Annotated in this window: 51 protein-coding genes and 2 pseudogenes (2 of these 53 cut by a window edge); 31 read left to right on the plus strand and 22 right to left on the minus strand. The window is 59.8% G+C overall.

What is annotated here, in order from left to right; translation table 11 throughout:
- Both ACP6KB_RS02905 and ACP6KB_RS02910 read right to left on the minus strand, forming a co-directional pair.
- Window positions 1-1,212, minus strand: partial view of a ParB/RepB/Spo0J family partition protein gene (locus tag ACP6KB_RS02905; RefSeq protein WP_000994919.1) — the 5' portion only. It extends 858 nt beyond the left edge of the window; the window shows 1,212 of its 2,070 coding nt (coding positions 1-1,212); it begins with the start codon at window positions 1,210-1,212; its stop codon lies beyond the left edge, outside the window.
- An 80-nt stretch (window positions 1,213-1,292) separates the two neighbouring features.
- Entirely contained in the window at window positions 1,293-2,120 is an 828-nt protein-coding gene (locus ACP6KB_RS02910; RefSeq protein WP_003092327.1) for a DUF932 domain-containing protein, read from the minus strand.
- A 392-nt stretch (window positions 2,121-2,512) separates the two neighbouring features.
- Here ACP6KB_RS02910 and ACP6KB_RS02915 point away from each other — a divergent pair, with 392 nt between their 5' ends.
- On the plus strand, window positions 2,513-4,969 hold the full coding sequence (locus tag ACP6KB_RS02915; RefSeq protein ID WP_001223964.1) for an ATP-binding protein: 2,457 nt from the start codon (window positions 2,513-2,515) through the stop codon (window positions 4,967-4,969).
- Window positions 4,970-5,035: 66 nt separating this feature from the next.
- Here the strand turns inward: ACP6KB_RS02915 and radC are convergent, their stop codons facing one another.
- From radC to ACP6KB_RS02935, 4 genes are all read right to left on the minus strand, one after another.
- Entirely contained in the window at window positions 5,036-5,545 is a 510-nt protein-coding gene (radC, locus tag ACP6KB_RS02920; RefSeq protein ID WP_003092330.1) for a RadC family protein, read from the minus strand.
- Window positions 5,546-5,896: 351 nt separating this feature from the next.
- Window positions 5,897-6,961: a PDDEXK nuclease domain-containing protein gene (locus ACP6KB_RS02925; protein ID WP_003092331.1), complete on the minus strand. Its 1,065-nt coding sequence runs from the start codon at window positions 6,959-6,961 to the stop codon at window positions 5,897-5,899.
- A complete protein-coding gene (locus tag ACP6KB_RS02930; protein ID WP_001062689.1) occupies window positions 6,958-8,157 on the minus strand; it encodes a tyrosine-type recombinase/integrase in 1,200 nt (399 codons plus the stop codon). Before ACP6KB_RS02930 ends, ACP6KB_RS02925 begins: the two co-directional genes overlap by 4 nt.
- A 261-nt stretch (window positions 8,158-8,418) precedes the next feature.
- Window positions 8,419-9,462 carry a TauD/TfdA family dioxygenase gene (locus tag ACP6KB_RS02935; RefSeq protein WP_442111941.1) on the minus strand — a complete coding sequence of 348 codons (1,044 nt, stop codon included), beginning with the start codon at window positions 9,460-9,462 and terminating at the stop codon, window positions 8,419-8,421.
- A gap of 296 nt (window positions 9,463-9,758) precedes the next feature.
- On the opposite strand from ACP6KB_RS02935, the gene ACP6KB_RS02940 reads away from it, so the two are divergent.
- Together ACP6KB_RS02940 and ACP6KB_RS02945 are read left to right on the plus strand one after the other, a co-directional pair.
- Window positions 9,759-10,643 (plus strand): sugar nucleotide-binding protein, encoded by an 885-nt coding sequence (locus ACP6KB_RS02940; protein WP_442111943.1) that lies wholly within the window; start codon window positions 9,759-9,761, stop codon window positions 10,641-10,643.
- Window positions 10,636-11,565, plus strand: coding sequence for an NAD-dependent epimerase/dehydratase family protein (locus ACP6KB_RS02945; RefSeq protein WP_442111945.1), 930 nt, complete (start codon window positions 10,636-10,638; stop codon window positions 11,563-11,565). The genes ACP6KB_RS02940 and ACP6KB_RS02945 overlap by 8 nt, the downstream gene beginning before the upstream one ends.
- Before the next feature lie 73 nt (window positions 11,566-11,638).
- Here the strand turns inward: ACP6KB_RS02945 and ACP6KB_RS02950 are convergent, their stop codons facing one another.
- From ACP6KB_RS02950 to ACP6KB_RS02970, 5 genes are all read right to left on the minus strand, one after another.
- A complete protein-coding gene (locus tag ACP6KB_RS02950; RefSeq protein WP_442111947.1) occupies window positions 11,639-12,322 on the minus strand; it encodes an OmpW/AlkL family protein in 684 nt (227 codons plus the stop codon).
- A 109-nt stretch (window positions 12,323-12,431) separates the two neighbouring features.
- Window positions 12,432-12,947, minus strand: coding sequence for a DUF3299 domain-containing protein (locus tag ACP6KB_RS02955; protein ID WP_442111949.1), 516 nt, complete (start codon window positions 12,945-12,947; stop codon window positions 12,432-12,434).
- Between the two features lie 8 nt (window positions 12,948-12,955).
- Window positions 12,956-14,221 carry an ABC transporter permease gene (locus ACP6KB_RS02960; protein ID WP_442111951.1) on the minus strand — a complete coding sequence of 422 codons (1,266 nt, stop codon included), beginning with the start codon at window positions 14,219-14,221 and terminating at the stop codon, window positions 12,956-12,958.
- Entirely contained in the window at window positions 14,221-14,940 is a 720-nt protein-coding gene (locus ACP6KB_RS02965) for an ABC transporter ATP-binding protein (RefSeq protein ID WP_442111953.1), read from the minus strand. Before ACP6KB_RS02965 ends, ACP6KB_RS02960 begins: the two co-directional genes overlap by 1 nt.
- A gap of 46 nt (window positions 14,941-14,986) precedes the next feature.
- Window positions 14,987-15,550, minus strand: a complete 564-nt coding sequence (locus tag ACP6KB_RS02970) for a DUF2796 domain-containing protein (protein WP_442111955.1) — start codon at window positions 15,548-15,550, stop codon at window positions 14,987-14,989.
- A gap of 132 nt (window positions 15,551-15,682) precedes the next feature.
- Between ACP6KB_RS02970 and ACP6KB_RS02975 the strand changes: the two genes are divergently transcribed.
- Window positions 15,683-16,030, plus strand: a complete 348-nt coding sequence (locus ACP6KB_RS02975; protein ID WP_442111957.1) for a hypothetical protein — start codon at window positions 15,683-15,685, stop codon at window positions 16,028-16,030.
- A gap of 75 nt (window positions 16,031-16,105) precedes the next feature.
- On the opposite strand, the gene trxA is transcribed toward ACP6KB_RS02975, so the two are convergent.
- The 3 genes from trxA to ACP6KB_RS02990 are packed head-to-tail and all read right to left on the minus strand — an operon-like array spanning window position 16,106 to window position 18,115.
- Window positions 16,106-16,978 carry a thioredoxin gene (gene trxA / locus ACP6KB_RS02980; RefSeq protein ID WP_442111959.1) on the minus strand — a complete coding sequence of 291 codons (873 nt, stop codon included), beginning with the start codon at window positions 16,976-16,978 and terminating at the stop codon, window positions 16,106-16,108.
- 31 nt (window positions 16,979-17,009) lie between these two features.
- Entirely contained in the window at window positions 17,010-17,669 is a 660-nt protein-coding gene (locus ACP6KB_RS02985) for a class I SAM-dependent methyltransferase (RefSeq protein ID WP_442114246.1), read from the minus strand.
- Window positions 17,669-18,115, minus strand: a complete 447-nt coding sequence (locus ACP6KB_RS02990; protein ID WP_442111961.1) for a hypothetical protein — start codon at window positions 18,113-18,115, stop codon at window positions 17,669-17,671. Before ACP6KB_RS02990 ends, ACP6KB_RS02985 begins: the two co-directional genes overlap by 1 nt.
- A gap of 107 nt (window positions 18,116-18,222) precedes the next feature.
- On the opposite strand from ACP6KB_RS02990, the gene nrdR reads away from it, so the two are divergent.
- The 12 genes from nrdR to ACP6KB_RS03050 all read left to right on the plus strand — a co-directional run bounded on the left by nrdR (window position 18,223) and on the right by ACP6KB_RS03050 (window position 26,907).
- Complete coding sequence (gene nrdR / locus ACP6KB_RS02995) at window positions 18,223-18,687, plus strand: transcriptional regulator NrdR (RefSeq protein ID WP_442111962.1); 465 nt, start codon at window positions 18,223-18,225, stop codon at window positions 18,685-18,687.
- Window positions 18,688-18,689: 2 nt separating this feature from the next.
- A complete protein-coding gene (gene ribD / locus ACP6KB_RS03000) occupies window positions 18,690-19,820 on the plus strand; it encodes a bifunctional diaminohydroxyphosphoribosylaminopyrimidine deaminase/5-amino-6-(5-phosphoribosylamino)uracil reductase RibD (RefSeq protein ID WP_442111964.1) in 1,131 nt (376 codons plus the stop codon).
- 42 nt (window positions 19,821-19,862) lie between these two features.
- Window positions 19,863-20,528 carry a riboflavin synthase gene (locus tag ACP6KB_RS03005; protein WP_442111966.1) on the plus strand — a complete coding sequence of 222 codons (666 nt, stop codon included), beginning with the start codon at window positions 19,863-19,865 and terminating at the stop codon, window positions 20,526-20,528.
- An 18-nt stretch (window positions 20,529-20,546) separates the two neighbouring features.
- Window positions 20,547-21,638 (plus strand): bifunctional 3,4-dihydroxy-2-butanone-4-phosphate synthase/GTP cyclohydrolase II, encoded by a 1,092-nt coding sequence (gene ribBA, locus ACP6KB_RS03010; protein ID WP_442111968.1) that lies wholly within the window; start codon window positions 20,547-20,549, stop codon window positions 21,636-21,638.
- Window positions 21,639-21,726: 88 nt separating this feature from the next.
- A complete protein-coding gene (ribH, locus tag ACP6KB_RS03015) occupies window positions 21,727-22,203 on the plus strand; it encodes a 6,7-dimethyl-8-ribityllumazine synthase (RefSeq protein WP_442111970.1) in 477 nt (158 codons plus the stop codon).
- Window positions 22,200-22,700: a transcription antitermination factor NusB gene (nusB, locus tag ACP6KB_RS03020; RefSeq protein WP_442111972.1), complete on the plus strand. Its 501-nt coding sequence runs from the start codon at window positions 22,200-22,202 to the stop codon at window positions 22,698-22,700. The genes ribH and nusB overlap by 4 nt, the downstream gene beginning before the upstream one ends.
- Before the next feature lie 18 nt (window positions 22,701-22,718).
- Window positions 22,719-23,684, plus strand: coding sequence for a thiamine-phosphate kinase (gene thiL / locus ACP6KB_RS03025; RefSeq protein WP_442111974.1), 966 nt, complete (start codon window positions 22,719-22,721; stop codon window positions 23,682-23,684).
- Complete coding sequence (locus ACP6KB_RS03030) at window positions 23,681-24,184, plus strand: phosphatidylglycerophosphatase A family protein (protein WP_038606274.1); 504 nt, start codon at window positions 23,681-23,683, stop codon at window positions 24,182-24,184. The genes thiL and ACP6KB_RS03030 overlap by 4 nt, the downstream gene beginning before the upstream one ends.
- 12 nt (window positions 24,185-24,196) lie before the next feature.
- The gene (locus tag ACP6KB_RS03035) at window positions 24,197-24,952 is read left to right on the plus strand and encodes a substrate-binding periplasmic protein (protein ID WP_442111976.1); all 756 of its coding nucleotides are present in this window, start codon (window positions 24,197-24,199) and stop codon (window positions 24,950-24,952) included.
- Window positions 24,953-25,064: 112 nt separating this feature from the next.
- Window positions 25,065-25,682, plus strand: coding sequence for a GTP cyclohydrolase II (ribA, locus tag ACP6KB_RS03040; protein WP_442111978.1), 618 nt, complete (start codon window positions 25,065-25,067; stop codon window positions 25,680-25,682).
- Window positions 25,679-26,098 (plus strand): MFS transporter, encoded by a 420-nt coding sequence (locus ACP6KB_RS03045; RefSeq protein WP_442111980.1) that lies wholly within the window; start codon window positions 25,679-25,681, stop codon window positions 26,096-26,098. Before ribA ends, ACP6KB_RS03045 begins: the two co-directional genes overlap by 4 nt.
- Entirely contained in the window at window positions 26,098-26,907 is an 810-nt protein-coding gene (locus ACP6KB_RS03050) for a cobalamin-binding protein (RefSeq protein WP_442111982.1), read from the plus strand. Before ACP6KB_RS03045 ends, ACP6KB_RS03050 begins: the two co-directional genes overlap by 1 nt.
- Here the strand turns inward: ACP6KB_RS03050 and ACP6KB_RS03055 are convergent.
- Window positions 26,885-28,102, minus strand: a pseudogene (locus ACP6KB_RS03055) (TonB-dependent receptor domain-containing protein); the annotation flags it as partial. The gene ACP6KB_RS03050 and the pseudogene ACP6KB_RS03055 overlap by 23 nt on opposite strands.
- A gap of 98 nt (window positions 28,103-28,200) precedes the next feature.
- Here ACP6KB_RS03055 and ACP6KB_RS03060 point away from each other — a divergent pair.
- Window positions 28,201-29,163: an IS30-like element ISPsme1 family transposase gene (locus tag ACP6KB_RS03060; RefSeq protein ID WP_442107591.1), complete on the plus strand. Its 963-nt coding sequence runs from the start codon at window positions 28,201-28,203 to the stop codon at window positions 29,161-29,163.
- An 11-nt stretch (window positions 29,164-29,174) separates the two neighbouring features.
- Here ACP6KB_RS03060 and ACP6KB_RS03065 read toward each other — a convergent pair.
- From ACP6KB_RS03065 to ACP6KB_RS03080, 4 genes and pseudogenes are all read right to left on the minus strand, one after another.
- A pseudogene (locus tag ACP6KB_RS03065) lies at window positions 29,175-29,801 on the minus strand (TonB-dependent receptor); the annotation flags it as partial.
- 93 nt (window positions 29,802-29,894) lie between these two features.
- Window positions 29,895-31,793 carry a 1-deoxy-D-xylulose-5-phosphate synthase gene (gene dxs, locus ACP6KB_RS03070; RefSeq protein ID WP_442111984.1) on the minus strand — a complete coding sequence of 633 codons (1,899 nt, stop codon included), beginning with the start codon at window positions 31,791-31,793 and terminating at the stop codon, window positions 29,895-29,897.
- A gap of 133 nt (window positions 31,794-31,926) precedes the next feature.
- Window positions 31,927-32,814, minus strand: a complete 888-nt coding sequence (ispA, locus tag ACP6KB_RS03075) for a (2E,6E)-farnesyl diphosphate synthase (RefSeq protein ID WP_442111986.1) — start codon at window positions 32,812-32,814, stop codon at window positions 31,927-31,929.
- Window positions 32,811-33,053 (minus strand): exodeoxyribonuclease VII small subunit, encoded by a 243-nt coding sequence (locus ACP6KB_RS03080; RefSeq protein ID WP_133210502.1) that lies wholly within the window; start codon window positions 33,051-33,053, stop codon window positions 32,811-32,813. Before ACP6KB_RS03080 ends, ispA begins: the two co-directional genes overlap by 4 nt.
- 243 nt (window positions 33,054-33,296) lie before the next feature.
- Between ACP6KB_RS03080 and ACP6KB_RS03085 the strand changes: the two genes are divergently transcribed.
- The 4 genes from ACP6KB_RS03085 (at window position 33,297) to ACP6KB_RS03100 (ending at window position 38,458) form a co-directional block, all read left to right on the plus strand.
- Window positions 33,297-34,700 carry an MBOAT family O-acyltransferase gene (locus ACP6KB_RS03085; RefSeq protein ID WP_442111988.1) on the plus strand — a complete coding sequence of 468 codons (1,404 nt, stop codon included), beginning with the start codon at window positions 33,297-33,299 and terminating at the stop codon, window positions 34,698-34,700.
- A complete protein-coding gene (locus tag ACP6KB_RS03090; RefSeq protein ID WP_442111990.1) occupies window positions 34,687-35,793 on the plus strand; it encodes an SGNH/GDSL hydrolase family protein in 1,107 nt (368 codons plus the stop codon). Before ACP6KB_RS03085 ends, ACP6KB_RS03090 begins: the two co-directional genes overlap by 14 nt.
- Window positions 35,793-36,998 carry an SGNH/GDSL hydrolase family protein gene (locus tag ACP6KB_RS03095; RefSeq protein ID WP_442111992.1) on the plus strand — a complete coding sequence of 402 codons (1,206 nt, stop codon included), beginning with the start codon at window positions 35,793-35,795 and terminating at the stop codon, window positions 36,996-36,998. Before ACP6KB_RS03090 ends, ACP6KB_RS03095 begins: the two co-directional genes overlap by 1 nt.
- Before the next feature lie 254 nt (window positions 36,999-37,252).
- Window positions 37,253-38,458: an RtcB family protein gene (locus ACP6KB_RS03100; RefSeq protein ID WP_442111993.1), complete on the plus strand. Its 1,206-nt coding sequence runs from the start codon at window positions 37,253-37,255 to the stop codon at window positions 38,456-38,458.
- Between the two features lie 54 nt (window positions 38,459-38,512).
- Here ACP6KB_RS03100 and ACP6KB_RS03105 read toward each other — a convergent pair whose 3' ends face one another.
- Both ACP6KB_RS03105 and ACP6KB_RS03110 read right to left on the minus strand, forming a co-directional pair.
- Complete coding sequence (locus tag ACP6KB_RS03105; RefSeq protein ID WP_442111994.1) at window positions 38,513-39,604, minus strand: toxin-antitoxin system YwqK family antitoxin; 1,092 nt, start codon at window positions 39,602-39,604, stop codon at window positions 38,513-38,515.
- Window positions 39,605-39,695: 91 nt separating this feature from the next.
- A complete protein-coding gene (locus ACP6KB_RS03110; protein ID WP_442111995.1) occupies window positions 39,696-40,637 on the minus strand; it encodes a LysR family transcriptional regulator in 942 nt (313 codons plus the stop codon).
- Between the two features lie 87 nt (window positions 40,638-40,724).
- On the opposite strand from ACP6KB_RS03110, the gene ACP6KB_RS03115 reads away from it, so the two are divergent.
- From ACP6KB_RS03115 to ACP6KB_RS03130, 4 genes are all read left to right on the plus strand, one after another.
- Complete coding sequence (locus ACP6KB_RS03115) at window positions 40,725-42,050, plus strand: MFS transporter (protein WP_442111996.1); 1,326 nt, start codon at window positions 40,725-40,727, stop codon at window positions 42,048-42,050.
- Between the two features lie 32 nt (window positions 42,051-42,082).
- Entirely contained in the window at window positions 42,083-43,015 is a 933-nt protein-coding gene (locus ACP6KB_RS03120) for a carbon-nitrogen hydrolase family protein (RefSeq protein ID WP_442111997.1), read from the plus strand.
- Window positions 43,016-43,177: 162 nt separating this feature from the next.
- Window positions 43,178-44,641 (plus strand): DUF1254 domain-containing protein, encoded by a 1,464-nt coding sequence (locus ACP6KB_RS03125; protein WP_442111998.1) that lies wholly within the window; start codon window positions 43,178-43,180, stop codon window positions 44,639-44,641.
- A gap of 64 nt (window positions 44,642-44,705) precedes the next feature.
- Window positions 44,706-46,193 (plus strand): DUF1254 domain-containing protein, encoded by a 1,488-nt coding sequence (locus ACP6KB_RS03130; protein WP_442111999.1) that lies wholly within the window; start codon window positions 44,706-44,708, stop codon window positions 46,191-46,193.
- Between the two features lie 151 nt (window positions 46,194-46,344).
- On the opposite strand, the gene ACP6KB_RS03135 is transcribed toward ACP6KB_RS03130, so the two are convergent.
- The gene (locus tag ACP6KB_RS03135) at window positions 46,345-47,019 is read right to left on the minus strand and encodes a hypothetical protein (RefSeq protein ID WP_442112000.1); all 675 of its coding nucleotides are present in this window, start codon (window positions 47,017-47,019) and stop codon (window positions 46,345-46,347) included.
- 323 nt (window positions 47,020-47,342) lie between these two features.
- Here ACP6KB_RS03135 and ACP6KB_RS03140 point away from each other — a divergent pair, with 323 nt between their 5' ends.
- The 6 genes from ACP6KB_RS03140 to ACP6KB_RS03165 all read left to right on the plus strand — a co-directional run.
- Complete coding sequence (locus tag ACP6KB_RS03140; protein ID WP_442112001.1) at window positions 47,343-48,554, plus strand: hypothetical protein; 1,212 nt, start codon at window positions 47,343-47,345, stop codon at window positions 48,552-48,554.
- Between the two features lie 67 nt (window positions 48,555-48,621).
- On the plus strand, window positions 48,622-48,852 hold the full coding sequence (locus ACP6KB_RS03145; RefSeq protein WP_442112002.1) for a helix-turn-helix transcriptional regulator: 231 nt from the start codon (window positions 48,622-48,624) through the stop codon (window positions 48,850-48,852).
- A 337-nt stretch (window positions 48,853-49,189) separates the two neighbouring features.
- Window positions 49,190-50,161 (plus strand): hypothetical protein, encoded by a 972-nt coding sequence (locus ACP6KB_RS03150; RefSeq protein ID WP_442112003.1) that lies wholly within the window; start codon window positions 49,190-49,192, stop codon window positions 50,159-50,161.
- Window positions 50,162-50,409: 248 nt separating this feature from the next.
- On the plus strand, window positions 50,410-53,172 hold the full coding sequence (locus tag ACP6KB_RS03155; protein WP_442112004.1) for a class I SAM-dependent DNA methyltransferase: 2,763 nt from the start codon (window positions 50,410-50,412) through the stop codon (window positions 53,170-53,172).
- 58 nt (window positions 53,173-53,230) lie between these two features.
- Window positions 53,231-55,300: a DEAD/DEAH box helicase gene (locus ACP6KB_RS03160; RefSeq protein WP_442112005.1), complete on the plus strand. Its 2,070-nt coding sequence runs from the start codon at window positions 53,231-53,233 to the stop codon at window positions 55,298-55,300.
- Window positions 55,290-56,234: the 5' portion of a GIY-YIG nuclease family protein gene (locus tag ACP6KB_RS03165; RefSeq protein ID WP_442112006.1), read on the plus strand. 240 nt of this gene lie beyond the right edge of the window; only the first 945 of its 1,185 coding nucleotides appear in the window; the start codon lies at window positions 55,290-55,292; the stop codon falls past the right edge of the window. Before ACP6KB_RS03160 ends, ACP6KB_RS03165 begins: the two co-directional genes overlap by 11 nt.

Consider the following 56,234-nt stretch of genomic DNA (forward strand, 5'->3'; position numbering starts at 1 on the left):
CAGCCCGCGATGAATCGCGGCCTGCCCGTCGCGGTCGATGGTGACAATGGCACCGGCTGCGGCCTTCACGTTGGCCGCATAGTCCAGCAAGCCATCTTCCAGCGCCTGCAACTGCTCGCCCAGGCGTTCGCCTTCTTCCTGCAAGGCATCGGCCTTTTCCTCGTCCTCGTCGTCCAGCGCGGCATCCACCGCCTCGGCCAGTTCGTGCAGCTTGGTTTGCAGCTTCTCGATGCGCTGCGCGTCGCGCTTGTTCGGACTGCGGCGTTCCCTTGGCGCACGCTGGAAGGCTTGCAGATCGGCATGGGTCATGCCCGGCGTGGCATCCACCCACGCCCAGCCCTCGGCCTGCACCTTGGCGGCGATACCTGCCAGCTTGTCCTGCGCCAGCCGTTCCAGCAGTGCGGCATCGGTCAGATACACGCCTTTGTCGCCCTCCGCGAACAGGTCGCGGCGGATGCCACCGCCTTCCTGCTCGTAGCCGTCCAGCCCGACAAAGCGCACCAGCGGATGCCGGTAGGCGTCGATTTCGCGTTCGGTCAGGCGGTCGCGCAGGTTGTGCGGGCCGCGCTGCCATGTGGGCGCATCGTAGAACGCGGCTTCCTGCGCAGCATGGTCGTCGGTGATGGCGAGGGCCATCAACTGGTCAAGGCTCACGGCCTCGGCCCGGTAGTCGGCCAGCAGGCGCGGCGACACGTTGGCGAGTTTCAGACGGCGCTGCACCACCAGCGGCGTGACGCTGAAATCCGCTGCAATGTCCTCGATGCTGCGGCCTTCGGCCACGAGCGCGGCGAACGCCTCGAACTGGTCGGCGGGGTGCATGGCTTCGCGCTGCACGTTCTCGGTGAGGCTGGCCGTGCGGGCGGTGCCATCGGCCACCAGCAGGCAAGGCACCTCCCATTCCTTGCTAATGCGGTGCTTTTTCGCCAGCAGCTTCAACGCTGCGAGGCGACGGTCACCGGCCACGACCTCGTAATGCTCGCCATCGGCGGCGGCAATCACGATGAGGTTTTGCAGCAGGCCGACACGCTGGATGCTGGCGGCGAGTTCGGGAATGGACATGCGCGGGGTCTTGCGCACGTTGCGGCCAGTGGGACGCGACACCAGCCGCGACAGCGGAACCAGAATCAGGTTCTTGGTCGGATCAGCGGCTTCCAGCGGGATAGCGGCGGCGGTGTTGATGGCGCGGGCTTCGGTTTGGGTAACGGCGTTCATGGTGATAACTCCTATCGGTTCAGGGATGCAGCAGCGAAGAAAGCGACAAGGGCTGCTGCCTGCCCCTGCCGCGTGGGGATTCAGGCTTTCAACTGGCGCATGCCATCGGCCAGCAGCCAGAGGGCGCGATTTAGTCGGATGTTTTGGTCGATGCCCTGCACCGGGCGGGTTTGCTGTCGGCGCCCGTTGGCGCTGCGGCCACGCAGCCCGCCTTGGGTCAGGTTTTCTTGGGTGCGGTTGAACACGCTCCACAGGTCGGGGCGGCGGTCGTCGAAGCGGCGCGGCATCAGGATTTGCGATTCCGTGATGGGCGCGGGCTTGTCGGGGTCGTCGTACTTGAGGGCGAGCGCGGCGCGGGCGAACACTTCGGATTCGCCATCGTCCAAGGTGATGCCGCGCATGGCATCGCGCGATTCCTTCACCCGATCGAAACCGCTCAAGACTTCGTAAGCCCCCTCAATGACCAGACCGGCCACGTCGCCTTTATGGGGCACTCGCACATCGGCCACGGTGTTGCCGCAGACAAGGCCATTGCTGCACACGAACCGGAACATTCCGGCCAGCATCTGATAGCTGCTGGTGCCGTCGTGCGAGTTCAGCAGCACGATTTCGTTGGCCTCCGCGCCGTTGATCTGGCTGGCATGGCGCAAGCGAATCATGTGTTTGGTGTGCTCGCGCTTGCCTTCGTCGCGCACGCGGGTTTGCGTCACCATGAAAGGCTGGAAGCCTTCTTTGCGAAGCTCGGTCAGCACGGCGGCGGTGGGGATATAGGCGTACCGCTGCGAACGGCTCTCGTGCGGGGCATCCGCGAAGATGGACGGGGCCACGCGGTGAATCTGGTCGTCGGACAGCGGGTAATCGCTGCGCAGCGAGGGGGAGCGGAAAGCGAAACGGGATGCGAGTTGCATGGTCTTTCTCCTGACAAAAGAGGTTTGCTGTTCACACCGCACACCGGATTTCTAGATTCGGAGCCCAGCCTTTCGGCTGTTTGGTGCGGTCGGCACGAGGAACCCGGTTGGCCCTGTTGCCACCGTCTTTCCTGAGTTCATCGCCCGCGCCCAAAGGAGCGCGCGGACGGGGGCCGTCAAGGAGCCAAGCGCAGGGTTGGTGCGGCCCGCAGGCGCAGCCGAGGACACGGCCCTGCGCGCCTTGACGGCACACGGTCGCGGGCTACGGTCGCGGGTAAGGTGATGAAGTCAGGGGAGACGGCTGGACAAGGCAACGGCCATCCCTTTGTGCTGACCGCACGCAAGCGAAGCGCGCAGGCCCGAAGCTGGAAGCCGGGCCGTAGGCGTCAGCGATGCGGAAGGCTGGCGAAGCCAGTCCCGCCAGGGATGAGCGACTAGCGAACCTGGAGCAGCGCGATCCGCGAAGCGGAGACGCAAGAGGACTCTTCGTTTACCATTTGTTTCGCAAGCAAATGATGGGAAAGCAAGAACACGGAGATATAGAGATGATTGTCTGCATCAACCGCCTCAAACAGTTCGGAATCTTCAGCGACTTCAATGGAACGAAGATCCAAAAGTTCGGCCGGTACAACCTGGTCTATGGTTGGAATGGAACAGGCAAGTCAACGTTATCGAATCTATTCTCTTGCTTTGAGCTTCGCTCGATGGTTCCCCGCTTCAGCACGGGCCAATTTTCAGTAGTTCTGGAGGATGGCTCAACGATCACGGAATCCACACTCCACTCATCCCAATTGAATATTCATGTTTTCAATCAACGCTTCGTGCATGAGAACATTGATTGGGACAAATCCGTAAAGAGCATCCTTCTTATTGCGAAAGAGAAGATTGATGACTTGCAGAAGCTGGAGAAGCTGAAGAGCGAGCTTCAGTCGAAAAAGAAGGCTCACGACGACAAGCAAAGCGATATCAAGAAGCAGCGTGAGGCATTAGAGAAGTTCCTGACCAATGCTGCCAAGAAAATGAAGCTTGGACTTCAGGCGATTGATACGAGCGACAGTTATTACTTGAATTACGACCGCCGCAAGCTCTTCAACTTCATACAGAATAACGGCGAGACAATTATCAAGGCGGAGTCGGTTCTTCCAGATGAGAGGGTTATCGACCTTACGAATGCCGCCAAGCCAGATCAGCTTCCAAGCATTGCTTTCGCCTCAACGGCCATTGAGCCGGACTACTTTAAGAAAGCGGCGGGCCGCATCAGAGATTTGATTGGGACTACGGCGGTCAATCAAGCAATCCAGCGGCTGACCGATAACCCGGAAATCCGCGAATGGGTTCAAGCAGGCTTGGAAATCCATAAAAACCACGACTCGCAATCCTGCGAGTTCTGCGGCTCTCCGTTCGCCCAGCTTCGTGCCGAGGCGCTTGCTGCCCACTTCAGCAAGGAGTTCACGGAGTTTCAGAGCCGACTTCAGAACGCGGCGACATGGATTGAATCTCAAGGCGCTCCAGCTAATCAGTTTCCCGCATCGACCGAGTTTTATAAAGAACTATCGGCCGAGGCAGAGAAGCTTCAAAAGGACTACGCAACTGCTGCTGAAAAGATCGACCAGCAAATCGACGCCTGGCGGGAAGCCCTGAAGGCCAAGATCACAGACCCTGGGAAGACAGACATTCAGATCTCGGATGTGGTTGAAGACGATGTCACCAATTTCAATGACATCCTGAAATCGATTGTTGCTCTCGTTGGAAAGCACAACAATAAGACTTCAAATTTCAAATCTGAGACCTCAAAAAGCAAGGTGGCACTGGAGCTTCACTTTGCTGCGGCTGAGGTGCAAGAGTTTGACTATGCTGGAAGTGAGAAGAAGTGCAATGACCTTGAGTCAGAAGCAAAGAACGACCATAAGGAAATTGAAAAAATTAGTCTAGAGGTCGGAGCCATAGAAGCGGCGCTCTCGAATGAAACGGTCGGGGCAAAGGAGTTCAATGACATCCTGCATCGCTTCATTGGCCGCTCTGAGCTTTGCCTGAACTTCAATCAGAAGAAGAAAGGCTATGAGATCATCAGAAACGGGGTTGGTGAGCACGATGGGAATTTGAGCGAAGGTGAGAAAACTGCGATTGCATTTGTCTATTTCATCACGAAGCTCAAAGAAAATGGAAATAACATCAAGGATACGATCGTCGTCGTTGACGATCCGGTCTCAAGCTTTGATTCTAATCACTTGTTTCACGCCTACTCGTTTTTGAGAACGCAATGCACTGAAGCCAAGCAACTTTTTGTGCTGACTCACAACTTCACTTACTTTAAGCTAGTGAGAGACTGGTTCACTGGCACCAATAGGAATCGAGTCAAAAAAGGCAACGCCGAGAATTGCTTCTTTTATCGCCTGGATGCGCCACCTGGCTCCCCTCGTCACTCCCTACTTGTGGATGCCGACGACTCACTCAAGAACTACGGTTCCGAGTACCACTATATCTTCAAGAAGCTCTACGAATATAGGGCGCACACAACACTCAATCGAGATGAGGCGTTCTTGACCGCCAACCTCGCCCGAAAGCTTGTTGAATCGTTTTTCACCTTCAAATATCCAAGGCGTCGAAGCGACATTAGTCAATTGATGGAGGCTGGCCTAAAAGATTGCACCATCACGACACCAGAGCTTAAAGAAAAAATCTACCGCTTTATCAATAAGTATTCACATAGCGACGTTATTGAGATAACAGAGGAATCCGCAGAAAACTTGGCAGGCGAAAGCCACAGCGTCATCGGGAACATCTTCCAGTGGCTGGAAGAGGTGGACAAGAAACATTACGACGAGATGATTCAGGTTGCGACGGCCTGAGCATCAGGCCGCGAGGGCCATAGCTATGCCACCAGGCGCAGCAAAAAGGGGCCGAAGCCCCTTGGGCTAGATCAGCCCATGCTCGGCGAACGATGCCGTTTCGTTGCCCGCAACGATGATGTGATCGAGCACGCGCACGTCCACCAGACCCAACGCTTCCTTGAGCCGCTGGGTCAGCGCCCGGTCAGCCGCGCTCGGCTCGGGGTTTCCGCTCGGATGGTTGTGCGAAACGACGACCGCCGCCGCATTGAGCCGCAGCGCCTCCTTGACCACTTCGCGCGGATACACCGACGCACCGTCAATAGTGCCGTGGAACATCTCCCTGTATTCGATCAGACGATGGCGCGTATCCATGAACAGCACTACGAACACCTCATGCTCGAAGCTGGCCAACTTTGTACGCAAGTATTCCTTGACCGCCGCCGGCGAAGTGAACTCTGCTCCGCGCCGCATTTTCCGGTCAATGACCTGGCGCGCAGCTTCCAGAATGTCGTCGGCCGATGCCGGTAGATAGCGCCCGTGCGCGTCGCGCACCAGCAGACAGGAATCGAACGAGGGAAAGGACAGTTGCGACATGATCGTGCTCCGGTTGCTCGGGCGGAATTGCCCGGAACCGGCGGCAGCACGGCGCAGCGCAAGCAGTCAGGGGTCGCAGACGGCCGCCAGGACGCAAGCGCGCATGGCGCGCGCCGCCCTTGACGGCGAGAACGCCGTGATACGGTGAAGGGAACAGCAAGACCGCCCACACCCGCCCACTGCACAGAGTCGATTTTTGGCAAGCGGAGCGCGCAGGCCCGGATCAACGAGCCGGGACGGAGGCGTCAGTGATGGAAGCCCGACAGGGGCGAGACTCGCGCAGCGAAGCTCGATGCGCAGCACGACAGCGCGACGGCGGCACGCCGGGACGCCCGACTGCTTGGGACAGGACTACTCGTTGTCCGTCTTGCGCTGCTCGATTTGCAACTGCGCCCGTTGCGTTGCCTGTTGCAGCCGCTCCACCAGCACGCCCCTCGGCGGCAAGGCGGTCAGATACTCGGCAACGTGGATGCCGGACTTGTCCAGCTCCAGCAATTCGATCTGCTCGCGCTTCTTGCCGGTGCAAAGGATGATCCCGAGCGGCGAGGCTTCCTCCGGCTCCCGTTCGTGCTTGTCTAGCCACCGAAGGTAAAGCTCCATCTGCCCTTTGTAGGCCGCCTTGAAGTCACCTACCTTCAACTCCACCGCAACCAGCCGCCGCAGCTTGCGGTTGTAGAACAGAAGGTCAAGGTGGAAATCCTCGTCGTCGATCGGAATGCGCTTCTGCCGGGCGACGAATGAGAAGCCCGCGCCCAGCTCCAGCAGGAAGGACTCCATTTCACGGATGATCGCCGCTTCCAAGTCGCCTTCCTGCCAAGTGTCCCGCAGGCCCAGGAAGTCGAGGATGTACGGGTCGCGCATGACCAGGGCCGGCGACATGCGCTGCGCATCGCGCAGGGTCGCCAACTCCTGCGCTATGGTTTCTTCCGGCTTTTGGGAAAGCGCCGTGCGCTCGTACAGCATCGAGTCGATACGCTCGCGCAGCGTCCGCACGCTCCAGCGTTGGGTGCTGGCCATCTGTGCGTAGTAGTCCCGCTGGAGCGGGTCTTTCAGCGGCATCAGGGCGATGAAGTGCGTCCAGCTCAATTCTCGTATCAGTGATACGAGAATTCGCTCGTCGGGGAAGGTGGCGGCGAACTGCACCATGCGGCGCAAGTTCTGCTCTGCAAAGCTGCTGCCGTACTCCTCCACCAACTGCGCAGCCAAGGTGGGCAGAACTTCCTTGCCGTAGGCGCCCCGGCGCCTGTCCAAGACCTGCGTGTGGATGCGTTGGCCGATGCGCCAGTAGAGCATCGTAAGCTCGCTATTCACCGTCGAGGCGGCGCGCAAGCGCGCCGCCTCGATCAGTGCCCGAATGTCGCCCAGCAGCGCCGCGGGCGCTGCGAGCGATGCTGCTGATGGCCGGCGCCCGTTCATGCCACCGCCTCCGCAAGCTGCCGCGCGCCCGTGATGGCTTGGCGGCGGCTGGCCACCAGCTCGGCCGCCTCGCGCACCGGCTTGTCCTCGGTGTGGACGTAGTGCATGAACATCGCCACGGTCTTGTGGCCCGTCAGCTTCATTCCCACTTTGGTCGGCACACCGGAATTGGCAATGTCGGTGGTCGAGCGATGACGGATGCCGTGCGTGCCTACGTGCGGCACGCTGGCGGCCTTGAGCGTCCGGCACCAGCCGCCATAGTGCTCGCCAAAGGTCAGGTGCTTGGCCGGGTCGTTCGGCGACGGCAGGACGTAAGGGCAGCCTTCCAGACGCGGCGCCGTCGAAAGCAGCCGATAGGCTTCCTCGCTCATGGGCTTGGAAATGCCGCCAACCTTGCTGTCGGGCCACACCACGCGCCGGTTCTCGAAGTCCAGCCAGCTCCATTCGAGCGGGCAGATTTCGGAGCGCCGCGCCGCAAACTCGAATTGCAGCCGGATCGCCAACGGGATGACGTAGTTCTCCAGCCCCTCCGCCTCCAGTTTCTCCAACTGGCGGAAGATCCGCACCATTTCCTCGTCCACGATGAGCCGGGTTTCCTTGCCCGGCGGGTACATCGGGACGTGGCGGCACGGATTCGTGCCGTCCGGGCGGAAGCCCCAGACTTCGGCCAAGTTGAACATCTTGCGCAGCACGCCGAAGGTCTTGTTGGCCTCGGTCGGCTTGTAGGCCAGCTTTTCCATGAGCCCCGCAATGTCGGGCCGCTTCACGTCATGCACCTTCTTGCGGCCCAGCAGCGGGATGATGTTGCGGTCGATGACGCCCTGGTAGCCGTCCTGCGTGCTGACCTTGTTGCGCTTCTTGGAGTAGTCCTCCATGAACTTTTTGCACAACTCGGCCATCGTGGGCGCCTTGCGCGCCTCGGCCTTGGCACCGCCGGGATCACCACCCCGGCGAACCTCGGCCAGCCAGTCCTGCGCTTTGACCCGCGCCTGTTCGACGGTTAGCTCCCCGTAGAGTCCCAGCGAGGGCTTGCGGGGCTGGCCAGAGTTCGTGCGGTACTGGAGCATGAACACCCGGCGTCCCGTCGAGGTAATCTTGCAAAGGAAGCCGGGCACGACGGTATCCCGTAGTTCGATGTCCTTCGCCTGGGGTTGCGCCGACTCTACGGCGGTCTTGGTGAGCTTGATCTTTGCCATGATGACTCCTTGGAACGACCCGGATTCCAGGAGCCAGATAGGAGCGGCGCGAGGGAGAACCGGGTCAAGTTTCAGAAAGCACCGGCATATGATGGAAGCGCGTAAGCTATTGATAAACCTGCTGTATCGGGCTACGTCGCAGTCCAGCGAACTACCGGGCTGGAGTCATCGTGAAACAAAAAAACCGGCCATCAACGCCACGCCAGCCAACGTCAGCAACAGGGCAACATCTACTTCGATCATCTGAGTGTGTTCCTCGGGTCAGCCTTGAACCAGCAAAGGGTCGGGGCGGATGACAATGGGTTGGGCGAAGCGCGAGTAGCCGAACAGGCGAATCAGCAGGCGCCGGTTGTCTACCAGCGTGTCCCGGCCGTGCAGTGTTCGGGCGTTGTTTATCAACAACGCTGAGTCAGGCTGCAGTTCGAAAGACAGCGGCCTGGTGGCTTGAACCAGCGCTACAAATGCATCAAAGGCTCGGCTTGCAGCCTCACTGGCATGGCTGTTGAGCGAGAAGCGATAGGCGTTGTAGCGCAGTGCAAAGCCACCATTGGCGTCGAACTGCAGCATCGATATCGCAGTGCCCGCGTCGCCTTGGCCTGCGACAAAGCATTCACTGCGGGTGAAGTCGAACGATGCTGACGTCAGGGCCAGCGCGTGCAGGGTGCCGAGGCGCTCAATGATGTTGGCCAGCGGCAAGATCCTGGTTGCCTGGCTGGCCGGGTTCCAGCGTGCGGTCAGGATCAGTGCCGAAGGCGCTGGAGAGTGCCCGGCATGGGCGAGTACCGCGCAGTTGTAAGGCGCTTCGGTGTGTAACCCCAGTTTCAAGCCTGAGTGGGAACTGAGCTCCACCGCTGCGCCTGTTGGTTCATTTTCCAGCGATACGCGGCCACCGCCTTTGAAATTGCCGACCAGGCGCATCTGCTTGCCGTCATTGTCGATATCGAAGGCAAAGGATCGGTAGCGAACCAGTTCAAGCAACAGCTGGTTGCGTGCCGCCAGATACAGGCAGCGTGGGCATTGTTCGAGGGTAGAAAGGCCAGGTAGCTGCTCAGGGGCCGGGTCTGCCCCCGGATGCGGCAGGTGTGAAAACATCAGGGCAGATAACCGCCCATCGGCAAAACGCTGGACAACGGCCTTCTGTTCTGGCGTCAGCGTGGATTCGAAGGACTTGATCCATTGTCGGGCAGTGCTGGCAACACCTGGCGACTCTGGGCCTCCTGTGCTGGCGAGACGCTGGCTGGCAGCAGCAAGTTCACGACCTTGATGACTATCAAAGTTCAGGTGTGCAACGTCCGGATCCTGCATGGGGAACATTCCTTGTTATTGATTTTCTTGGCAAATCCGTATTGGCCGAATTTCAGCTGACGTTTCAGATGGGCTGATTACGCCAGATCGGCTAGTTCAACGCAGATTGCTAATGCGGAGGAAGTCAGACATTTCCGTATGGCGTGTAAGCCGATTCCCGGTTTGTGAAAACGGTAACGGCAACGCTGGATCGAGACGCCAGATAAATGCTGTAGCGGCCTCAGGTTGGACTTCCCAGGCCGGAAAACGCAAAATGTGCCTTTTCCTCAATCAATCTGACCGGACCTGCTGACTCTATGCGAATGCGCCTGATGCTGTTGGGTGGTGGAAATGCCCTAGGGCAAGCGCTGATTCGTCTTGGGGCCGAGGAAGACATCGGCTTTCTGGCGCCGCGCCCACCTGAGCATGGTTGGGATCCGGCCAGTCTGACTCAGCTGCTGGACGACACCCGCCCCGACGCGGTGGTTAACCTCGCGTACTACTTCGACTGGTTTCAGGCCGAGTCGGTCAGCGAACAGCGCTTGGCGCTGCAAGAGCGCTCGGTGGAGCGGCTGGCCGAGTTGTGCCAACACCACAACATCATCCTGATTCAGCCTTCTAGCTACCGTGTGTTCGATGGCTCGCGCGCCACCGCCTACAGCGAAAAGGATGAGCCGGTACCGCTCGGCCTGCGTGGCCAGGCGCTGTGGCGGATCGAGCAGAGCGTACGGGCAACCTGCCCACAACATGTGCTGCTGCGTTTTGGCTGGTTGCTCGACGAAAGCATCGATGGCGTACTCGGGCGTTTTCTGACCCGTGCCGAGCAACCACAGGAGCTGCTCCTGGCCGATGACCGTCGCGGCAACCCGACCCCGGTGGATGATGCCGCGCGGGTGATTCTCTCGGTGCTCAAGCAACTGGATTGCGCCGCGCCGCTGTGGGGCACCTACCACTACGCGGGTAACGAAGCCACCACGCCGCTGGCGCTGGGTCAGGCTATCCTCAGTGAAGCGGCGCAGCTGCACAAACTGGCCGTCACCGCACCGACCGCGCAGGCGCATGCGGCACGAGCTGATGCGAGCGAAGAGCCGCAACATGCGGTGTTGGCCTGCAAAAAAATTCTGCACACTTTCGGTATCAAACCACGGGCCTGGCGCTCGGGTTTGCCACCTCTACTGGATCGATTCTACCGTCATGGCTGATGCCCCAATTCTGATCACCGGTGGCGCGGGCTTCATCGGCTCTCACTTGAGCGATGCGTTGCTGGAAAAAGGCTATGCGGTACGGATCCTCGATGATCTGTCCACTGGCAAGCCCGACAACCTGCAAATGGCCAACCCCAGGCTTGAGCTGATCAAGGGCGATGTCGCCGACGCCGAACTGGTCAAGCAAGCTGCCGCAGGCTGCCAGGCTGTTGTGCATCTGGCTGCCGTTGCATCGGTGCAGGCCTCGGTGGATGACCCGGTGAAAACCCACCAGAGCAACTTTATCGGCACGTTGAATGTGTGCGAGGCCATGCGCCTCAATGGCATCAAGCGTGTGCTGTTTGCCTCCAGTGCGGCGGTGTATGGCAACAATGGTGAAGGCCTGGCGATCGAAGAAGATGCGCCGAAAGCCCCGCTGACACCGTATGCCGTAGACAAACTGGCCAGCGAGCAATACCTGGACTTCTATCACCGCCAGCATGCGCTGGAGCCGGTGGTGTTCCGCTTCTTCAACATCTTCGGGCCGCGCCAGGATCCATCCTCGCCGTACTCGGGGGTGATCAGCATTTTCTGCGAGCGCGCCCTGAGCGGTCAGCCGATCACCCTGTTCGGGGATGGTGAACAGACTCGGGACTTTCTCTATGTGGGTGACCTGGTCAGCGTCATGGTCCAGGCCCTGGAGCAAGCGCAGGTTGAGGAAGGAGCGGTGAATATCGGCTTGAACCAGGCCACTTCGCTGAACCAATTGCTGGACGCGCTGAAGTCGGTACTGGGTGATTTGCCGGCAATCAAGCATGGGCCTGCGCGTTCCGGCGACATTCGCCATTCGCGGGCGAACAACCAGCGCTTGCTGGCGCGTTTTAACTTTCCTGAGCCGACGCCTATCGCCGAAGGGTTGGCGCGGTTGTTGGGGCGCTAAATGCATCGCGGGGCAAGCCCGCTCCTACAGCTGTAGGAGCGGGCTTGCCCCGCGATCGACCTGAACCCTCAGATCAGAACTTGTAACCTACACCGACCATGTAAACCCATGGATCGACATCGACGTCGACCTTGGTCTTGCCAATCCCCAGGGCGCTTGGGCCGTCCATGGTGGCCTTGGTGTCGATATCGACGTACCAGACTGCGGCGTTGACCAGGAAGTGGTCGGTGATCATGTAGTCCATACCCAGCTGACCAGCCAGACCCCACGAATCTTTGAGTTTCAGGTTGCTGAAGCCTTGTGCCTTACGGTTGCTGCTCAGGTCTTCGTCAAAGAACATGGTGTAGTTCAGACCGATACCGGCGTACGGCTGGAACTTCGAAGTAGGCTCCATCGGGTAGTACTGCAGCGACAGGGTCGGTGGCAGTTGTTTGATGTCGCCGAGTTTGCCGTCCAGGCCCGCACCCAGGCCCTTGACGCCAACGGTGTGTTGGAATGGGGTGGCTGCCAGCAGTTCCAGGCCGATGTGGTCGGTCAGCATGTAGGCGAACGTCAGACCGAGTTGGGTGTCGCTGTCCAGAGTGGCCTTGGTGCCCGAGGCTTTGCTGCCATCGAGTTTGATTTCACCGCTGTCTTCATTGGGAGCGGTAGTGATCGCGCCAGCACGCAGGATAATGTCGCCTGCCTGGTGTGCATGGGCAACAGGGGCTGCGAGCGCCAAGGTAATGAGCGAGGCGCTGAGCAAGGACTTGTTCATGGAAGCTCCCAAAGGACGTTTAGAATTAAGTACGTCCAATGGTAAAGAGCCACCAGTTTTGCAATTTGACCCAGCTCAAGAAAACCGCTGAAGCCTCGGCATGGGGCATTTATTCTAGTTCGTAAGCGTAGATTTTCTCGGCGTCCATCTGATAACCGGCATCGGCCAGCTCACTGCTGGTGTTTTTTACCTGCATCCGCCCCTCGATCCAGTACGGCTGATAGAGGTCTTCGACCCTGACGCCCATCTCGCTGACGATATGCACGATCTGGTTCGACGGCGGTGGCGGCACGTGGATGCAGGCGCCGTAATAGGGCACCAGCAAAAATTCGGTGGTGCGACCTTCTTCGCTGACTTCCAGCGGCACGATATAGCCCGGCAACTTTACCTGTTGGCCATCGAGCGCTTTTACCACCGGGGCGTTTGGCGCCGACTGGCGGGCCGCCGGTGCAGATTCTGCGGCCAGGGCATCGCCCAGTTGCGAGAGATCGTGCATCGGCGCCAGCTGCGGCTGGATGATCGGCGCGCCCGCTGGGATCAACTGCGGCCACTCCAGTGTGCGGGGTTCGCTGGCCCACAACGGCGTGGTTACCAGCAACAATAACGACAGCAGAACACGTGGCATTGAATGTCTCACAGGTGAATGGACAGGCCGTCGGCCAACGACTGCCGATAAGCGCGCCAGGCGGGCACACTGCCCATCAGCAGGGCGGCGCCCAGAATCAGTGCCAGCAAGTTCCATTCGTGGGCGCTCGGCCAGGCCAGCGGCAGGTACAGCCCATAGTTGGCTTGCACATAGCCCTGCGCCAGGGCAATACCGATGTACAGCAAGCCCAGGCCAGCGGCAATCCCGACCAGCGCCAGCGCCAGCGCTTCAAGCACCAGCAGCCCGGCAATGTGCCAGGGGCGCGCGCCCACCGAGCGCAGGATCGCCATCTCCCGGCGCCGCTCGTTGAGGCTGGTGAGGATGGCGGTGAGCATACCGATCAGGCCGGTCAGCACAACAAACAGAGAGACAACAAACAAGGCTTGCTCGGCCGTGCTCATCAAGCTCCAGAGTTCCTGCAGCGCGACCCCGGGCAGAATCGCCAGTAGCGGCTCGTTGCGGTACTCGTTGATCTCACGTTGCAGGCTGAAGGTCGAAATCTTGTTGTTCAGGCCCAACATGAAGGCGGTAATGGCGGCGGGCTTGAGGTCCATCTCACGCGCTTGTTCGGCACTGATGCGCCCGGCGCCGCGGGCTGGTACGCCGTTGTGCCAGTCGATGTGGATCGCCTCCATGCCGCCCAGGCTGATGTGCAGGGTGCGGTCTACCGGCGTGCCGGTGCGTTGTAGCACCCCGACCACAGTGAACGGTTTGTCGTCATGCTTGACCAGGCTGATAGCTGCCACGCCGTGGGCCAGCACCAGCTTGTCGCCAAGTTTGTAGTGCAGGGCCTGGGCAACTTCGGCACCCAGCACCACCTCGAACGGGTCTGTGGCAAATGCCCGGCCTTCGGCCAGTTGCAGGTTCTGTTTGCGTGCGTACTGGTAGTGCTCGAAGTAGCTGCTGGTGGTGCCCATCACGCGATAGCCGCGATGCGAGTCGCCGAGGGAAATGGGGATTGCCCATTTCACCCGCTTGTCGTTGGCGAAGTGCTCGTAGCTGTCCCAGCGGATGTTGTTGGTGGCATTGCCGATGCGAAACACCGAGTACAGCAGCAGGTTCACCGAGCCGGAGCGGGCGCCGACGATCAGATCGGTGCCGCTGATGGTGCTGGCAAAGCTGGCGCGGGCCTCGGTGCGCACACGCTCCACGGCCAGCAGCAGGCATACCGACAGGGCGATGGCAAAGGCCGTGAGCAATGCGGTGAAACGGCGGTTGGCGAGGCTCGCCAAGGCAAGACGGAGCAGGTACATCAGGCCTCCAGATCGTTGGCAGGCTGGGCCGCGCGGTTGAGTTCGGCCAGGGATAGCTGGCGGTCGAACAGGGCTGCCAGGCTCTGGTCGTGGCTGACGAACAACAGGCTTGAACCGGCGTCACGGCATTCGGCGAACAGCAGGCGAATGAAGGCTTCACGGGTATCGGCGTCGAGCGCCGAAGTGGGTTCGTCTGCAATCACCAGCTCGGGTTGGCCGATCAGCGCGCGGGCCGCCGCTACCCGTTGTTGTTGGCCGATCGACAGGCTGTCGGCGCGCCGGGCGAGCAAGGTGGGGTCTTTCAAACCCAGGTGGGCCAGCAGGCTGGCAGCCGCCTGATCGATGCTGCCGTGGCGCTGCGCAGCACGCTGTGCGCGGCTGCGGGAAAAGCGGCAAGGCAATTCGACGTTTTCCCGTACCGAAAGGAACGGCAGCAAATTGAATTGCTGGAAAATGTAGCCGGTGTGGTCAACCCGAAAGCGGTCTCGGGCGGCCATTTTCAGCGTGCTCAGGTCTTGGCCAAGCAAGCGAATGCTGCCGCGCTCAGGCGTGTGTACACCGCCAAGCAGGCCGAGCAGGGTGGTTTTGCCACTGCCACTGGGGCCTTTGAGGAACAGTGATTCACCGGCCTCAAGGCGCAAGGCGGGGATATCCAGCAGAGGGGCTTGGCCCGGCCAGGCAAAGCCCAGGTCGGTCAGTTCAATCAGTGCCTGGCTCATAAATGAACGCCCGGGTTACCCCGGGCGTTTCGCTGCAAAAGGGCTATCAGAAAGTGAGGGTGGCCGTGGCCGGGGTCGCTTCGACACCTTGCTGGCCGCTCGGCCCGATCAGTTGTAGCTGAATTTTCTGCGTGGCGGGGAAGGCTTTGAACAGTGGGGTCAGGTCGAGCGTTTTGAGCTGATCAGGCTTCTCGCAATTGAATCGGTAGTGCGCATGGATGTCGCTGTGCTCGTGGGTGTGGCCGTCTTCATCTGCCGCCGGTTTGTCGCCGAACAGCGGGCTGTGCAGTTCCTGGTCGCTCACTTCGCAGTGGGCCGACGCGGGCAGGGCGAACAGTGCCAGAGGTTTTTCAAGCTGGCTGCGTACGGCGGCTACCTTGGCTTTGTCGGCGTCGCTGCTGGCGGCGTGCTCGAAGCCGACCAGGTTCATCGCCGGGCTGTCCAGCTCCAGTTCCAGTGTCTTGCCATCGAGCACGGCGTTGAGTTGAGCCACGCCATGCTCATGGGCGGCGAGGCTGCCGTGACTATGGTCGTGATCGTGGTCCTCGTGGGCATGAGCGATGGCCAGGGGCAACAAGGCGAACGGCAAGGCGAGTAACAGGCGACGCATGGGCAAGACTTCACGAGGGCACGGAATATGTTTGGTTATGTTATAACAAATTATTCTGCGCAGGCTAGCGTGCTTGGCGACGGGGCGTTGGCGTGGGAGCATGGAGCCCGTTAGTGAGCAGAGGATACGACCGTGCGAATTCGTGGACATATCGGTGACTGGCCGGTGGATCTGACCCTGGAACTGGACCCGGCGGAGTGGGCGCAGTTGGGAGGGCAACTGACGGCAGTGGCGCCGGTTGCGACGGCGGCGGCAGTGGCCTCGTTACCGAGCGCTCGGCCCGATGACGCGCTGTGGCAAGCAGCACGAGACGTTCTGCGCACAGCGGGACAGTTGAGTGGTCCTGCGTTGCTGGAGCATCTGGAAGCGCTGGCGGGCAGTACGGCAGCAGGTAAGCGCCTGTTGGTGCGCTTGCGTCACAGTGCCGAGGTCAAGGTGGAAAGCGGCGCGGATGCACCGCTTTATCACTGGATCGGCTAGCGTGTAGGAGCGGGCTTGCCCCGCGATGCGATGTGACGGGTACACCGCAATCGCGGGGCAAGCCCGCTCCTACCGTCAGTACAGCGCGGCAAACAGCTTGCGGCGGTACGTTCCTACCAGTGGATGGTCATTGCCCAGCAGATCGAACACTTGCAGCAGCGTCTTGTGCGGCAACCCGCCTTCGTAGCCACGATTGCGCATGAACAGTTTGAGCATGCCATCCAACGCCGCTTCGTACTGCTGGCGCGACAGCTGCTGAATGCACAGCTGATAGGCAGCCTCATCGTCCTCGCTGTTTTGCGCCAAGCGCGCTTTGAGGTCAGCGACTTCCGGCAGGCTGGCCGCCTGACGCAGGAAGGTCAGTTGCGCCTTGGCACCGGCCAGGGCGGCTTTATGCTCATCGCTCTTGACTGCATCCAGTACGGTTTGTGCCTCGCCCAGTTCACCCCGTTCGGCCAGGCAACGGGCATACAGAATCAATGCAGCAGCGTTGCTGTTGTCTTCAGTCAGCAGGGCTTTGAGGGTTGCTTCGGCTTCGCTGAAGCGCCCTTCGGCAAACGCCGTCTGGGCCAGTTCGAACGGGTCGGCAGCTGACGGTGGCGGCATTTGCACATGCGGTTCGAGCAGCGCGCGGATCGCCGACTCAGGCTGAGCCCCGGCAAAACCATCGACCGGCTGGCCGTCTTTGAACAACACCACGGTGGGCAGGCTGCGAATGCCGAAACGGGCGACGATGTCTTGCTCGATATCGCAGTTCACCTTGGCCAGCAGCAATTCACCCTGATAGCTCTCGGTGATTTGCGCGAGCAGTGGCATCAGTGCCTTGCAGGGGGCACACCACTCGGCCCAGAAGTCGACGAGGACGGGCTTGTGGAAGGAGTTCTGAATCACCGACTGGTCGAAGTCAGCAGCAGTGGCGTCGAAAATGTACGGGGTAGCAGGGCTCATCGCGACTCTCGAAAATCCGTGAATGACATCACTATAAAGGCTGGCGGCTGGCGTGGTACAGGCTGACCCGGCGGAATTCGTGGGGTTCGGCCAGGTCAGGCAGGGTCAGGGCTTCAAGCACGCCCATCGGTTGGTACAGCGGGTGGCTGAAATCGCGCACCCGTGAGTCGGCCACCAGGGCTTGCTGGCCGCGGCTGAGGAAGGCGTCGAGCAGTGGCAGGTTGGCGCGGTCATACAGCACATCGGCCACCAGAATCAGGTCGAAGCGGTCGGCTTCCTGGAAGAAGTCATCGGAATAGCTCAGCTCCACGCCGTTGAGTTCGGCATTTGCCCGGCAGGCCTGCAGAGCCAAAGGATCAAGGTCGCAAGCAACCACTTCCAGAGCGCCAGCGCGGGCAGCAGCGATGCCTGCGATGCCCGAACCTGCGCCAAAGTCCAGCACGCGCTTACCTGCTACCCAGTGCGGGTGCTGCTCCAGGTAGCGAGCCATGGCCAAACCGCTGGCCCAGCAAAAGCTCCAGTAGGGCGGTTCATGGAGGATGCGCCGGGTTTCATCGGCGCTGAATTCGCGGTCCATGTTCTGCGCATCGATCAGCCACAGCTTGAGCGCGCACTCAGGCAAGTCGCTGACCACCAGGCGAGCATCGCCGAGCAGTTCACCCAAGGCCTGTTGTAACGACGCCGGTGCCATCATGGCGCCTTTTCAAATCGCAGCGGGCCGGTGGCCTGGGTTTGCGCCTGGAAAATCCGTACTGGCGGCAGGTGCAGGATCAGTTGCCCGGACTGGCTGGCCCGTCCACGCAACTCGACCCGGGCACCGGCCGGGAAGGCCTCGGGGCTGAAGCGCAGCTGATAGGGCAAGTCCAGGCCATTGCCACTGAGGGTACTGCTGGCCAGCAGGTTTTGCGGGCGGCCGCGTTCATCGATAACCAGCAAGGCCAGTTCGACTTCAGCACCTGATGGCACATTGAGCAAGGTGCCGCTCAATTCACGTTGGTAGGCCGGCAAAGGGCCGAGCGGCTTCGCGGTTTTGCTGGCAACCGGGGCTTTTGGCGCCGGGGCAGTCTGGGGTTGATCGCTGCTACAGGCGGCCAGCAAGGCGGCAAAACTGAGCACAACAAGCGCTCGAAATGGCATGGGGAATTCCTTCGCGACATATTTCCTCAGTGGATGGTAACCCCTTTGGCTTGTCTTGCCAGTGGGATGCGCTACCATGGCCCTCCCTTTTTTTGTTGCCTGCCACCATGCACTGTCCCTTCTGCGGTGCCAACGACACCAAAGTCATCGACTCGCGACTGGTTGCCGAGGGCGAGCAAGTGCGCCGTCGGCGCGAATGCGTAGCCTGCGGTGAGCGGTTCACCACCTTCGAAACCGCCGAGCTGGTGCTGCCCCGTCTGATCAAGCAAGACGGCAGCCGCCAACCCTTCGACGAAGAAAAACTGCGCGCCGGTATGCAGCGCGCCCTGGAAAAGCGACCGGTCAGCGTCGAGCGACTGGAAGCGGCCCTGGCCCACATCAAGCACCAGTTGCGCGCCACGGGTGAGCGTGAGGTCAAGTCGCTGGTGGTAGGAGAGCTGGTGATGAACGAGCTGCAGAAGCTCGATGAAGTCGCCTATATCCGTTTCGCTTCGGTGTACCGACGCTTTCAGGACCTCAACGAGTTCCGCGAAGAAATCGACCGTCTGGCCCGAGAGCCGGCTAAAGAATGACCATGACCAACGAACGCGCGATGCTTGATGCCCATTACATGGCCCGGGCTTTGGAACTGGCCCGTAAGGGTCTGTATTCGACCCATCCGAATCCGCGTGTCGGCTGTGTGATCGTTCGCGACGGCAAGGTGGTGGGCGAAGGCTGGCATGTCCGTGCAGGCGAGCCGCATGCCGAAGTACACGCCTTGCGTCAGGCTGGCGAGCTGGCCCGTGGCGCCTGTGCCTATGTCACCCTTGAGCCTTGCAGCCATCACGGACGTACTCCGCCGTGTGCCGAGGCGTTGGTCAAGGCCGGTGTGGCGCGGGTAGTGGCAGCCATGCAAGACCCCAATCCGCAAGTTGCCGGGCAGGGCCTCAAGCGCCTGGCCGAGGCGGGTATCGAGGTCGCCAGTGGCGTGCTGGAAAGCGAAGCGCGGGCACTCAACCCGGGTTTTCTCAAGCGCATGGAGTTCGGCTTGCCTTTTGTGCGGGCGAAGCTGGCAATGAGCCTGGATGGCCGTACGGCCATGGCCAATGGTGAGAGCCAATGGATCACCGGGCCGGCCGCACGCTCCGCGGTGCAGCGCCTGCGAGCACGTTCCAGCGTGGTGCTGACCAGTGCACAAAGCGTGCTGGCTGATAACGCGCGGATGACCGTGCGCGGCCAGGAGCTGGGCCTGGACCCGGAAACCACCGCGCTGGCCCTGGCGCGTCCGCCGTTGCGCGTGCTGATCGACGGCCGCCTGCGCCTGCCGCTGGATGCACCGTTCTTCACTGCCGGCCCGGCGCTGGTGGTGACTGCCGCTGCTGTCGAAGCACGCTATGCCGAGGCCGGTCATGAACTGATCAGTTTGCCGGGCGAAGGCGGGCGGGTCGACCTTCCGGCGTTGCTGCGCGAGCTGGCGGCCCGTGGTGTCAGCGAAGTGCTGCTGGAGGCGGGTGCCGGCCTGGTCGGCGCTTTTGCCCAGCATGGCCTGATCGACGAATACCAGATTTTTGTTGCTGCCAAGTTCCTCGGCTCCAGCGCCCGTCCGTTGCTGGACTGGCCGTTGAATCACATGAACGAGGCGGCACAGCTGAAAATTACTGAAATGCGCGCAGTAGGCGATGACTGGCGAGTCACTGCGGTTCCTGTGCCGGCGCCCGGCGTATAATTCCAGGCTAGCCCTGCGCAGCCCTGTTCTCGAGGAGGACTCATGTTCACCGGCATCATCGAATCCATAGGCAGCATCCGCTCGCTGACCCCAAAAGGCGGCGACGTGCGGGTGTATGTCGCAACCGGCAAGCTCGATTTGGGCGACGTCAAACTGGGTGACAGCATCGCCGTCAACGGTGTTTGCCTGACCGCAGTCGAACTGCCAGGCGACGGCTTCTGGGCCGACGTCAGCCGTGAAACCCTGGAGTGCACCGCATTTGACGACCTCAAGAGCGGCAGCCGGGTCAACCTGGAAAAGGCCTTGACCCCCACCACCCGCCTGGGTGGTCACCTGGTCAGCGGCCACGTTGACGGCGTTGGTGAAGTGGTGTCGCGCAGCGATAACGCCCGCGCTATCCAGTTCCGCATCCGTGCGCCAAAAGAGCTGGCCAAGTACATTGCCCACAAGGGCTCGATCACGGTTGATGGCACCAGCCTGACAGTGAACGTTGTCGATGGCGCCGAGTTCGAGCTGACCATCGTCCCGCATACCCTGGCCGAAACCATCATGGCCGACTACCGTCCAGGTCGTCGGGTCAACCTTGAGGTCGACCTGCTGGCCCGTTACCTGGAGCGTTTGCTGCTGGGTGACAAAGCCGCCGAGTCCAGCAATGGCGGTGGCATTACCGAAAGTTTCCTGGCCGCCAACGGCTACCTGAAATCCTGATTTGAAAGGGGGTGCCGCGTGGCGCTCAACAGCATCGAAGAACTGGTTGAAGACATCCGCCAGGGCAAAATGGTCATCCTCATGGATGACGAAGACCGCGAGAACGAAGGCGACCTGATCATGGCCGCCGAATGCTGCAAGGCTGAACACATCAACTTCATGGCCAAGCACGCCCGTGGTCTGATCTGCATGCCGATGTCGCGCGAGCGTTGCGAAACACTCAAGCTGCCACTGATGGCGCCGCGCAACGGTTCAGGTTTCGGTACCAAGTTCACCGTCTCGATCGAAGCCGCCGAAGGCGTGACCACCGGCATCTCCGCCGCTGACCGTGCACGCACGGTGCAGGCTGCAGCCGCCCGTGATGCCAAGGCTGAAGATATCGTCAGCCCGGGCCACATCTTCCCGCTGATGGCCCAGCCCGGCGGTACCCTGGCCCGTGCCGGCCACACCGAAGCGGCGTGCGACCTGGCGCGCATGGCTGGCTTCGAGCCAAGCGGGGTTATCTGCGAAGTGATGAACGACGACGGCACCATGTCGCGTCGCCCTGAGCTGGAAGCATTTGCCGCCGAGCATGGCATCAAGATCGGCACCATCGCCGACCTGATCCACTACCGGATGATCCATGAACGTACCGTTCAGCGGGTTTCCGAGCAGCCGCTGGACAGCGAACTGGGCAGTTTCAACCTCGTTACCTACCGCGACTCGGTCGAAGGTGACGTGCACATGGCCCTGACCCTGGGTCACATCTGCGCTGAAGAACCGACCCTGGTTCGCGTGCACAACATGGACCCGCTGCGCGACCTGCTGATGGTCAAGCAACCAGGCCGCTGGAGCCTGCGCGCCGCTATGGCTGCGGTTGCCGAGGCTGGCAGCGGCGTCGTGCTGCTGCTCGGTCACCCGCTGGAAGGCGATGTGTTGCTCGCGCATATCCGCGAAAGCGCCGACGCCGCCCCGGCGAAAACCCCGACCACCTACAGCACCGTCGGTGCCGGTTCGCAGATTCTGCGCGACCTCGGTGTGCGCAAAATGCGCCTGATGAGTTCGCCAATGAAGTTCAATGCGATATCCGGATTCGATCTGGAAGTTGTAGAATACGTGCCCTCCGAATAAAGCAGGCGGTTTGTCGCGCTGCCATTCGTGTCCCAAACCCCTACAGGCCGCCCTTTGCGGCCTGGCTCTTTAAGATGAGAACTGCGCAATGACCCTGAAGACCATCGAAGGTACCTTCATTGCCCCCAAAGGTCGCTATGCTTTGGTGGTTGGCCGCTTTAACAGCTTCGTTGTCGAAAGCCTGGTAAGCGGTGCCGTTGATGCCCTGGTGCGCCATGGCGTGAGCGAAAGCGACATCACTGTCATCCGTGCTCCGGGTGCTTTCGAAATCCCGCTGGTGGCACAGAAAGTCGCCCAGCAAAGCGAATACGCTGCGATCATCGCCCTGGGCGCTGTGATCCGTGGCGGTACTCCGCACTTTGAATACGTAGCGGGCGAGTGCACCAAGGGCCTGGCCCAGGTGTCCATGGAGTTCGGCGTACCGGTTGCATTCGGTGTCCTGACTGTCGACTCGATCGAACAGGCCATTGAGCGTTCCGGCACCAAGGCCGGCAACAAGGGCGCTGAAGCTGCCCTGTCCGCTCTGGAAATGGTCAGCCTGCTGGCGCAGTTGGAGGCCAAGTGATTAGCGACGAGCACGATCGTTTCAACCCGCGCGATCCAAAACCTGCGGATGCTGGCAAGCCATCGAAGAGCGCCAAGCGTCGTGAAGCCCGTCAGCTCGCGACTCAGGCCCTGTATCAATGGCACATGGCTCGGCAGTCGCTGAACGAGATCGAAGCGCAGTTCCGGGTCGATAACGATTTCACCGATGTCGACGGTGCCTATTTCCGCGAAATCCTCCATGGGGTTCCGGTGATGGTGCAGGAAATCGACAAGGCCCTGGCCCCGTGCCTGGACCTGGCCCTTGAAGAACTCGATCCGGTTGAACTGGCGGTGTTGCGCCTGTCCACCTGGGAGTTCATCAAGCGCGTCGACGTGCCTTACCGCGTTGTGATCAACGAAGGCGTCGAGCTGGCCAAAGTTTTCGGTGCTACCGACGGTCATAAATTCGTCAACGGTGTGCTCGACAAACTGGCTCCACGGCTGCGTGAAGCCGAAGTAAAGGCGTTCAAGCGCTGATTTCGGCGCTGATTGCCAATGGGTGAGTTCGAGCTGATTCGCCATTACTTCGCCGCCGCGCCGTGTGCGCAAGGCGGCGAAGCGGTTGCGTTGGGCATCGGCGATGATTGCGCCTTGCTCAGCCTGCCGCCGGGCGAACAATTGGCGATCTCCACCGATACGCTGGTGGCCGGGGTGCATTTCCCGGCTGTCTGCGATCCTTTTCTGCTCGGTCAGCGTTCGCTGGCTGTTGCCGCCAGTGATCTGGCTGCCATGGGGGCCACCCCCATCGGCTTTACCCTGGCCCTGACCCTACCCGATGTGAACGCCGAATGGCTGCAAGCTTATGCCCTGGGCCTGAACCAGATGGCGCAGGCGTGCCGCTTGAGCCTGATCGGTGGTGACACTACCCGCGGCCCGCTGAGCCTGACGATGACCGTGTTCGGCCGCGTGCCGGCTGGCCAGGCCCTGACGCGTACCGGCGCACGTGCTGGCGACCTGTTGTGTGTAGGTGGCGAGCTGGGCAATGCCGCGGGCGCCTTGCCGTTGGTGCTCGGCCAGCGCCAGGCCGATCCGGCCGTCGCCGGGCCGCTGCTTGCCCATTACTGGTCGCCGCAGCCGCAACTGGCATTGGGGCAGGCCTTGCGTGGCAAAGCCACCTCGGCGCTGGATATCTCCGATGGCTTGCTGGCCGACTGCGGGCATATTGCCAAGGCATCACAGGTGTCGCTGCAGGTCGAGCTCGAGCGCTTGCCGCTGTCTGCTGCGTTACAGGCGTTCTGTGGGCCTGAAGGTGCCCAGCAGGCTGCGCTGGCCGGTGGCGACGACTATGTCCTGGCTTTCACCTTGCCAGAGGCGCAACTGGCGCCCCTGCAGGCCGCCGGCTGGCCAATCCATGTGGTAGGGCGTGTCGGCAGCGGCAGCGGTGTTTATCTGCTCGATGGTCAAGGGCAAGACATCACCCCGCAAACCCGGGGCTATCAACATTTTAGGGAGCAACCGTGACCGATCACCCCAATCAGGTGCCTGCGGAAAACGTTCCGCCGTCGGTCTGGCGCAATCCGTGGCACTTTCTTGCATTCGGCTTCGGCTCCGGCACCTTGCCCAAGGCGCCGGGAACCTGGGGCTCGCTGGTCGCCTTGCCGTTCATCCCGTTGTGGCAAATGTTGCCCGATTGGGGATATTGGTTAATGCTGGGGCTGACCATGCTGTTCGGCTTCTGGCTGTGCGGCAAGGTTGCCGATGACTTGCGTGTGCACGACCATGAAGGCATTGTCTGGGACGAAATGGTCGGCATGTGGATCACCTTGTGGTTGGTCCCCGAAGGCTGGCAGTGGTTGCTGGCGGGCTTTTTGATGTTCCGCTTTTTTGACATCCTCAAGCCCTGGCCGATTCGCTGGGTTGACCGGCATGTGCATGGCGGCGTCGGCATCATGCTTGACGATGTGCTGGCGGGTGTCTTTGCTTGGTTGGGCATGCAAGTGCTGGTATGGAGTGTCACTTAAGGGAGTCGCACGATGCGTGGATGGCGAGTGGTCCTGTTGAGCCTGGTGCTGGCCGCCAGCGGCGTTAGCGCCAACGAGACACCCGAGGTACCCAAGCAGGTTCGATTGGCCAGTGAGCGTTGGGAGGATTACACCAACGCCGACGGCACCGGCATCGCCTGGGACATTCTGCGCAAGGTTTTCGAGCCCGCCGGCGTCAAGGTCGTGGTGTTCAGCGTCCCCTACAGCCGGGCTATCGGCCTGGTCAAACGGGGTGAAGCCGACGCCTGGGTGGGTTCTTACCACGAAGAGAGCCCCGACAACCTGTACCCGCGCTGGAACTTCGATACCGACCACATCTACGCCCTGAGCCTGGCCAGCAAACCGCTGCCAACCCCGGAAAACCTGGGTCAGTTCAAGCTTTCCTGGGTGCGTGGTTACGACTACCAGCGCTATTTGCCGAAAATCAGCGACTATCGCGAAGTACAGCGGCGTGAAGGGATTTTGCCGATGCTCGAGCGCGGACGTGTCGATTTCTATATCGATGCGCAAACCGAGGTCGAGTACGTACTGGATCAGGCGCCAGAGAGCGAACGCAGCAAATTCCGCAGTACGCACATCGCTGAATTACCGCTGTATCTGGCTTTCGGTAAAAACGATAACGGCCGCGCATTGCAGGCGTTGTTCGATCAGCGCATGGAAAAACTGGTCGCCAACGGCGAGCTGCGGGCGATCTTCAGCCATTGGTCGCAACCGTATCCGTTCGACAAAGTGAAGGGTCCGGAGTAGGTCGAATCGTACATATCGATGGATATGAGCAAACATTCGACCTAAGCAGCTCGCCCACATGCTGATACAATCGGTCCACTTTATTTCCAAGCTTTCAATTCAGGAGCACAAAGTGCCCGTCGTCTTTGTTGCCGCTTCCAAGCTGCCTACCCCGTTTGCGATTTTCACCATGCATGGTTTTCTCGATGAAGCCACTGGCCGCGAGCACGTTGTGCTCAGCCTGGGTGATGTAGCTGACGGGCAACCGGTGCTGGGGCGTTTGCATTCCGAGTGCCTGACTGGTGATGCGTTGTTCAGCCAGCGCTGTGACTGTGGTTCCCAGCTTGAGGCTGCCTTGCAGGCCATCGCCCGCGAAGGTCGCGGTGTATTGCTGTACCTGCGCCAGGAAGGCCGTGGCATCGGCCTGTTGAACAAGATTCGCGCCTACGAGTTGCAAGATGGCGGCGCCGACACCGTCGAGGCCAACGAGCGCCTGGGCTTTGCCGCCGACCAGCGTGACTACGGCATGTGCCAGCCGATGCTTGAGCACCTGGGGGTCAAGTCGCTGCGATTGATGACCAACAACCCGCGCAAAGTGAAGGCCCTGACCGGCATGGGTATTCCGGTTGCTGAGCGGGTACCGCTGCATACCGGTCACAACCCGCATAACAAACACTACCTGGCCACCAAGGCTGGCAAGCTCGGCCACATGATGGGCAATGAGCACCAAGGCGAGGCCGGCCGGGCGTGACCCGCGCGCAGGTTCGTCGTCGTCTTGAGCTTGCCTGGTGGCAGTACCTGGCGGTGGCCCTGGCGCCGCTGCTGGTGTTTGCCTGGGCCTTCGGTGGCGGTCAGGCCCTGATTCCAGTCCTGGCCATGCCGATGTTCATCGCCGGTGTGGCCTCGATGTTTCTCAGCCTGCCGCGCTTTGGCGCTTACAAGCATGCACTGATTGCCACGCAAAAAGCCCTGAACACTGACGCAGAACCGGCCGCCTGGATTGAACTGGCGCGCGTTCGCCGCCTGGGTATGCTGTTCGCCTGCCTGCCGGCGTGGATCTCGGCCCTGTCGGTGTTTGTTGGCCTGGAAGCGGTGCCGCAAATCCTTCTGGCGGTGTCCAGCCTGGTGCTGATGTACCTCTATCGTATCCCGCGTCAGCTGGGCTGATGCGCGGCGTTTTGCTGCTGGTATTGCTGATACTGGCCGCTCCGCTCACGGCGGCCACGCGAGTGGTCAGCCTGGCGCCATCTTTGTCGGAAATCGTCGTTGAACTGCAGGCGGCTGATCTGCTGGTCGGCCAGTTGGAAGGCGGTGAGCGCCTGCCTGCCCTGGAGCATGTGCCTGCGGTCGGGCGCTATGGTCAGATTGATATGGAGCGCCTGCTCAGCCTCAAACCTGATCTTTTGCTGGTGTGGCCAGGCAGCGTGCCGGCTGCGCAACGTGATCAGCTCAAGCGCCTGGGCATTCCTGTTTACAGCGCCGAACCGCACAGCCTCGATGAATTGATCGATCAGATTGAGGCCATTGCGGTGCAACTGGGGCGCGCGCAGCAAGGGCGCGAGCGAGCACGTCAGCTGCGCGAGCAGTTGCAGGCGTTACGCGTACGCTTCCACCGTGAGCAGCCGCTGCGGGCGTTCTATCAGGTTTGGGACAGGCCCCTGTACACCATTGGCGCCGAGCAGATTGTCAGCGATGCGCTGGCGGTGTGTGGCGCGCGTAATGTGTTTGCCGAACTGAAGGTGCCTGCGCCACAGGTCAGTCTGGAATCGGTGTTGTTGCGCGACCCTCAGGTGATTCTGGCCGCTAATCAGGCCCAGCTCGATGCCTGGAAGGCCTGGCCGCAGGTGGATGCGGTGCGCAACGGGCGCCTGTTGCAGGTGCCCGATAAGGGCCTGGAGCGCCCCAGCGGGCAGATGATCGCAGCAACGGCGCAGTTATGTCAGGCGCTTGCGGCTACAGCGCCGGTGTCCAGGTAACCCCCAGCAACCAGGTGCGGCCTTCTTCGCGGTAATCTGCAAAACCGCTCACGTAGCTGTACTGCGCACGGCTATAGGTTTTATCCAGCAGGTTCTCGGCCTTCAATTCCAGGCGAATCTCGTTGCTGAGGTTCCAGCTGCTGCGCAATCCAAACAAACCATAGCCACTCAGCGTGCGGGTATTGTCGGCGTCGGCATAGCTGCTGCTGACCGCCTGCCAGCTGGCACCCAGGCCAAGGCGATCGAACTGGCGGTCCAGGTCCAGGCTTAACGTGCGCCGTGCGCGGCGCTCAAGGGTGTGCCCGGACTCGCGGTCACGTGGATCGATCAGCGACAGCCCAAGGCTGCTTTGCCAACCAAACCATTGCTGCTGCAGGCTGGCCTCGAAACCGTTGATCCTCGCCGAGCCGATGTTCTGCGGAATGTAGTTGCTGTCGTAGACAATCGCGTTGTGCAGGTCTGTGCGATACAGCGAGGCTTCCAGGCGCGTGCTGTCAGTAAGCTGGCTACGCCACTGCAGTTCGTAACTCTTGGAGCGCTCGGGCTTGAGGTCAGGGTTGCTGAAGTCCGGGTAGTAGAGGTCGTTGAAGGTGGGTGCGCGGAAACCTTCGCTGTAAGACAGCAGCACATCGTTATTCGGGTTAACCGGCAGGGTCAGGCTTGCGCTCCAACTGTTCTGGCTACCGAACTGCTGGTTCTGGTCGCGGCGTACGCCCACTTCGGTAGAGAAGCTTTCGCCTTTGTAGCGATGCTGGACAAAGGCTGCACGGTTCCAGCGGCTGTCTTCGGTCAGCGAGCTGCTGGTGTGCAGACGGTCCTGATACCAATCGCCACCGACAATCAGGTTGTTGCGCTCATCGAGGCTGAAGTCGTTCTGCCAGTTGATCGCATCACGGTAGGTATTGAACTCGCTACTGCCCGGTTGCAGCGAGTCGCGCTTGGTGTCGCGGTTTTCGCTATGGCCCAGCTCCAGGCGCGAATGCCAGGCCTCGCTGAGCTGCGCGTCGGCATAGGTGCCGACACTGCTGACAGTGAAGTCGGTATAAGGCTGGCTGCCATCGCCAAACAGGTTGTCGTATTCGCTGCGCCCCCGGTTGTCGAGGAGGTTGACGCCCACTTCCAGCGCGTCGCTGGCGACATGGCTGAGGTTCAGGCTGAAGCTTTTATTGCGGTAGGCGTCGTGATCGTTGTTGGCAGCCTGAATTCATAGAATAAGTGCAACGTTTGAAACGATAGGCAGAGAGTCAGCCACCGGTAGAATCCAGGCTCTCACACCGAAGGATTCAAGCGCAGATGACTACGCATTACCGGCAGCTGACTCAGGGCCAACGTTACCAGATTGAGGCCGGTCTGAGCGCCGGAAAAAGCCAGGCAAGCATCGCGAAACAGGTTGGCGTACATCCCTCGACGATCAGTCGTGAGGTTCGCCGCAACAGCTCCCAGAAGACCTACAAAGCGGTTGCTGCGACCCATGAAAGTGATGCCCGTCGAGCGCAGGCGCGCAAGCACTGCAAGCCATTAACGTGGTTCAGCCATTATCTGCCGCTCTGGCTAAAACACGGTATGAGCCCGGAGCAGATTGCTCAGCGCCTGAAGCAAGAGCAGCCGGAGCGCGCGGTCAGTCACGAGTGGATTTATCGGTTTATCGCCACCGACAAACACGCAGGTGGCGAGTTATACAAGTATTTGCGGCACCGCAGGAAGCTGTACCGAAAACGCTACGGAAGCCACGACCGGCGCGGACAGTTGCGTAATCGCGTATCGATAACCGAGCGCCCTGCTGAGGTCGAAGCCCGCGAGCGTCTAGGTGATTGGGAGGGTGACACGGTGCATGGCGTAGGCGGCAATCTGGTCACGCTGGTTGATCGTAAAAGCGGCTACCTGAGCGCCTATCCGGTCAAGCGCAGGACGCGCCGGCAGGTAACGCGGGCGATCAATCTGTTGCTCAAGGGGCATGCTGTTCACACGCTGACGCTGGATAACGGGAAGGAGTTTGCCGGGCATGAACGCATTGCGCATCGGAGCCAGTGCCAAGTCTTTTTTGCAGAACCCTATTCATCCTGGCAGCGAGGCACTAATGAAAATACCAACGGCCTGCTCCGGCAGTATTTTCCCAAGGGCGGCGACTTCAGCAAGCTGACCGTCGAGGCGGTCAGTCGCGTGGTAACGAAGATCAATTTACGCCCGCGAAAACGCCTGGGCTGGAAGACGCCGTACGAAGTTTATGCAGGGGCGAGCGTTGCACTTATGTGTTGAATTCAGGCAGGAAAAGACTCACGGGTCGCATTGATGCCAGCGCTTTCTTCCAATCCGGCTGCGAGGTTGAATCGAGTCTGCTCATTACCGCCGGAAAGGCCAACATCACGCTGCCAGGTCTGGTTGCTGCCTGCGCCCAGGTGCAGTCTTGGCTGCAACCCTGGCTTATTGGCACGGCGGGTAAAAATCTGGATGACCCCACCAATCGCATCGCTGCCATAAATGGCCGAGCGCGAACCACGCAGCACCTCGACACGCTCGATTTGATCGATGTTGAGAAACTGCAGGCCACTGTCACCGGACGAGGTGTTGGCAATACGTACGCCATCGACCAGCACCAGGCTTTGTGCGGATTTGGTACCGCGAATGAAAATTCCCGGCAGGCTGCCGCGACCGCCAGTACGCGCTACCTGAACCCCGGGCACACGGGTCAGCAGGTCGGTGACGCTGGATGGCTGCAGGCGGTCGATGTCGTCGCGGGTGAATACGCTGTTGGCGGCAGTGGATTGCGTGCGGTCTTCAACCTGGCGGTTGGCGCTGATCAGGGTGTCGGGTAGCTTCAGGGCGCTGTCACGGTCGATGGGGGCGGCGAGCAGCGTGGTGGGCAGGCAGAACAGGAGTGGAGTCAGGCGTCGCATGGGTGTATCCGGTGTTATCGCGGGGCAAGCCCGCTCCCACAGAAGGGTTAATCAACCTACCTGTAGGAGCGGGCTTGCCCCGCGATAGAAGTCTCAAAGACCAAGCAATTGCATGCGCTGACGCACCGAGGCTTCAATACCGCTAGCATCCAGCCCGCACTCAGCCAGCATTTGCGCAGGCTTGGCGTGCTCGACATAGACATCTGGCAGGCCCAGGTGCAGCACCGGCTTGAGCACGGCTTCGCGGGCGAGGAACTCGCTGACCGCAGCACCGGCACCGCCCATGATGGCGTTCTCTTCGATGGTCACCAGCAGCTCGTGGCTTGCCGCCATGTCGCGCACCAAGGCTTCATCCAGGGGTTTGACGAAGCGCATATCCACCACAGTGGCATCCAGGTTTTCAGCAACCTTCAGTGCTTCTGTCAGCTGTACACCGAACACCAGCAGGGCGACTTTGCTGCCCTGGCGGCGCACCACACCCTTGCCGATTTCCAGCGGTGCGAGGTCGTTGTCGATGGTCGCGTTCGGGCCGCTGCCGCGTGGGTAGCGGACCGCCGCCGGGCCGTTGTAGAGGTGGCCGGTGCTGAGCATCTTGCGCAGTTCGTTCTCGTCGCTTGGGGTCATCACCAGCATGCCGGGGATGCAGCGCAAGAACGACAGGTCAAAACTGCCGGCGTGGGTCGGGCCGTCTTCGCCAACCAGGCCAGCACGGTCGATGGCGAACAGCACATCGAGGTTCTGCACGGCAACGTCGTGGATCAGTTGATCGTAGGCGCGCTGCAGGAACGTCGAGTAGATCGCCACCACCGGCTTGGCGCCTTCGCAGGCCATGCCCGCCGCCAGGGTAACCGCGTGCTGTTCAGCGATGGCTACGTCGAAGTAGCGCGCTGGGTAGCGTTCGCTGAAGGCCACCAGGTCGGAGCCTTCTTTCATCGCCGGGGTGATGCCGACCAGGCGCTCGTCAGCCGCAGCCATGTCACACAGCCACTGGCCGAACACCGCCGAATACTTCGGACCGCCAGCCTTTTTCGGCGCGGCAACCGGGGCATCGACAGGTTCGAGCTTGGTAATCGCATGGTAGCCAATCGGGTCGACTTCAGCCGGTGCGAAGCCTTTACCCTTCTTGGTGACCACGTGCAGGAACTGCGGCCCCTTTAGGTCGCGCATGTTGCGCAAAGTGGTGACCAGGGTCGGCAGGTCGTGACCGTCGATTGGGCCGATGTAGTTCCAGCCCAGTTCTTCGAACAGGGTGCCGGGTACCAGCATGCCCTTGGCGTACTCTTCGGTACGACGGGCGATTTCCCAGGCGCCAGGCAGACGCGAGAGCACCTTCTTGCTGCCTTCGCGCATGCTCGAATAGGTGCGGCTGGAGAGGATCTTGGCCAGGTAATTGGACAAGCCGCCGACATTGCGCGAAATCGACATGTCGTTGTCGTTGAGGATCACCAGCATGTCGGCATCCACTTCCTGAGCGTGGTTCAACGCTTCGAAAGCCATGCCGGCGGTCAGCGCGCCGTCACCGATTACCGCGATGGATTTGCGCGGATCGTTCTGCAGGCGGGCGGCAATTGCCATGCCCAGGGCGGCACTGATCGAGGTGCTGGAGTGGCCAACGCCAAAGGTGTCGTACTCGCTCTCGGCACGGCGCGGGAAGGCAGCAAGGCCGTCCTTCTGACGCAGGGTGTGCATGCGCTGGCGGCGGCCGGTGAGGATCTTGTGCGGATAGGCCTGGTGACCGACGTCCCACACCAGCCGGTCGTCCGGGGTGTCGAAAACGTAGTGCAGGGCAATCGTCAATTCGATAACGCCCAGGCCGGCACCGAAATGCCCGCCGGTCTGACCAACGGTATAGAGCAGCTCCTGGCGCAGTTCGTCAGCCAGGTTCTCCAGGTCGGCTTCAGCCAGCCGACGCAGGCCGGCAGGCGTATCGGCACGGTCGAGCAGCGGCGTGACCGGGCGTTCGCGGGGGATCTCTTGAAACGTCGTGGGCATCAGGCGAATCGTTATAGATATGAAGTGGCGGCAGTTTACCTTATTGCGGTAATGGCTGCCCGTTTGCGCTGATCGCTTCGCGGGGCAAGGCCGCTCTCACAGGAGCGGGTTTGTCCCGCGAAACGATCAGCGTTTAATTACGGCGTTCGACGATATAGCGAGCCAGTTCGCGCAACGGTTCGGCCGCTGCGTCGAATGGCCGCAGGGCGTCCAGGGCCTGATCGCGCAATTCCAAAGCATAGACCTTGGCGGCCTCCAGCCCGAGCAGGGCTGGGTAGGTTGGCTTGTCGCGAGCGATATCGGCGCCCTGGCGTTTGCCCAGGGTTTCAGTATCGCTTTCGACATCGAGAATGTCGTCTTGCACCTGGAAGGCCAGGCCAATGGCCTGCGCGTAGGTTTGCAGGGCATCGAGCTGCGCCTGGCTGGCGCGGGCGCTGGCCAGGGCGCCGAGGCGCACGCTGGCTTCAATCAGTGCACCGGTTTTGTGCCGGTGCATGAACTCAAGCGCAGTCTGATCCAGCTTGACCCCCACCGAACCGAGGTCGATGGCCTGACCGCCGACCATACCGGCCGGACCGGCCGCCAGGGCCAGGGTCTGGACCATGGCCAGGCGGATGCTGTCGGCCTGAGGGCTCAGCTGTGGGTCGAGCAGGGCGTTGAAGGCCAGGCTCTGCAAGCCGTCACCGGCAAGAATGGCGCAGGCTTCGTCAAAGGCTTTGTGCGTGGTTGGCTGACCGCGGCGCAGGTCGTCATCGTCCATGGCCGGCAGGTCGTCGTGTACCAGCGAATAGGCATGGATCAACTCGACAGCGCAGGCGGCGCCATTGGCTTGCTCAGGGGCAACGCCCAAGGCTTCGCAAGCGGCATAGGCCAGCAGCGGGCGTACGCGCTTGCCACCGTTCATCACGCTGTAGCGCATGGCGGCGTAGAGGCGGGTCAACTCCGCCGAAGGCGCAATGAACAACTGCTCAAGGGCGGCATCGACCCGAGCCTGAGAGCTGGCTTGGTACTGGGCAATCATTCTGCCGATTCCGCGTCGAAAGGTTCGGCCTTCAGTTCGCCATCGCGCTCCAGCAGCACCTGAACCTTCTGTTCGGCCTGAACCAGTGCGCTCTGGCAGTCGCGGGTCAGGCTGATGCCTTGTTCAAAGGCGGCCAGCGAGTCTTCCAGTGACAGCTCACCGTTCTCCAGGCGCTCGACCAAAGCTTGCAGGTCGGCGAGGGATTGCTCGAAATCAATAGTGGCTTTTTTTCGGGCCATGGCGGCTGTCTCGGTGGCAGTATAAACGGCGCGACACTAGCAGAGCGGGGCGGGGGGAGCAAATCGATAGGTCGGATCTTTCGTCGCATTCTGTTGCATAAACGCCGATGGCTAAGCCTTGATTTTCCTGCATGGCTCGCGTTGTGAGGGCTTGCAGCTCTCTGACATAATCGCGACCGCTTTATCTCGCGCCCTTCGCGCAGGTGCAGCCTTTTTCTCTGACGTCACGTAATGGACTACGTTGTGAGCTTCCTTTCGATCGAGTTTGGCCTCAGCTTCATTCTGTTTTTCGTCATTTACTGGAGTTTGTGCTGGAGCGTTCGCCTGCAGAACGTGTTGTTGCTGGCGGCTAGTTACGCGCTGGTGGCCAGTTTCAGCCTCAACTCCCTGTACGTTCTGCTGGGCTACACCGTGCTGGTGTACCTGCTCGGCCTGTTAGGCGAACGCTACCCCGGGCGACGCTTCAGTTATCTGCTGGTGTTGCTGCTGGTGCTGGGGTGTTTCTACCTGTTCAAGTATCAGGAATTCTTTGTCGGCAGCCTGCAGGGCGCGCTGGCCAGTGCCGGTTTCGATGTGTCGCTGCCGGTGCTGGAAGTGCTGGCGCCAATCGGGCTGTCGTTCTACGCCTTTCACTCGGTCAGTTACCTGGTGTCGATCAATCGCCGCCAGATGACCTCGGCAACCCCGCTGGATTTGGCGCTGTACCTGGCATTCTTCCCTAGCCTGATTGCCGGCCCGGTCAATCGTGCCGAGCACATGCTGGCGCAGATTCGCCCGCAGCGCCTGCGTCAGGTGCTGGAGCCGCAGCGGGCGCTGGGGCTGATTGCCCTGGCGGTGGTAAAGCTGTTTTTCTGCAGTGCCTGGCTGGCCAGCGAATGGGTTGACCCGGTGTTCGAGACCCCGGGCGCTTTTTCGCCCGAGCAGGTGCTGCTGAGCGTCTATGGCTACAGCTTCCTGATCTATTTCAACTTCAGTGGCTACACCAACCTGGTTACCGGGATTGCGCTGTTGCTGGGCTTTCGCTTGCCCGACAACTTCAACGCACCGTATGCCGCGCGCAATCTCAAGGAATTCTGGGCGCGTTGGCACATCAGCCTGTCGTTGTTCATTCGTGACTACGTGTACATCCCGCTAGGCGGTAACCGCCGCGGCGTTTGGCGCGGCAACCTGAACATGCTGCTGGCCATGCTGATTTCCGGGCTGTGGCATGGCGCGAGCGTGAACTTCATTATCTGGGGCGCACTGCATGGTGTTGGCCTGGCCCTGTACAAGGCTTCTACCTATGTACTGCCGCAGCCGATGCGCTGGCCGGGCGCCGGGTTGGCAGCGCGCTTGCTGACCTTCCATTACGTGGCCTTTGCCTGGATTTTCTTTCGCAGCGCCAACCTGGATGACGCCATGGACATGCTCGCCGGCATCGGCAGCTTGAGCCTGAGCGGGCTGTTCTCGGCTACTGGCCTGCTGCTGCTCGCTTGCGTGGCCTATGTTGCGCTGTATCCACAACTGCTGGCCTTGTTGCGGCCATTGTTTGCCGCCAGTACCCGCTTGCCCTGGCAGTTCTATCCGGTTCCGCTCGGGGTGTTTGTATCGTTGGTGATTTTTGCTTCGCAGTCAGGCGTGCCGGGGTTCATCTATGCCAGCTTCTAACTCGGCTCAACTGTTGCGTGCGCACCTGGGCGCGGCCAAGGCGCTCTACGGCATTGTGCTGACCACGGTGCTGCTGTTCTGGTTGAACCAGGACTCGATCAGTCTCTACTGCCAGCAGAAATACCATCAGAGCTGCGAGTTGCCGGTACTCGGTCAAAGCCCGGCCTGGCGCCTGGGCGCTAACCTGACGCAGGCCTTGGGTGCGGCCCGCGACAGCTTTGTCGACAGCCTGAGCCAAAGCGGCACGGCAGTCGCTCAAGTTGAAACCGTCGAGTTGCCAGCGCCGATTCCAGTGGTGCCGGTGCTGCTCGATACGCCTCCTGCGCCGCCTGCTGTCGTGAGCAAGCCGCCAGTTGCCAAAGTAGCGGCGGCGCCAATGGCGGTGGTCAGCAAGCCTGCCGCCGTTGCCCCGCCTTCTGTTCCAGCCGCCACGGTAGTCTCTCTCGCAGCAGGCGACGAAGTGTTCCTGGTGGGGGATTCGTTGATGCAAGGCGTAGCACCGCACCTGTCCAACAGCCTGCGCAAACGCTACCAGATCAAGAGCGTCAACCTCAGCCGGCAGAGCACCGGGCTGGCCTACCCAGGCTTTTTCAACTGGCCGCAAACCGTGGCCCGCACCCTGGACAGTTCGCCCAACATTCGCCTGATGGTGATTTTCCTTGGCCCCAACGATCCCTGGGATATGCCTCAGGGTAAGGGCAAGCCGTTCCTGCGCTTCAAGTCGCCAGACTGGGAAAGCGCCTACCGCCAGCGTATCGACGCCATTCTCGAACAGGCGCGTGAACATCAGGTGCAGGTGATCTGGGTCGGGCCACCGAATATGCAGAAACCGCGGTTGTCCAGTGCCATGGCCTACCTCAGCGGCTTGTACCAGGAGCAGGTCGGTCTGTATCAGCAACACTACCTCTCGGCCAACCCGGTGCTAGGTTACAAGGACGACACCTTCTCCTACACCTTGCAGAACAGCCAGGGTAAGCGGGTCAAGACCCGGGTCGATGACGGCATCCATTTCACCATTACCGGGCAGAAGCTGATTGCCGAACAGATACTGTCGATGATCGCCTTCCCGGGCCTCACTGTAACGGGACACTGATGCGTCAATTGCACAACATGCTCGGGCTCGCCCTAGTGATCCTGCTGTTGCCGGGCTGTAGCCCGGTGGCGGCAGTCAATAGCGCAGGCAAACCGGTCACCACTGCGGCCAGGCCACAGGTAAACCAGAGCGATGGCAACCTGGCGATATTGGCGGGCAAGTTCAAGGCCGCCAACCGTGCGCCGGTGACCATCGTTCAGTTCGGCGATTCCCACACCGCTGCCGATCTGTTCAGTGGCGAGATGCGCCGCTTGCTGCAAGCGCAGTATGGTGATGGCGGCATCGGCCTGGTGGCGGCCACGCCAGTGCCGGGCACGCGCTATGAGCAGGTCATTCTGAAAACTGCCAAGCGCCAGTGGGAACTGGTGTCGGCGCGCAACCAGCAAAGCAGCCAGTTCCCGCTGGGCGGCTACCTTTCGGTGCCGTTGGCGGCAAAGCCCAGCGTGCGCATCGAAGCCCGCGAACCGAGCGCCCAGCGTTACCGGGTGTCGGCGTTGTACCAGGCACGCGAGAGCACCTCGCTGCTGCTCAGTGATGGCCGTGGCCAGAACCGCCGACTGCTGGCGGCCACTGCCGGGCAATGGCGTTTCGGCCCGGTGGTCAACAACGTCGGCCTGCCGTTGGACCTGACCCTCGACAGCCGTCCCGGTACGGTGCTGGGTGGCTGGTACCTGCAAGGGCAGAAAAATGCCGGTGTCATCTACTCGGCCCTGGGTATCAATGGCGCACGGCTGGACGTGCAGAACAAATGGCAGCCCGGTTGGGACACCACGCTGAAATCGCTGCGCCCGGATCTGGTGATCCTCGCCTACGGCACCAATGAAGCCTTCGATGACACCCTGGACCTGAACCTGTACCAGGCTCAACTTCAGCAAACCCTTGAGCAGCTGCGCCGCAACCTGCCGCGTACGGTGCTGTTGCTGGTTGGCCCGCCTGACTCGATCAAACAGCGCAAGGCGCACAGTTGCGCGGCGCGCCAGCCGCAGCAGTTGGCGGCCATCGTGCGCATCCAGCGTGACACCGCCAGGCAAGCCAACGCCCTGTTCTGGGACTGGCAAGCCTATATGGGCGGGCCGTGCTCGATTGTCGCCTGGCAGGCGCAAGGCCTGGCGCGCGGCGATCTGGTGCACCTGAGCGCCGATGGCTATCGCAAGAGTGCGGCAGGGCTGTACGACTATCTGCGTACCCAGCTGAAATTGAAGTAAGGGCGGGGAAAAGGAGAGGCGGGGACAACTCCGGGTTGGCTTGCGGCGCCCCGTGGAGTTGTCTACCCGGCCCTCAAAAAGAGGCAAATCCAGATGCCCACAGGCACCTGCTCAGCACGTGTCGGTTGGCGTCATGCCAGCCGCGATTCGCTCCTCTGAAATACACCTTAGTTGCTGTCTGCTGTACTGTAAAATTTCTCGAACGCATGTATGTATCTGCGTGTAAATACAAGCCTGTCTAGCCGAGGTGGGACATGAACCTGCTCGAAGTGGCCGGTGGCAAACCGATCAAACTCTGGACCGAGGGTGTTCCCGTCGAAGACGAGGCCCGCCGGCAACTGATCAACACCGCGAAGATGCCGTTCATCTTCAAGCATCTGGCCGTCATGCCGGATGTGCATCTGGGCAAAGGTTCGACCATCGGCAGCGTCATTCCTACATTGGGTGCGATCATTCCGGCAGCGGTCGGGGTGGATATCGGCTGCGGCATGATCGCTGCGCGTACCTCGCTGCTGGCCCGCGACCTGCCTGACAACCTGCACCGCTTGCGCAGCGCCATCGAGCACGCCGTGCCCCATGGCAAAACCTTTGGCCGTCACGATCAAGGCGCCTGGGACAATGTCCCGGCACAAGCCGACCATGCCTGGAAAGCGCTGGCGGGACGCTTCAAGGCGATCACCGCCAAGTACCCGCGGCTGGAAAAAACCAACAACCGTCAGCACCTGGGCACCCTGGGCGGCGGCAATCATTTCATCGAAGTCTGTCTGGATGAGGCCGACCGCGTCTGGTTCATGCTGCACAGCGGATCGCGCGGGGTGGGTAATGCCATTGGCAACCTGTTCATCGAGCTGGCCCAGGCCGATATGCGTCAGCACATCGCCAACCTGCCGGATAAAGACCTGGCCTATTTCGCCGAGGGCAGCCGCCACTTTGCCGACTATGTCGAGGCGGTCGAGTGGGCCCAGGACTTTGCCCGGCAGAATCGCGCCTTGATGATGCAGGCGGTGATCAGTGCGGCTCGTCAGGTACTTGGGCGAGCGTTCGAAGCCGACTTGGAAGCGGTCAACTGCCACCACAATTACGTACAGCGCGAGCGCCACTTCGGCCACGACATTCTGGTCACCCGCAAAGGCGCAGTGTCGGCGCAGAAAGGCCAGTTGGGCATCATTCCCGGTTCGATGGGGGCCAAGAGTTTTATCGTGCGGGGCTTGGGCAACGAAGAATCATTCTGCTCGTGCAGCCACGGCGCCGGGCGAACCATGAGCCGTACCCAGGCGAAAAGGCAGTTCACCGTGCAGGATCAGGTGCGTGCGACAGCCCATGTCGAGTGCCGCAAAGACAAAGACGTCATCGATGAAATTCCCATGGCCTACAAGGACATCGACGCGGTGATGCAGGCCCAGCGGGAGCTGGTGGAGGTGGTGCATACCTTGCGCCAGGTGGTGTGCGTCAAGGGTTGAAGTGAGGGCAGCTATGGAGCTGCCCTCAACGTTCGTGGGTAGTGCAAATACCGGTTAAGGCATCTTCCCTTCGGCGCACCAGTCTTCCCACTCACCGATCTGCCCGCTGGTGACCATGGCGTCCTCACCCACTTCATTGCGGTAGGCACTGACCCAGCTGTCCAGGCAGGTTTCGGCAGACACCACGGCGGCAGTGTTCAGCAGCGACGATGCCGACTCGCGTACGCCATTGGCCCAGCGCTCTTCGCCTTCAAGCTGGCCCGTCTGGGCGTTGTACGACTGGATTACGCCATCCGGTACCAGGTTGCCTGGGTAGCCGCTGTGGAAGTCTTCATCCTCAGCCTCTTGAGTGCGCACCAGCTTTATTTCCTGAAGCATCTTTCCATCTGGCGTACTGAACTGGCGGAACCAGCCGGAAACAGCAGTACCGTTTTGGTAAACAACTTCGGACTCTTGCTGCACAATTTCGGTGTGCAGCATGTTCTTGAACTGCTTCTGCACGCCATCCAGCTTGCCGTTGTTGTAGTTACCTTCTGCCGCCACATATTGCTTCATGCCGCCGACAAAGTAGCCATAAGCGGTTTGTGCACCGTGCAGTTGACCGTTGGCATAGTTCTGCTTGCCATTGGAGTCGGTTTCGAAGCCGCTGAACTTGTTGCCGTTGCTCCAGGTCAGCTCAGTGATCACCTTGCTACCGTCGGTGGTCCAGCGAGTTTCCTTGCCGTCTGGCTGGCCATTTTTAAACACTTGCTGGTACGTCAGCACACCGTTCTGGTATTCCTCGGTAACTCCGTCCTGGCGGCCGTCTTTCCAGTTTTTCACCGACACCTTGGCACCCGACTTGGCGTCGTACACGGTTTCTACACCGCTCTTTTTGCCAGCGGCATATTCAACTTCGTAGACCTTGCGCGAATCGTAGAAACATTCGCTTTTACCGTTGTAGCGACCCTTCTCTACTTCCGAGTTGCACAGTGCCGAAACACCGGGCAGGCCAGCTGGTGTGTTAACCACGCGGCCGCTGAACGGGTCGGTGTCGCCGTACTTGTAGATCAGACCGTTTCTCGTCACAACTTCCGCGTTGTCGATTTCGGCGCTGCAGCCTGTCAGCACAACAGCGGCCAAAGTGACTGCAAGTAGATTTCTCATGTTGCGTTCCATATCAATGAGCACCTTGAAGAGGCGGGAAGTCTCGAGGTTCAGAGGGGCGGATGTCAATATGATGGCGCCAGCGCGCCGCTCAGATCGCTGTGAGCGAATCACGCTGCTGCTCTTGTGTGGTGTCGATGATGAAATTGCGCAGCCAGCAGTTGTGCGGATCGTCGTTATGCTCGACATCCCAGACCATGAACACGCGAAAGGCCGGAACGAAAATCGGCACCGGGCTGACGGTCAAACGCGCGATCCGCGCATAGGACAGGGCCGCAAAGGTCGGCAAGGTGGCGATCACGTCGCTTTGCGCCAGGGTCGCCAAGGCGCCACTGAAATGAGTGAACGAAGCCGAGACGCGGCGGGCAACGCCTTCGCTTTCCAACAGGTCGTCGACGAACCCCCGACGCCCATCGAAGGAAATCCTCACATGCTCGTGCTTGAGGTATTCATCACGGGTGAGCGGGCTTTTCAGGCCAAGGCGTGGGCCGTCGTACAAGCACGAGTAAGACGAAGAAAACAGCACCTGTGAGCTGTAATGCGAGGTCAGCTCCTTGGGTTCGGAGCACAAGACCAGATCGATGTCCGGATCCGCCAATGAGGTTTTCCACAGCGAACTGTTGCTCTGATGGAAGGCAAATTTCACCGAAAGCCCACGCGCCTTTGCCTCGTTGACCAGCCTGGGCGAAAGGTAGCTTTCGATATCGTCCGACAGGGCAATGTTGAACACCCGATTCGACGATTCGGCGGAGAACTGTGGGCGTTGCTCGACGATTGATGCGACGGCGGTCAGGGCTTCGGTGATCTTCGGCGCAATCTCCATTGCCCGCCGCGTTGGCACCATGCCCGTGCCGGTGCGGCTGAACAACTCATCCTGAAATTGTTCGCGCAGACGTTTGAGCGAAGAGCTCACTGCGCCTTGAGTGACATGCAGTACCGCTGCCGCACGGGTCACGCTGCGCTCATTCATCAAACACTGAAAAACGATGAGCAGGTTGAGGTCGACCCTGCTGATATTAGCAACACTAATCATGGCTATCTCTTATATTCGTTTGATTAATTTGCCTTGGCATTCTTAATCTCACTGCGCTTAAACACAACAATAAACGGGTGACCCGGAATGCAAGATTCGATAGCGCAGGCACAGCACGCTGAACGTGCAGCCTCATCAAACGACGCGGCAGAGCTGCGCAAACGCGCCATCGCCGTGGGTATTGGCAACTTCATGGAGTGGTTTGACTTTGCCATCTACGGCTACTTCGCCGCAGTGATCGGGCAGCTGTTCTTTCCTTCCACAGCGCCTGGCGTGTCACTGCTGTCGTCGTTGGCGGTGTTTGCCGTGGGCTTTCTCTCACGCCCGTTGGGCGCCGTGGTGCTCGGGCCGATCGGCGACAAACTGGGGCGGCGTGCGGTGCTGATCATTACCGTGTTCGGCATGGGCCTGGCCACCACCTTGATCGGCCTGTTACCCGACTATGCGGCCATTGGCATCGCCGCGCCGATCCTCCTGGTTGCGCTGCGCTTTCTGCAGGGGATGATGGTCGGTGGCGAGTGGTCCAGCGCCGGGATCTACATCGTTGAAAGCGCCCCCGCCAATCGCCGGGCCACCGCCGCCAGTGTCATCACCGGCACCGCGGGCGCAGCCTTTCTGTGTGGTACTGCAATCGCCGCCATCATCACCGCGACACTCTCGGATGCAGACCTGATGCAGTGGGGCTGGCGCGTACCGTTCGTGGCCTCGATCGTCATGGCCGCTGTGGCCATGTACATCCGACGCAAACTGGGTGACACCCCCGTTTACGAAGCGCTGCAGCACAAGCGCGCCACCCATGCCCTGGAGCCGGTGTCGCGCCAGGCCAAACAGCGCGCTTTCGTAATCTCGTTCGCTTTTTCCGCGTTGTTTGGGGTGTCGCTGTATTACTTCATCACCTACGCCAACACCCACCTGACCCAAACGGTGGGCCTGGGCAAATCGACCGCCCTGCTGCTGTGCAGCGTGGCCCTGGCGCTCTATACCCTGTTCAACCCACTGGTTGGCCGCTTGAGTGATCGCTTCGGCCGCCGTCCGTTCGTATTGGCCGCCGCCGCAGGCCTGACCCTGCTGGCGTACCCGGTGTTCCTGCTGATGAACACCGGCAGTTTCGCCGCGATCCTGTTGGGACTGGTGATCATGGCCGTGCTGGTGGCGATCACCGCGGTGATGGATGTGGTGCTGCTGGTTGAAGTGTTTCCGGCATCGATTCGTTCGACTGGCGCAGCCGTCGGCCATAACGTCGCCCTGGCGTTGCTGGCCGGGCCTGGGCCGTTCATTGCCGTCGCCCTGATCCAGGCCACGCACAACCCGAACATTCCCGCAGCCTACCTGGCGGCGGTGTCGCTGATCTGTTTCATCGTGCTGTGGTTCCTGCTCCCGGAAACCAAAGACCGCGACATCACTCGCGGTTAAGACCCTCTTCAACATCCATCAAGGGAAGACTCATGATCAAGGTTGCCGTTGTTCAAGCTTCAGCTATCCCCTTCGAACCGCAACTGAGCGCCGAGAAAGCCGCCGGGCTGATTCGCGACGCTGCTGCGCAAGGCACGGCACTGGCGGTGTTTCCCGAGGCGTTTCTCGGTGGTTACCCCAAAGGCGCTGCGTTCGGCACCGTCGTCGGTAGCCGCAGCGACCTTGGCCGGGCCCAGTACCTGCGTTATCTGCAAGGCGCGGTGAGCCTGGACGGGCTGGAGCTGGCCAGGCTGTGTGAAGTGGTCAATGAAACCGGCGTCCATGTGGTGATGGGCATCATTGAGCGCCTGGGCCGGACCTTGTACTGCACCGCCGTGACCCTGGCGCCGGGGCAGGGCGTGGCGGGCTATCACCGCAAGCTTATGCCAACCGGGCAGGAGCGAATCATCTGGGGCTTTGGCGATGGCTCGAGCATCGCCCCGGTGGATACCCCATTCGGCCGGCTTGGCACCGTGATCTGCTGGGAAAACTACATGCCGGCACTGCGTCAGGCAATGTATGCCCAAGGCACGGAAATCTACTGTGCGCCGACGGCCGACGATCGTCCTACCTGGGCGTCGTCGATGATCCACATCGCTCTGGAAGGACGCGTTCCGGTGCTGTCGGCGTGCCAGGCGATCACCTTGGGCGAATACCCGGCGGCCTATCGGGAAGACTTCGGCCTGGCCGCTGCAGAAGACGACTACATCATGCACGGCGGCAGCATGATCGTCAGTGCCACCGGGCAAGTACTGGCCGGGCCGGTGTTTGATCAGGAAACCATTCTGTATGCCGACATTGACCTGAGCGTGGGGCAAGCCAGCAACCTGGACTTTGACGTCTGCGGGCATTACTCACGGCCGGACGTGTTCACGCTCAAGGTCAATACCGCGGCGATGAAGCCGGTGGTGTTCGAGGGCGATTGAAGTGGGGTAATCGTCCAGGGTGGCACAGGCGGCTTGCCGTCTCCCTCTCGCGATCTAGACTCACACAGTCTTTTATTGCGAAGCATTGATGGGCACAGCTGGCTGTCCATCGTCATGCGCAGTTTCGCCCTCTATCCCGATGTCTGTGCAAGGACGTTGAATATGGCTGACCCGAAGAAACTGTTCTGTGCTGCTCTTTTGACCTTCCCACTTGCTGGCGCCTTGCAGGCGGCTGAACCTGCCAAGGCACCAGCGGAGCAGCTTACCCAGCCTGCCAGCGGGGTGCTGATGCACCCCGAATACGCCAAGACAATTGCGCGGATGGCGTACCTGTGGGGTTGGCCGATGGTCAACATGATCAATCGCTATGATCGCATCACCAAGGCGCCGCACCCAGGTTTGCTGGGAGGCATCCTGCCCGCCGCGCCGCGCGGCCAGCTCGGCATGCTGCACGACTACATTACCCCGGCTGAAACCTTCGTCACCTGCCCGAACCAGGACGTTGTCTACGGCCTGGGCTTCTTCTCGCTGGATGAGGAACCGGTAATTGCTCAGGTGCCGGACTTCGGTGATCGTTTCTGGGTCTACGCGATGTACGACCAGCGCACCGATCAGTTCGGCCAGTTGGGCAAACCCTACGCCAGCAAGCCCGGCTTCTACCTGCTGGTAGGGCCGAACTGGAAAGGGGAAAAACCCGATGGCGTGGAGGCCATCATTCGCAGCCCCACGGCGTTGGCCAACACCATTCCGCGGGTGTTCATGGACGATACCGCCGAGGACCGTGCGGCCATCCAAGACAAGCTCAACCAGGTGGTTTTCTACCCGCTGAAGGATTACGACGGGAAGATGAAAACCATCGACTGGAAGAAAACCCCAGACATCCCGGTACCCAATGCCGACAGTGCGAGTCAGGGCGAAACCAAGTGGGTGATTCCGGAGAAGTTCTTCGACCAGTTCCCGCAGGTGCTCGATACCGTGGCACCGCTGCCGGGCGAGGAAGCCCTTTACGCACAGTTCCGTCAACTGATGGCCATCGCCGCCAAGGATCCAGAGATCAAGAAACTGCTGGTTGAAGAGGCCAAGCTGGCAGACAAGGAGCTGATCGCACCGTTCTTCCAGTGGAAGCACAATGGTCACCCGGCAGGCAACGGCTGGAACCGCTCTACCAATAATGCGCAGTGGGGCGTGGACTATTTCAACCGCACCGGTACGTCCAAGTCGAACATGTTCGACAACCGCCCCAATGAAACCCAGTACTTCTATACCGACTTTGACGGCAGTGGCGCGCAGCTCAACGGTGCTCACAGCTACGAAGTGACCTTTGCCAAAGGCGAGGAGCCGCCGGTGCAAGGTTTCTGGTCGCTGACCCTGTACAACCAGCACCATTTATTCAGCGCCAACGATCTCAAACGTTACTCGCTTGGCACCAAAAACAAGGACCTCAAGCGCAATGCCGATGGCTCGCTGACGATTTACGTTGGCCCGGTTTCCCCAGGCAAGGACAAGGAGAGCAACTGGCTGCCATCGCCGAAGGAGCCGATCTCGTTGTACATCCGCGCCTACTGGGGTAAGGCGCCGATCCTCGATGGAAGCTGGAAGCCGCCAGTTATCCAGAAGATCAAATAGGCCTTGCACTGCGCTTGCTCTGGCGGTGCATGGGCACCGCCACTTATTTTCAGGAGATCGGTCCATGGGTTCCATGCAACGTGTGTTTACGCTGTCGGTTCTGGCGGCTTCGCTGATGGGCCTGCCGCTGGCTCAGGCGGCGGAGCAGGCGCCGGCTTCACCGTTGATCAAGCAGATCAACAATGGCAACTGGCTCGACCCGAAAGAGGCCGAAAGTCTGCGTGATGAGCTGTACTACCAGCGCGCTGTGTTCGCTTACATGACCATGCTGCCGGCGCTCAACACCATCGGCATGAAGGACGGTTCAGAGAAGGCTTTCGGAGCGGGCTACAACATTCTGCCGATCTGGAAACAGCGCATGGACTCGCGGACCATGGTGCCCACGCCAAACGCCGACGTGATTTACTCGATGAGCTACCTAGACCTCAAGCAGACCGGCCCTCTGGTAGTGAAGGCACCGGCCAACGTGATCGGCATGTTCACCGACTTCTTCCAGCGCACGCTAACCGACGTTGGCGCCATTGGGCCTGATCGTGCGCGCGGGGGGCTTTATCTGCTGCTGCCGCCGGACTACAACGGCCCGGTGCCGGGCGGTTACTTCGCGGTCAAGTCGCGTACTTACAACGTGTTTCTGTTCTTCCGCACCGTCATGGCCAAAGGTGAGGGCAAGCCTGACCCGGCACCAGCGGTGAAGAACGCCGAAACCACCCGCGTCTATCCACTCTGGGCGACCGAAAAAGACGCCACACCCATGCAATTCCCCGATGCCAGCGGCAAGTCGCTGGACATGATGTATCCGGTCGACAGCAACTACTGGAGCAAGCTCAAAGCCTTTGTTGATTACGAGCCGGTCGAAGCGATTGATCCGGAGCTGCGTGGCGTTCTGGCCTCCATCGGCATCATCAAGGGGCATCCCTTCGAACCAAACCAGAAACAACAGGAACTGCTGAAAAAGGCGGTGGAAACTGCGCCGAAGATGATCCTCGCCAATCGCCAACTGGGGCGCGACGACAAGCGCAACCTCTATTACAAAGACCGCCAATACGAGAACACCTGGGCGGGCGGCACCAATGACTGGATGCAGGAAAGCTACCTGGACGTGAATCAGCGGGCCAACTTCTTCCAGTTCGCCTACTCGTCGGCACCGGCGATGGTGATGCACACCACAGGCGCGGGTTCGAAGTACCCCTTCACCGGGCGTGACAAAGACGGCAAGTTCCTCGAAGGCGGCAGCACCTACAAGTTGCGCCTGCCGCCAAATCCACCCGCCGCGCTGTTCTGGGCGGTGACGGCATACAACATCACCGACGGCACCATGCCGCAGACCGAGCAATTGCTGCCCTCCACCAACGGCTACTACGACATACCCAAGCAGTCGGACGGGTCTATCGAGATTTGGTTCGGTCCGGAAAAACCTCAGGATGTAGCCGACGCGGCGTTTATCCAGACCATTCCCGGGCGCAACTTCCTGGTCGCCTTGCGCCTGTATGGCAGCGAAGACCCGTTCTACGACCAGACTTGGAAGCCAGATGATGTGGTGAAGGTGAAGTAGGATTCTGAAAATCCTAGGGGCATTAAAAAGCCGGCTTGTGGCCGGCTTCATATTTTTTTAACATGTTGATTTTTATAGAATAAATATTTTATTTCTCTTATGACCCACACATTGACCCACATTCTGGCGCGTGGCTTTGGTTGGAGTGGGGCTAGATCACCCTAGGGCTCAGCATTTCATGCTTGGCTACGGCTGCGTCGATAGCTTCCTGGACTACACGCATTCGGCGTTCTGCAAGAGCTGTAGCAGCTGCTTCGTCTTCGGAGGATAACTCTGGCAGGTCTTCCTTCAGAAAGGTTTCCCAGCGCGTGAGCTGCTTCATGCAGTGGTGCAACTGTTTTCTGGCCTGATCAATCCGAATCTTGTCCAGCTCCAGTGCAAGCTTGTGCGAGTTGCGTATGACCTTGGCCTCTTGAGCATCCCGACGCATCACCTCTTTCTGCGCTGAGGCTACTTGGGCGGCGTCTTCGATCAAGCGCTCAAGTAGAGCCGTCTCTGTTGTTCTTTGACTTTTCGCGAGTCTCTTGAGTGTGGTCTTGGTTTCGAGTGGGAGCGTAAAAGAGCAGGTTTTCCTGCCGCCTTCCGCCAGTCGATAGCGCCTTTGTCTGATAGCGTTTCTTAGTCGCTCAATGAGCTTTACACCTTCAGCCTCATTTTCGAGAGCATGGATCGACCTGACGAGGTAGCTGAAGTTGCTATCGGCAAGGGCGCTCAGGCTGTTTTGCAGCGAAGAAGAGCATCGGCGCAATAGGTAGCGTGCCGCCCACTCCCACTCGTTCCTGTCCTTCTCGTTCAACCAGCCAGGTGCTGCTTCGATCTCGCTCATTTTCAAATCTCCTTTTTGCCCGCCCTATTCGGGAAGCGCCACTCTTCCACTGCTGGACGGTGTTGCAGGACCTAGCATCGGGGCCTGTAGAAAACGCTATTGCGTTGGAAATAAATATAATGTTAACAGCCTTGTTAAAATATTTGTTATCAGAAGCGTTATATGAAGTTGATAAGCTGAATTTATAGGGTGTAAAACGTCATCTAAATTTTCATTTTTCTGTGGATAATATGGCTAGAATGCTATTTTTTTATGAAGATCTAGAGATTGGTGCAGAGTCTAGATTTTTCCTGCAAGCCTTGATATGCCGAGAGCAGGTACTCTTGGCCGCCCCATTCAAGATCAAGTCGATTGCGAGGCTTCTGTGCCTGACAGAAAGGTTGGTCAGAGAGGCTTCGCGGGAGCTGGCCGACGCTGGGCTATTGGTGATCAAAAAGCAGGCAGACAAGGTGGGGCGTCCGGGGCAGGAATATGAGGCGTCGCGGTACCTCCTGGATCTGATGGCCAAGCCAGAAGAGCGTGCGTTTGTTCATCAGGACCTGATCCAGCGTCTCTTCAGTGAGCCGGAGATTTTTGCCGAGGGTCCTCTATCTGAAACAGATGCGGGGAACGAAAAGGCTGCGCGTCAGCCGGTACGCAAGGATGGGCGACCGGCCGCCCCGGGGGCTTGTGGGCGTCTGGGGGCGTCCACGAGAGTGTTTTTGGCTGCCCTTTTAAGCTTTGCCGATCAGTGTGGGGTTGTGGCTGGGGTGGGGGAGGCGAGGCTCCGAGCAATGACGGGCTTGAACCCGACTGCACTCAAGCATCAGGTGGCACGGCTAGTCAGCCTGGGCTTCGTACGTGGTCATGTGCCTGGCGTATCCAATGGCATCTTCGTTGGGGCAAGAGTTCCCAGTACCTATTACCTGAACCTCAATCATCCGCAGCTAGGTGAGCAGAGTTTCCGTTGCGCCGTGCTGGTTTATGCAGAGGATGGACTGTCCTGTAGCGAAAGGTTGACCAGCGGGTTGTCGCTTGATGTAGCACGAGCTCTTCTCGCTCTGGGACCTGCAGCGCTGGATGTCCTGTATCACAAGCTGGCCGGGTATACGTCGCATCTGCTGTCCCAGACATGGGGAGGGCCAGGCGAAAGATACGGCAAAGTTCCTGCGTCTCTAGAGGGCGTGATCGGTCGAGAGTTGGCGCAGCTAAAGGTGGGAAGGCCGGGGCAGGACGAGGCAGGCTACTACTGGCCTGGAGTGCTCGATCACTTCTTTGAGGTGGCGTTCGAGTGGGCTGAACACTTGAAGCAGAAGTTAAATGGCAAGGCGTGGTCGGGGTACCAGCCTCAGGTGATTAGGCTGATACCTGCGCCGGAGTCAGAAGAGGGCGATAGTGACTTGAGGGTCGTTTCCCTGATCGTCTATCCGGCTCCCGAGAATCAGAAAGGCTGTATTGTGTTCAAGGATGTCCATGGTGGATTCCTTCGTGAGTTCGACTGCGAGGCTGACCTGAATGTGCGGAACCGCTACGAGTTTGGCTTGCTAACCGAGTAGGTGCCCGAGCCTTCGAGTTATTTCTTACCACCCCTGCAGATCCTCTGAGCCACAGAGGAGCCTGCTCATGCGAATCATCCGTCTGAAAGAAGTCATCGACTCGACCGGCCTTGCTCGGTCGACCATCTACAGATACATCGCGGAAGGCACCTTCCCGAAACCGGTGTCACTGGGCGACCGTTGCGTCGGCTGGGTTGACAGTGAGGTGCACGACTGGATCCTAGCTAGGATCGAGGAGCGTGACTTGGCAGAAGGTACTGCGGTGCGCACCACTGGCCACCTGAGCATGGTCAGCTAGAAACCACCATTTACGCCATGACCGGTCGGTAGCTGGTCATGGCGTTTATGCCGCATGGAAGAGTTCGGAATTCTCAGCTAACTCTCCCAGGATGCGATTCGGCAAATCTCTCGGCAGGCAGGGCAATGTTGCTCCCCTTTGCCAGGTCTCGCTGGGAGGGTTGGTGATGGGTTGGGCTGCTTCTAGTGATATAGCTATTTGCTATCAGTAACTAATCATTCAATAGCCATTTGAACTTATTCAGTACGACACTTACTGCACAGGTAGGGATAGGTCGTTGGTTAAAAAATACACAACACGTGCCTGTTATGCACAACAAGCAACCAGGTACCCATCCATGACCGATCGCAAGACTTACACCCACCTTTCCCAGGCCGATATTGCCCTACAGATCGAGCGACTTGTCCAGGCCATCGAAGATTCCGATTCACCGGCATTCCGAATCAAGCAAGCCCGGACAGGGTACGAACGCGTCCAAGAGACCAAGCTCTCTCGGTACCTCGATCACATCCAGCAGATGGTCGACCTATTCGAAGGCCCTATCGAATACAGCTACAGCGAACACCTGCAAGCGTTCAGGGCTGCATGTCAGGACATCGGGCTGGAGCGCCACCCTGATGGCCCTGCCTGTCTGAATGAGGAGGGTACGGCCTACCTGGATCATCATCACAGCATGAACGTCTTGGTCGCCCGGATCCGTGAGTTGACTCGTGAGCGGTGGTATCTCCGCAGGAAGCATGACCTCCGCCACCAGGCCAAGGAGCAGGAGATCCAAGTCTGCGACTACGCCGATGCCTTATGTGAGCTCTACTCGCGCATCACCATCATCAGGGTCGACTTCCACTACCGTTCTGAGGCGCAGGCCAGGCTACGCGTCGAGCATGTGTTCGAAGACTTGGATGAGCTGATTGCGAAGCACAAGCGCAATGCGATCTTTGACCAGCTCATCGGCCACATTTATTCGGTGGAGCAGGGAGACAGGAGTGATGGCGGGGGCTACCACATCCATGCAGCCTATTTTTTCAATGGCAACGAGGTGCGTGGAGATGTCTTCAAGGCTATCCAGCTCGGCGAGTTATGGGAAGATATCACGCATGGCCAGGGCTACGTGCACAGCTGTAACTACGACAAGGAGAAATACGGTGACGAGTGTGGTATTGGTCGTATCCTGAGGAGTGATCGAGCAATTCGTGGCCATATTCACAAGGCAGTGAAGTATCTTGTCAAAGACGCTCAGCACCTGCGCTTGAGGCCCGAGGGAGCTCGATGCCTGCGGCCGGGCCAACTGAAACGCCTCCGTGGAAGATAAAACTCCGAAGAGCTAACTGTCGGAGGAAAGCAGCCTTGAAGTCCTGCGGGTATCACGATCACGCATCTCTTCAATGCAATAGTGGGGGTAAGTAGTCGGCCGCGCGGCAATGCTCATGTCCGACGAGCGCGTGGATCTCTTTCACCTGCACCCTGCTCATTCCTTTATCATCCCATCATTTTGCAAGGACGGCAGGCCCCGCGCCTGCCTGAGCCGCTTCTTCGCAGTAGCGACCGGGATAGCCTCATATGAACGCCGTAGAAATCGAACAAGCCATCACCGACCTAGCGGAACAGCCGTTTGACCGGGTCGAGTTCCCTTATGCCTTCCTACAGGCTTTCGGCAACAAGGACACCACCCTGAAGCGTCTGCGCTCGGGGGCAACCAACAAATCCGATCTGGGCGGTGTGCTGCAAACCAGCAATATCCACCTGGCTGTGTGTGAACCAGGCACGGTCACCGAGACCTTGGCGGCGCTCAAGGCCAGTCCGGCCACGGCGCGGGCCAAGGCCAAGTACGTACTCGCCACTGATGGCGAGACACTGGAGGCGGAGGAGCTGGAAAGCGGCGAAACCGTCGCCTGCGACTACCCGCAGTTCCCTGACCATTTCGGCTTTTTCCTGCCGCTGGCAGGCATTTCCACGGTCAAGCAGATTCGCGAGAACTCCTTCGACATTCGCGCTACCAGCCGCCTGAACCGGCTCTATGTGGAATTGCTCAAGGACAACCCGACCTGGGGCACCGCCGAGCGCCGCCATGAGATGAACCACTTCATGGCGCGCCTGATTTTCTGCTTCTTCGCCGAAGACACCGACATTTTCAACGGCACCGGTCTGTTCACTGACACCCTCACGCAGATGAGCGACCGCGATGCCAGCAATTTGCATGAGGTGATGGGCGAGATCTTCCGCGCCATGAACACGCCAATTGCTCAGCGCGCTTCGGCGAGCCTGCCGCGCTGGGCGGATGCTTTCCCTTACGTTAACGGTGGGCTGTTCTCCGGCGAGCCGGACGTGCCGCGTTTTTCCCGGATTGCACGTAGCTACCTGGTGCATATCGGCGTGCTGGACTGGAAGCAGATCAATCCCGATATCTTCGGCTCCATGATCCAGGCTGTCGCCGACGACGAAGAGCGCGGCGCCCTGGGCATGCACTACACCAGCGTGCCCAACATCCTCAAGGTGCTGAACCCGCTGTTTCTCGATGAACTGCGCGCCAAGCTGGAAGAGGCCGGCGACAACCCGCGGATGTTGCTCAACCTACGCAAGCGTCTGGCGCGTATTCGTGTATTTGACCCGGCCTGCGGCTCGGGCAACTTCCTGGTCATCGCCTACAAGCAATTGCGCGAGATTGAGAACACGATCAATGAGCGCCGGGGTGAGCTGGGGCGCAAAAGCGATATTCCCCTGACCAACTTCCGAGGCATTGAGCTGCGAGACTTCTCTGCAGAAATTGCGCGCCTGGCATTGGTTATCGCCGAATATCAGTGCGATGTGCACTACCGTGGGCAGCGGGAAGCGCTAGCTGTCTTTTTGCCACTGTCTAGCCAGAACTGGATTACTTGCGGTAATGCCTTGCGGCTCGACTGGCTGGCTATCTGCCCTCCGACCGGAACAGGGGTAAAACTACTAGCTGATGACCTGTTTGAAGTACCGTTGGAACAGGCACAGATCGATTTTGAGAATGAAGGTGGGGAGACCTATATCTGTGGGAACCCACCATATCTTGGTTCGACCTGGCAGAGTGATGAGCAAAAGGCTGATCTAGAAGCAATCTTCAGCAAACGCGCAAAAAACTGGAAGTCGCTGGACTATGTGGCCGGTTGGTTCATGAAAGCAGCCGATTACGGCAAACAAAGCAATTCTTTCGCAGCTTTCGTATCCACTAACTCCATATGCCAAGGTGCGCAGGTGCCGATCCTTTGGCCGCTGATTTTCGCCAGTGGTCACCAAATTACATTTGCACATACCTCGTTCAAGTGGGCCAATCTTGCCAGCCAAAATGCAGGTGTCACGGTAGTAATCGTTGCCATAAGTAATCATCCAACCAAACTAAAGAGGTTATTTTCGGTCACCGAGGATGGCTCGACCATCGAAAAACAAGTCGAGTTCATTAATGCCTACCTAGTACCAGGTCGAGATGTCATCGTCTCACCATTGTCTCGGCCGACTGATGGGCGAGGCTTGATGGAGTGGGGTAACAAACCAACGGATGGAGGCAATCTCTTTCTATCACCTGATGAGCGGGATGCTGTTCTGCGCGAGAACCCGGAAGCTGCACGCTTCATCAAACGGTTCCTTGGTGCACAAGAATTTATTCGGGGCGAACAACGATATTGTCTCTGGATTGAGGATGCCGAGCGCGCGGACGCTGAAGCCATACCCGAGCTGAAAAGGCGTATCGATGCTGTTGCAAAGATGCGAGCCGAAAGCAAGGCAGCCGAAACGCGGCCTGCTGCAGCTTTCCCGCATCGCTTTCGGCAAATCCAATCAGTCGCCCAGAATTACTCTCTTGTTGTTGCTCGCGTCAGTTCAGAAGGCCGCGAATATCTGCCTATCGGCCTGGAGGACAGTCGTACCACCATCGGTGATCGAAACTTCGCGCTCTATGATGCTTCTCTGTGGAATTTGGCGCTAATTGCTTCGCGTATGCATTGGGTTTGGATCGCGAGCGTCTGTGTTCGCCTAGAAATGCGTTTCTCTTACTCAAATACTCTGGGTTGGAACGCTTTCCCTGTACCTACACTGACCGAAAAAAACAAAGTCGACCTCACCCGCTGCGCCGAAGGCATACTGCTGGCGCGCGAAGCTCATTTTCCTGCCACCATTGCGAATCTCTACGACCCAGAGACCATGCCGGATAATTTGCGTGCTGCTCACGAGCGTAATGACGAAGTGCTGGAGCGCATCTACATTGGCCGTCGTTTCAAGAATGACACTGAGCGCCTGGAAAAGCTGTTCGAGTTGTATACCGAAATGACCCCCGTCCAGAAGACGCGGAAGGCCAAGTGATGCATGACCTTTTCCTTATCAAACGCGCGGGCATGAAGCCCGGAATGGAAGCGTAGCCATGACCCAAACCGTTCCATCCGTTTCAGTTTCCTATGCCCAGAACGGACAATCCACCAAGGCCAACGAACTGGGCATGCGCCCCATGCAGGAGCGCGTCTTTGAGCGGCGTGGCGAGCAATACCTGCTGATCAAGTCGCCGCCTGCTTCCGGTAAAAGCCGGGCCTTGATGTTCATCGCCTTGGACAAGCTGGCTCACCAGAACATCAAGCAGGCCATCATTGTGGTGCCGGAAAAGTCGATTGGCTCGAGCTTTCACGATGAGCCACTTAGCCGCCACGGTTTCTGGGCCGACTGGCATGTGGAGCCGCGTTGGAACCTATGTGATGCCCCGGGCACCGATGATGGTGGCAAGGTCAATGCGGTGGGTGCGTTCCTTGAAAGCAGTGACCAGGTGCTGGTTTGTACCCATGCCACCTTCCGTTTTGCGGTAGAAAAATTCGGGGTGGCGGCGTTCGATGATCGGTTGATCGCCGTGGACGAGTTCCACCACGTTTCCGCCAACCCGGAGAACAGACTGGGCACGTATCTGGGCCAACTGATCGCCCGCGATAAGGTGCACATCGTGGCCATGACCGGCTCCTACTTCCGGGGCGATGCCGAGGCAGTGCTGTCACCCGCCGACGAAGCCCGCTTCGATACTGTGACCTACACCTACTACGAGCAGCTCAACGGCTACGAGCACTTGAAGAAGCTGGACATTGGTTACTACTTCTACTCAGGTGCCTACTCCGACAGCATCCTCGATGTGCTCGATCCGCGCGAAAAAACCATCGTACACATCCCCAACGTGAACTCCCGTGAGAGCACCAGGGACAAGATCCGCGAGGTGGAGCACATCATCGAAGAGTTGGGCGAGTGGCGAGGCGCCGACCTGGTGACGGGTTTCCAACTGGTGGAAACCGCCAATGGGCGCGTACTGCGTATTGCCGACTTGGTGGATGACGACCCGGCCAAGCGCGACAAAGTCTCGGCCGCCTTGAAAGATCCTGCTCAGAAGAACAACCGCGATCATGTCGATATCATTATCGCGTTGGGCATGGCCAAAGAAGGCTTCGACTGGATCTGGTGTGAGCATGCACTCACAGTGGGCTACCGCTCCAGCCTAACCGAGATCGTGCAGATCATCGGGCGTGCGACCCGCGATGCCCCCGGCAAAGCACGGGCGCGTTTCACCAACCTAATCGCCGAGCCGGATGCCAGCGAGAAGGTGGTGACCGAGGCCGTAAACGACACGCTCAAGGCAATTGCCGCCAGCCTATTGATGGAACAGGTTCTGGCGCCACGCTTCGAATTCACGCCGAAATCACTCACCAGTGGGCCCCAGGAAGGCTTTGACTACGGAGACGCAGGCTATCAGCCGGACAAGTGCAATGTGGGCTTCAACCACGAAACCGGCCACCTGCAGATCGAAATCAAAGGGCTGGCTGAACCCAAGAGCCCTGAAGCCAATCGTATTTGCCAGGAAGACCTGAACGAAGTCATTGCCAGCTTCGTACAGGATAAAGCCAACATCGAGCGTGGCCTGTTCGATGATGAGCTGGTGCCCGAGGAGCTGACTCAACTGCGAATGGGCAAGATCATCCGCGACAAGTATCCCGAGCTGGATGCCGAGGATCAGGAAGCCGTTCGCCAGCACGCCATTGCTGCTCTGAACCTGACCCAGCAAGCCAAGCAACTGGTACTAGGTGATGATCCGCAAGGTACGCTTGCCGGAGGGAATGGCGCCCCCAGCACGGCTCTGATTGATGGTGTGCGCAAGTTTGCGATGGATGTGCGCGAATTGGATATCGACTTGATCGACCAAATCAATCCGTTCAGCGAAGCATACGCCATTCTGGCCAAGACCATGAGCGAGGAAAGTCTCAAGCAGGTCGCTGCGGTGATCGGTGCCAAGCGCACCCGTCTGACGCCAGATGAGGCCAAAGACCTCGCCGTCCGGGCAGTAAAATTCAAGAAGGATCATGGCCGGGTACCTTCCCTGACTGCTCAAGACCCTTGGGAACGGAGCATGGCGGAAGGCGCAGTAGCCTTTGTGCGTTTCAAGAAAGAGGGCCGTTATGTCAAATGAATTAGATCTGGATGAGTTGGAAGCAGAGCTTTCCGATTTCGCCACGTCAGACAAGAAGACCGGTCGCACTCCTCGTGAGGAGCGCATCATCGCTGGCTTCGAGGACATTCAACGTTTTGTTGAGCAGCATGGCCGCGTGCCACGCCACGGCGATGAAAAGGATATCTTCGAGCGCCTGTATGCCGTACGCCTGGATCGCCTGCGCGATCAGGATGAATGCCGCGCGTTGCTGCAGCCGATAGACCATCAAGGCCTGCTGAATGCCTTCGAGGTACGGGAGCCGCAAGGCGACTATACGATGACGGACGATGAGCTGTTGGCAGAACTGGCTGGGGAAGACGGCGGTGCTGACATCCAGAACCTCCGCCACGTTCGCAGCAATGCAGAGAAGCGTGAAGCCGAGGAGATTGCCCAGCGCGAGCGTTGCGAGGACTTCGAGCGTTTCCAGCCGCTGTTTGAGCTAGTACAGCGTGAGCTGCAATCGGGCACCCGAGTGACCCGCACCTTCATCCGGGATGCCAGCATCGAGGAAGGGCAGTTCTTCATCCTCGGCGGACAGACGGTTTATGTGGCTGGGGTCGGCGAGACCATTAAGGCCCCCAATGGTGAGAGCGATGCCCGCTTGAGGGTGATCTACTCCAACGGCACAGAAAGCAATCTACTGCGAAGATCCCTGCAACGTGCGCTGTACAAGGATGATGCCGGTCGCCGTATTACCGATGCGGATGCTGGCCCTCTGTTTGGCGAAACACTTGAGCCCGACGACATCGAGAGTGGCACGATTTACGTGCTGCGCAGCCACTCAACCCATCCCTTCGTAGCTGAGCATCGAGGGCTGATCCACAAGATCGGTGTCACGGGCGGTAAGGTAGAAACACGTATTGCCGGTGCCGACAAGGACGCCACCTACCTGCTGGCGGACGTTGAGGTTGTG

The organism is Pseudomonas sp. NUPR-001, assembly GCF_052147955.1.
GTDB lineage: Bacteria > Pseudomonadota > Gammaproteobacteria > Pseudomonadales > Pseudomonadaceae > Aquipseudomonas.

Excerpts from the sequence above, each read along its gene's own strand:
- radC (WP_003092330.1), bottom strand. The coding sequence starts at position 5,545 with ATGTCGCAACTGTCCTTTCCCTCGTTCGATTCCTGTCTGCTGGTGCGC.
- ACP6KB_RS03150 (WP_442112003.1), top strand. The coding sequence starts at position 49,190 with ATGACCGATCGCAAGACTTACACCCACCTTTCCCAGGCCGATATTGCC.
- ACP6KB_RS02990 (WP_442111961.1), bottom strand. The coding sequence starts at position 18,115 with ATGCCATTTCGAGCGCTTGTTGTGCTCAGTTTTGCCGCCTTGCTGGCC.
- ACP6KB_RS03120 (WP_442111997.1), top strand. The coding sequence starts at position 42,083 with ATGATCAAGGTTGCCGTTGTTCAAGCTTCAGCTATCCCCTTCGAACCG.
- ACP6KB_RS03130 (WP_442111999.1), top strand. The coding sequence starts at position 44,706 with ATGGGTTCCATGCAACGTGTGTTTACGCTGTCGGTTCTGGCGGCTTCG.
- ACP6KB_RS03160 (WP_442112005.1), top strand. The coding sequence starts at position 53,231 with ATGACCCAAACCGTTCCATCCGTTTCAGTTTCCTATGCCCAGAACGGA.
- ACP6KB_RS02955 (WP_442111949.1), bottom strand. The coding sequence starts at position 12,947 with ATGCCACGTGTTCTGCTGTCGTTATTGTTGCTGGTAACCACGCCGTTG.
- ACP6KB_RS02965 (WP_442111953.1), bottom strand. The coding sequence starts at position 14,940 with ATGAGCCAGGCACTGATTGAACTGACCGACCTGGGCTTTGCCTGGCCG.
- ACP6KB_RS02940 (WP_442111943.1), top strand. The coding sequence starts at position 9,759 with ATGCGAATGCGCCTGATGCTGTTGGGTGGTGGAAATGCCCTAGGGCAA.
- ACP6KB_RS03125 (WP_442111998.1), top strand. The coding sequence starts at position 43,178 with ATGGCTGACCCGAAGAAACTGTTCTGTGCTGCTCTTTTGACCTTCCCA.
- ACP6KB_RS03060 (WP_442107591.1), top strand. The coding sequence starts at position 28,201 with ATGACTACGCATTACCGGCAGCTGACTCAGGGCCAACGTTACCAGATT.
- ACP6KB_RS02970 (WP_442111955.1), bottom strand. The coding sequence starts at position 15,550 with ATGCGTCGCCTGTTACTCGCCTTGCCGTTCGCCTTGTTGCCCCTGGCC.
- ACP6KB_RS03090 (WP_442111990.1), top strand. The coding sequence starts at position 34,687 with ATGCCAGCTTCTAACTCGGCTCAACTGTTGCGTGCGCACCTGGGCGCG.
- ACP6KB_RS02910 (WP_003092327.1), bottom strand. The coding sequence starts at position 2,120 with ATGCAACTCGCATCCCGTTTCGCTTTCCGCTCCCCCTCGCTGCGCAGC.
- ACP6KB_RS02985 (WP_442114246.1), bottom strand. The coding sequence starts at position 17,669 with ATGGCACCGGCGTCGTTACAACAGGCCTTGGGTGAACTGCTCGGCGAT.
- ACP6KB_RS03135 (WP_442112000.1), bottom strand. The coding sequence starts at position 47,019 with ATGAGCGAGATCGAAGCAGCACCTGGCTGGTTGAACGAGAAGGACAGG.
- nrdR (WP_442111962.1), top strand. The coding sequence starts at position 18,223 with ATGCACTGTCCCTTCTGCGGTGCCAACGACACCAAAGTCATCGACTCG.
- ACP6KB_RS03110 (WP_442111995.1), bottom strand. The coding sequence starts at position 40,637 with ATGATTAGTGTTGCTAATATCAGCAGGGTCGACCTCAACCTGCTCATC.
- ACP6KB_RS02945 (WP_442111945.1), top strand. The coding sequence starts at position 10,636 with ATGGCTGATGCCCCAATTCTGATCACCGGTGGCGCGGGCTTCATCGGC.
- ACP6KB_RS02930 (WP_001062689.1), bottom strand. The coding sequence starts at position 8,157 with ATGGCAAAGATCAAGCTCACCAAGACCGCCGTAGAGTCGGCGCAACCC.
- ACP6KB_RS03080 (WP_133210502.1), bottom strand. The coding sequence starts at position 33,053 with ATGGCCCGAAAAAAAGCCACTATTGATTTCGAGCAATCCCTCGCCGAC.
- dxs (WP_442111984.1), bottom strand. The coding sequence starts at position 31,793 with ATGCCCACGACGTTTCAAGAGATCCCCCGCGAACGCCCGGTCACGCCG.
- ribH (WP_442111970.1), top strand. The coding sequence starts at position 21,727 with ATGACCCTGAAGACCATCGAAGGTACCTTCATTGCCCCCAAAGGTCGC.
- ribD (WP_442111964.1), top strand. The coding sequence starts at position 18,690 with ATGACCAACGAACGCGCGATGCTTGATGCCCATTACATGGCCCGGGCT.
- ispA (WP_442111986.1), bottom strand. The coding sequence starts at position 32,814 with ATGATTGCCCAGTACCAAGCCAGCTCTCAGGCTCGGGTCGATGCCGCC.
- ACP6KB_RS03005 (WP_442111966.1), top strand. The coding sequence starts at position 19,863 with ATGTTCACCGGCATCATCGAATCCATAGGCAGCATCCGCTCGCTGACC.
- ACP6KB_RS03105 (WP_442111994.1), bottom strand. The coding sequence starts at position 39,604 with ATGAGAAATCTACTTGCAGTCACTTTGGCCGCTGTTGTGCTGACAGGC.
- ACP6KB_RS03115 (WP_442111996.1), top strand. The coding sequence starts at position 40,725 with ATGCAAGATTCGATAGCGCAGGCACAGCACGCTGAACGTGCAGCCTCA.
- ACP6KB_RS02915 (WP_001223964.1), top strand. The coding sequence starts at position 2,513 with ATGCGGAAGGCTGGCGAAGCCAGTCCCGCCAGGGATGAGCGACTAGCG.
- ACP6KB_RS03100 (WP_442111993.1), top strand. The coding sequence starts at position 37,253 with ATGAACCTGCTCGAAGTGGCCGGTGGCAAACCGATCAAACTCTGGACC.
- ACP6KB_RS03155 (WP_442112004.1), top strand. The coding sequence starts at position 50,410 with ATGAACGCCGTAGAAATCGAACAAGCCATCACCGACCTAGCGGAACAG.
- ACP6KB_RS02935 (WP_442111941.1), bottom strand. The coding sequence starts at position 9,462 with ATGCAGGATCCGGACGTTGCACACCTGAACTTTGATAGTCATCAAGGT.
- ACP6KB_RS03095 (WP_442111992.1), top strand. The coding sequence starts at position 35,793 with ATGCGTCAATTGCACAACATGCTCGGGCTCGCCCTAGTGATCCTGCTG.
- ACP6KB_RS03145 (WP_442112002.1), top strand. The coding sequence starts at position 48,622 with ATGCGAATCATCCGTCTGAAAGAAGTCATCGACTCGACCGGCCTTGCT.
- ACP6KB_RS02950 (WP_442111947.1), bottom strand. The coding sequence starts at position 12,322 with ATGAACAAGTCCTTGCTCAGCGCCTCGCTCATTACCTTGGCGCTCGCA.
- ACP6KB_RS03035 (WP_442111976.1), top strand. The coding sequence starts at position 24,197 with ATGCGTGGATGGCGAGTGGTCCTGTTGAGCCTGGTGCTGGCCGCCAGC.
- ACP6KB_RS03050 (WP_442111982.1), top strand. The coding sequence starts at position 26,098 with ATGCGCGGCGTTTTGCTGCTGGTATTGCTGATACTGGCCGCTCCGCTC.
- ACP6KB_RS02960 (WP_442111951.1), bottom strand. The coding sequence starts at position 14,221 with ATGTACCTGCTCCGTCTTGCCTTGGCGAGCCTCGCCAACCGCCGTTTC.
- ACP6KB_RS02925 (WP_003092331.1), bottom strand. The coding sequence starts at position 6,961 with ATGAACGGGCGCCGGCCATCAGCAGCATCGCTCGCAGCGCCCGCGGCG.
- thiL (WP_442111974.1), top strand. The coding sequence starts at position 22,719 with ATGGGTGAGTTCGAGCTGATTCGCCATTACTTCGCCGCCGCGCCGTGT.
- trxA (WP_442111959.1), bottom strand. The coding sequence starts at position 16,978 with ATGAGCCCTGCTACCCCGTACATTTTCGACGCCACTGCTGCTGACTTC.